Here is a 51,575-nt window from a genome sequence, read left to right as displayed (position 1 = left end):
TCAGCTTTTGGATGGATCTTTTCTTGAAAAGCACCGTCCTCCGCTTTTCGATCAGGTGAGACCCCACAGGCGAAGCCGAGGAGGCTCAGCGCCCGCCCCTAAGGTCCGCGAGCATCCTCACGTTCCAATCAACCCCCATGTTCAATAACAACAAAGTTTGCGAAAACAGCCATTAGAAAACTACCTTGATTAAAAGTAACTGAGGCTAATTACCTTATATGTAAACCAGATACCTCAGAGTTAGAATTATTCCGTATAAATGGGTAAAATACCAATATGTTTCTTAGAGAGGTGGATTGTGTTTTGATCATACAGAAAGAGAAGTCTGTGAAGGAAAAGAAATTCATTTTAGGAAATGAAATTTATTATGAATACTACCCGCATCCTCAATCAACAACCACCATTCTCCTGCTGCATGGTTTCCTGTCGTCAACTTTTAGTTTTAGAAAGTTAATTCCTATTGCAGCACGGGATTATAATATTCTTTCGGTGGACCTGCCTCCTTTTGGCAACAGCGGCAAAAGCAGCTCATACATTTATTCACATAAAAATCATTCTAAAATGATTATTGAATTACTAAAGTCACTTGAAATTAACCAAGTCATTTTAACAGGCCATTCTATGGGAGGACAAACCTGTTTAAATATCATGAAGGATGCCCCAGAATTAGCAGCTAAAGGAGTGCTGTTATGCAGTTCCGGTTATTTGAAGAGGTCGAAAGCATCCCTTATCTTCTCCAGCCGCCTGCCGTTTTTCCATGTATTCGTAAAAAGGCTGCTTGCAAAAACAGGGGTCGAAAGGAATCTGCAGAATGTTGTATTTAATCACGCTTTAATAGACCAGGAAATGGTTGACGGCTATATGCAGCCTTTCCTAAACAACGAAATTTTTAAAGGGCTGACTAAAATGATACGTGAATGGGAGGGAGATTTACTTTCAGAGGATTTAAAGCAAATTGAAACTCCTTGTCTGCTATTATGGGGCGAGCATGATAAAGTGGTACCGCCCGAAATCGGCCGAAGACTGCATGAGGATCTGCCAAACTCTACTCTCAGAATATTTGAAGGTATAGGCCACCTCTTGCCCGAAGAGGAGCCTGAAAAGGTATATACCTCCATGAAAGAGTTTATTGACGGCGCCTGATTGTATTAAATCGAACAAGAAGAATCATTTTTGAGTAATAGCATCGTATTAGCGGCAGCAAGACATTTCTCCATGCTAAGGGTTTCCTCAAACGAAAACTCAATGATTTCCTTTATTTTTGCCGCAACGGTGCGCGGGTTGTCTGTAATGTATAGAATCCCCATAATATCGGCTTTCTCGGTATCATAAGAAGATGGTCCTATATTTAGGGGATCCCATTCCTCCAGCCACTGGTTCAATGGGATGGATTTATCTTGTTTATTCAAAATATTCACTCCATTTTGTTGATTTTGTGATAATTCTCGTAACTTTTATAGTATCATAAAAAAATGATTAGAAAAACGGGATAGAATGGAGTCCTTTCCGGGATGCATTCTTTACTCAATAATACATAATGGGGTGAATCACATGTTAGACATCGCTTTTGATCAAGTGATCGTTAGAAAAAATACGTCCTGTTTAAAGTGGGATCTGGTCGGTGAGAGGTTCGGTGATAAGGAACTCCTGCCAATGTGGGTGGCTGACATGGATTTTCCCTCTCCGCCTGAGGTAACAGAAGCTTTGGAAGCAAGAATCAAGCACCCGGTATTTGGGTATACTTCGCCTTCAAAAGAATTATATAATTCCATCACCCTCTGGATGGAGAAACGGCACAATTGGAAGATCGATACGTCGTGGATCACTTTCAGCGCAGGAGTCGTTTCTGCGTTAGCGGCAAGCATCCAGGCGCTGACGGAGCCCGGAGACGGCGTTTTAGTCCAGTCTCCTGTATATGCCCCGTTTTATAACATGGTTATAAAAAATGACAGGACGCTTGTAAATAATGAATTAATTTTGGAAAACGGCCGCTATGTAATTGATTTTGAAGACTTTGAGGAAAAACTAAAGTCGGGCGTAAAGTTATTTCTATTCTGCAGCCCTCATAATCCAGGAGGCCGGGTATGGACGAAAGATGAACTTAAAACGATTGGAGAGCTGTGCAGACGCTATAACGTTGTGATCATTTCTGATGAAATTCACTCGGATCTGGCACTGTCGCCCAACCGCCATACCCCCCTTGCGTCTATCAGCCCAGAAATTGCTGATATCACGATAACAGCCATGGCTCCAAGTAAAACCTTTAATATTGCAGGTCTTCAAGCTTCTGTGGTTATATCTGAGAACAAAGAATTGCTGCAGAAATTCAACGATGTGCATGACCGCAGAGGCTTTGACGGACTCAATATATTCGCATTGACTGCGATGGAGGCTGCTTACACTAGCGGTTCCTATTGGCTTGATTCTATTCTGGCCTATATTAAGGACAACGCAGAATATGCGATGAGCTACATAAGCAGAGAGCTTCCAGGCCTTTCATGCATGATGCCCCAGGCTTCCTTTTTACTCTGGATCAACTGCAGCAGTCTAGGCATGACCGACAAAGAGTTAAATGAGAGACTCACAAAAAAAGGAAAGCTTGCGCTCGATCCTGGCACAAAGTTCGGTCCTGGAGGAGAAGGGTTTGTCCGGATGAATATCGGCTGCCCCCGCGAAATTCTGGAAGACGGACTGCACCGATTAAAAACTGCCCTTACATAAGCAAAAAAGAGCATCGTTCACATGTGTGAATCATGCTCTTTTTTTAAAGGTAAAAGCCATATTATTGTCAAAAATTCTACCTGCCTAACGCTCCTTTTATTGTAAAATAACCTTAATGGAGTGATGAAAACATGAAACTGGCTATTATTTTAGTGATTATTATTGGCATTTTTTCATTAATTGGGACAATTTTGTTAGGCGGCAAAAGCGATGAAGACTACAGCACCGCAACACGGGGCAATTTATCCCGGCTCACATGGATGTATGTTGTTTTAGCTTTTGTATTATTAGTTGGAATTGGTATATATGTAATTATATAAGAAGGAAAGACCGGTCCTCGTGATCGGTTTTTTTCTTGGCATTGGATATGTGGGTACGAGAGGTAAGGGAAATGTACAGGAGTCCCGGCTTAGAAAGACGGCCAATGTAAGAGGCCAGGATACATAAGGGCATATATCATAATGCCAAGGGATAATTAAAAACTCAATCATAGGAGGTATAAACTTTAGTATAAAATTTTATGATCAGCATACATGACAAAACCTAAGCAAGGTTTCATACATTGCCTAGGTCGTCAAAATCTTCTAAATGTGCCGGTTTTCCATCAGCAGCGGGTCATGCCCTTGGGCATAACGCCCTTTGAATTAAAGATGCCCCTAGTTTCCCACCAATACATCCCTAATCGCTAAGTACGCACGGGAAATAAGGACTGCCCCCGCCACAAAACTATCTATGGCGCCATTCTCACCCCCGGGAAATGGGGGACAGTCCCCACAATCAGATGATTTTTCTTCCGGCCTGGCCTAATGCGTAGTAAATCCCGTGCTGGAGTGTTTGGAAGCAGTCGTATTTGGCCAGCCCGATGTTTGAGTTAGCGATGATGATGGATAATTCAGGGGATATGCCCACCAGGATGGTTTTCATACCGATCAGGTTGGCAGCTGAACCAAGTTTCTGGATAAAGTGAGCCGTATAATCGCTAAGATCCTTATCAAGCCCTGTCAGATCGAGGATTAGATAATCAGCCTGATATTTGGGCAGATTGTTTAAGGTTCTTTCAATCAGGTCCGTAGAGCGTGCTTCGTCATATCTGCCCAGGAGCGGGACCACAACTACGCCTTCGAGAACGGGTATGATAGGGGAAGATAGTTCCTTAACCAAGCCCTGCAGCTCCCTCGTTTTGTCCTCTACTACCGCCTCAAGCATCTGAATCTGCTCTGTTTCCTTGCGTCTGGCAAGCTCGTGAATGTTAGTAGTAACGGAAATGTCTGAAGGGAAGTATTCCACTATATCCTCTGCATGACCTGAAATCTGGCTCTGCCGGATGGAATACCAGATATTCGTGCCAAAAAGCCCTGTGAATATTCCGGCATAGTGGGCAGGCATAAAACTTCCTGCCGAGGTCTTGCCCTGTGCCTTATTAATTTTATATTCCCAGCTGTTTTTCAGCTGTACGAGAAGAGACTTTTTACCTGCATCCAGTTCCTTAATGACAATTTCGCCCCAGCCGGCCGATCCATACGTATTCGGAAGGACTTTTGCCACTTCGTTGACATTTAAGTTCATCCTTTGGAAGTATTCACCTACTACAAGGCCCTGACGGAACCCAGTGGTCTCCAAAACAAGACTTGCTGATTCAGCCCCTGAGATTTCCTCAATGGAATCAAATAAGGTTTTCATGGCAGAACTAATCCAGAATAATATTGCGTCTTCCCCTTCATAGAGGAATTGACCTTTATCTAGGTTCCATTCAAAGGAAAGTCCTCCTATATTAATGCTTGATTCTTGGCTCATTTATTATACTCTCCCTTATTTAACAGAATCGGTAAGATGGTTTTCTAAATTAAGTGACGGAACCGCCCCTTGTTTAGGATTCCTTTTAAACATATAATTAATCACGTCATTGGCCTCTGTATATTAAACGACGGACAGCCCCTATTTTCCACGATACGTCAGTCGAGAGCAAGCCATACGTTTCCACTGCCATTAAATCGGGGAAGTTTCTCACCAGCTTTTTGGATATCTACCCTCAAGCATAAAAAAAGCAGACCCAAATGGGTCTGCTTTCGGACAATCAGTCCATTACGCTTTATTTACGTTAGAAGCTTGAGGTCCACGGTTACCTTGTTCTACGTCAAAAGTTACGCTTTGACCTTCTTCAAGTGTTTTGAAGCCTTCGCCTTGGATAGCTGAGAAATGTACGAATACGTCGTCTCCACCTTCACGCTCGATAAAACCAAAACCTTTTTCTGCATTAAACCATTTTACTTTACCTTGTTCCATTTTTGTTGCCTCCTAGTGTGAAAACACCATATTACTATCCTTGCTCTTAGTGATCCAAGACGAAAAGTTAACACTTGCTATCCTATACACCGAACAAAAATAATTTATTTTAGATTAACAGAATCTAAGGAATTTAGCAAGTAAGTATCCCTTCAATTTTCCATTTTTAAGGCTTTGTGCTTACAGCCTCTTTCTTCTAGAAGGCTCAAAAGGATCCCATCGAGGAGAATTTTTATATATTAACAGGAATTAAATATTCACATAGATCGATAATAGGCTATACTGAACATATTACGATGAGCAGGAGGGTATATAAAATGACTGAGTCCAAGCAAGATCAAACATCAGAAACTTCTAAAAAGAAAATCAGCCTTCAGGATGCTATAAAACAGCAGCTGGCAAACAAGAAGAATCAATCCACTGGCAATAAATCCATGTCCGGCAATACGCAGGAAGGGAAAAAGATGAAAAGCCAGCAAACAAAAAAAGTCAGCAATCAGCGCAGAAAAATGGGAACATGATGAGCGGACAGAATAGAAGTGATATCAAGCCGGGAATGTCTGTCGATATTGTTTTGAAGGCAGACCAAAGGACAGGTAAAACTACGAGCGGGATTGTTAAGGATATCTTAACAAATTCAAGTTTCCATCCTCATGGTATAAAAGTGAGGCTTACAGACGGACAAGTCGGCAGGGTCAAATCGATCCATGCCGGGACTAAATAAAGAAGCATTGCAGACCTGCAATGCTTCTTTTATTTGTGTTAAACAGCTATTGTATAATGATTTCCTGCAGCCGCTTTTGCAAAAATTCACTGATCAGATGCGCCGGTACGGGTCTGCTGAAATAATAGCCCTGCCCTATTTTACAGGCATTCTCCAAAAGAAATGCCACTTGTTCTTCTTTTTCTATTCCTTCTGCTATAACAGTAAAGTTCATATTTTGTCCCATGTCTATGATTGCTTTAGCAATTGAACCAGGACTGGATAAATCTAAGATATCATCGATAAAGGATTTATCAATTTTAATAATGTCGATCGGCAGATGCTTCAGATAGCTCAGCGATGAGTAGCCCTTACCAAAATCATCTAATGACAATATAACTCCAAGGTCTTTTAATTCGTCTAAAATGATGGTAGATCTCTCGATGTTCTGCATAATGCTTTCGGTAATTTCAAGCTCAAGATAACGAGGGGCCAAACCAGTCTCCTCTAAAATCTGTTTAACGTCCTCTACAAGTCCGTCGTCCTGTATCTGCCTGACTGAAACATTAACGGCAACCGGCACAGGCGGAAGCCCGGCATCCTGCCACCTTTTATTTTGTTCAGCGGCTGTCCTCAGCACCCATTTCCCCATTTGCACGATCAGCCCGGTCTCTTCTGCAAGAGGAATAAATTCTCCAGGCGATATGATGCCAAGTTTAGGATGCTCCCAACGTATCAAGGCTTCAATGCCTACTACATTCCCGGACTCAACCTGTACCTGCGGCTGATAGTGAAGTACAAATTGGTTATAAGCCAGGGCCTTTCTTAAGCCTTTTTCCAATTCCATTTTACGCAGAGACTGACTATCTAAATCAGGGGTATAAAACTGGTAATTATTCTTTCCTTTTTCCTTCGCGAGGTACATAGCAGTATCTGCATGCTTGATTAAGGTGTCCTGGTCAGCTCCGTCCTTGGGATAGACACTGATTCCAATACTCGGAGTCACAAAGAATTCATCACCATTCAAGGCAAAAGGCTTTGCGAATTTACTGAGGATCCTCTGTGCCACCTTCTCTACATAATCAAGGTCCATATCCTTTAATAAGATAATAAATTCGTCACCTCCCTGCCTGGAGACCAGCCCCTCTTTCCCTACGGCAGTTTCCAATCTCTGGGCCACTTGTTTAAGCAATGAATCACCTATCGTATGACCTTTGGTATCATTAATGATTTTGAACCGGTCTATATCTAAAAATAAAACGGCCAGACCTTCCACGGCGGAATCCTGCATCAAGCTATCCAATGTATTTCTGAACATATTCCGATTGGGCAGACCGGTCAGAGAATCATGATATGCCATATGCTCAATCGTTCTTTCAGCCTTCTTCCGTTCAGTAATGTCCCTGCCGACTACCTGCCTGGCCTGCCTTCCCTCATAAAGGATAGGCATGGCGGACATCTCCATCTCAATGGTTCCCCCGTCCAGACGTTTCACTTCCAATTCAAAGCGAGTCATTCCTGACACTGATTGCTCCGATGCATTCAATACATTCCTGATGTCTCTAATGGATTCCGGAGAGACAAAGGTAGAGATTGGCTTCCCGATAAGTTCACAGGGAACGGCTGCACCCACCAGCCTGCTTCCTGTTTCATTGACATAATCAATTTGTTTATTGCTGATGACAGTTATAATGTCTGGAGACATATCAATCAAACTCCGATATAAATCTTCACTTTCCCTTCGATCGGTTATATCGAATAAAACACTGGTGAAGTACACCATTTCCCCTTTACTGTCCAGTGTAGGAATTCCTCTGTCCTGGATCCACCTTACTTCACCATCCGGCCGCTTTATACGATAAACACTGGTCACGGGCAGCCCAGATTGAAGCCGTTCGGCTCTTTCATCCAATATATAGGAATCTTCAGGATCAATGACCTTATTCCATAAACTAAGATCCTGATAAAATTTCTCTTTAGAGTACCCATACATTTTTTCGATCTCTGGGGAAATAATCAGTGTATTAGCTTTCATATCATGAGACCAAATGGCCACATCCAGAGTATCCAAAATATTTCTTAGTTTTTGGTTGCTTTTATGTAATTCCGCTGATATTTTATCAGACCCTCCGAGTAGTCTAAGCAATAAAAACACCGTTAGAATACTAAAGCAAAAATGAACAAACCATAATACCAGCTTGCTTTCTGGTATAATGAATGACCCTGCATCAAAGAGAATCTCTGATACGATAATAAAGATACATATAATCGCAATCCGGTTCCGTTTTTGTTTTCTTAAAACCATTTTCATTTCCTTTTAGCTCCCATAAAAGATAACTAATGATCAACCGCTTATTGTTAATATCGGCAATAAATTGAAAAATGTAAGAAGCTTTAGCGGAAATAGAAAACTTAATCGTTGTTGGATTACTCCCGGAAACCAGGACCCGGGGCAGCAGTAAAAAAGCTTTGGGATTACTGGCGCGCCGGCAAAGCTCTGTTTTTGTTGAAAAAATTTGATGAATCGAAACCAAGCTTTAACTCCCTGAGACGGAACTATGAAGAAAAGCTCCCAGCCAAAATGACGGCTTTTCTTTACATCTTGTTTATTATTCTCCTGAATATCTGCAGATTACTTCTTTTAACTTCTCTCTAACTTCTACTGTATTAAAATTTGAATTATTGATTTTAACCTTAGCGATGTGAAGCTCATCGTATATGGAATTCTCTAATCTCCTTCTTTCCATCAGAACCTCTAATGCACCACCCAGCCCCTGCATTCCGTGTTTTTTACCATATCCCTGTTTTGTATAATATTCAGCAAAGCCTTTTGACCATTGAGGGGATCTTTCTTTTACCGCCTTTTCAAAGGCATATCCATAATGATCCTGTTCGATATATATCAATAACGGCCGCAGACTAGATACTTCGTTAGCCAGTCCTTCAATATAATTCAATACTTGTTTATCTGATACGCCGTACTTAACCATCCCTACTGTAACCGGGTTTTGTATAAAACAGCATTCAAATATATAATAATAATTCTCTGTATAAGCTTTTTGAGCAAACTGTTTCCACCTCTCTGAAATAAGCTGTTCATTTAATTCAAAGGGCAATTCATAGATATCATGTGGATACAGAGCTTGAAGCAGACCGCTTGGGAACTCCTCTCCGTACTCCTTTTTCAGTTTTCCATATGGTATCACAAGACCCTCACCGAACGGAAAAATATATTCACTTTTTAGAAATGGCTGATATTCCGGTTTTTCTTTAAGCCGGAGATATTCTTCTTCACTTACGTAAGCGGTACTTTCATAATCTGCAGGATGATTGACATCACCCTCCTGAAACAACACCGGATTCAAGCTCATGTCTCCAGCAATTTCATGAATAAGCTTTGCGATAGTGGACTTTCCGGACCCGGGAAGTCCTTCCACTAGAATTAATCGGCTCACCTATGATTCCCTCTTTCCTATATATGTAAATGATTTTCCATATAAAAAAGCCCCCCTAATACAACCTAGAGAGACTTGAACAGTCAGACATAATCAAACCAGCTGCCAATGATTCTCACATAAGGTGAGAATCATGCGTACATGATCACATACGGTATGCAGTGCAAGTTAAAACTAATCCTATTTCTCCAGGGAAGACTTTTATTAAAAAAGTGTTCTAGCATAATAAGATTAGAAATGCATGTGCTGATACCTGTACCTTTCACATTCTTTGTTATTTTCAAATAAATCTTACTATATTTAAACGAGATTTCCCACACATTTTTTCTATATTTCTAAGGGGAAATTACCTCTTCAAACAAAATGTCCATGATTTTCCTGTTAATTTTTCTATGCAGGCTGCTGTCTGTATTCATTAATACCACTATACCCAGCTTCCTTCGGGGAACCAGGGATATCAGGGCTCTTACAGCCATTTGACCACCTCCATGCTCGATGATCGTTTCATTCTTATATGTTCCTGTAAACCAGCCAAGTCCATACTTCCATCCTGCTGGATACCAATCTGAAGAAACCCTGCTTATGGGCATTTGCATTTCCTCAACGCTGGACATAGATAAAACAGAAGGCTTTCCTGATAAGTGGAACGCCAGATACTTTCCTAAATTATTTGCCGTTGAATAAAGAAAACCGATAGGTGCAGCTATAGGATTGATTGGAAAAGGAGTTTCCTTTCTTTGAGGTCCCATAAAATATCTGCTGCTATCAGCATCATTCTGGGTATAATCAGCATCAGCAGTTGTCCGGTCCATCCCTATTTCCGTCAGTATATGCTCTGTCAAATGCCTTTCCCAAGTCTGCCCTGTAATCTTTTCAAATACATCAGCAAGGAGTACGTAACCATCTGTGCAATATTCCCATTGTTTACCTGGTTCAGTCTCAAGTTCTACTTTTTTAAACCATTTGGTAACATCTTCACGTTTTTTGATATTCTTCAATTCATGTTCTGTTAGACCATAATGGTTTAAAGCTTCCTGAAATTCATCAGGAGTATCAGAAAATATTTCACGGACATTGGGGGCGATCATATTAGCAATACCTAAATCAGCAGGAAATCCAGCTGTGTGGCTTAAAATATGGCGAATGGTAATTTTATCACTTTGTTCTTTATCAGTCGTTCTAAAATACGGCAAATACGTTGAAAGCGGGGAATCTAATTGCAGCTGTCCTTTTTCTACCAGCTGCAATATGCTAACGGCCATAAAGTTCTTTGATACACTTTGAATGCTCATGATTGTGTCAGGTGTCATGGCCCTTGGAACCGGCCACAGCTGAGCCAGACCAAATCCCTGGGAATAAATAGTGGAACTGCCTTCTACTATACATACACTCACGCCTACTGTTTGATCTTCATCAAGAAGATCCTGGATATACTCTGAAATTCTCTCTGCCTTAACCATTAGATCTTTCATATGTATCACCTCTCTAAAGAGTGTTCGCATGCATTATTTTCTGGTCTGTCAGGCTGTTTTTTGCAGTCAAGGGGACCAGTTTTACGTATGGCGGCCCAGGAGTCTTTCGGCTTCTTCACCTGCGGGTTCTTCCTTAGGAAATGCTTTCCAAGCACTTCTTTTGGAACCAACTGCAGCATTCCGTAAACTTTTTGCTATATCTTTGCATAGCCTTATTGAAAAAACGATGCATTCAAAAAAAGATCGGGTTCAGTTTTAAGATGCAAAAAATCAATTAACAGCGCTTTTCGTATAGAGCAGGCAATTGGGTAAGTAAATTAGCAAATATAAATGCTTGTAGCATCGGGTCCAAACATTTTTTCTACCCGTTTATTCTTTACTATCAGCACTCATTAGCTTAATTTCATTGCCCCACAATTAATAAGTAATCGTTTTTATAATCTTTTGTGTAAATTTCTCCAACTCCTCATAGTTCGGAGAATGAGCAGATTGTTCAAACCACATCCATTCTTTACTAGGTGCCTGAAGATGTTCAAAGAATTCTTGTGTTGGTCGGTGAGGAACCGTTAAGTCATATCTGCCCATTATAATGGTAACTGGAACAAGGACGGTTTGTACTTCATTGTTTAAGTCAAATTTTCTTATTTCACTAATCATGTTACTCATACTGAACATTTGACCTTTCACTTGTCTTATCACATCGAAAAACGTGTATTCTTTACTTCTGATTAACTTTTTTGCCAACTCCTTGGTTTTCGCAAACTTTGTTGTTATTGAATAAGGGAGTTGATTTCCACTTCAGGATGCTCGCTTTCCGCGCGGGCGCTGAGCCTCCTCGGCTCCGCCTGCGGGGTCTCACCTGTCCCGCTGCTCCCGCAGGAGTCTCGCACCTTACGTTCCAATCAACCTCATTAACAATAGGTAGGTTCATAGAACTTATTAAAAAAACAATCTTTTAGAAAAGTGCCATAAGAATAATACTAAGTTTACCCCTAGGTAACCGCCCGATAGTTGAGTAAGCCCACCTTCACCTTCAACTTTAACATAAATAACCAATTAACCCATCTGTCATTTTCAGCACACAAATTCGCATAGCAATTAGCACACTTACAATAACTTCTGTTATCCTGTTGGAAGAGTTGCGAATTATGGTCCTAATTCACCACTAATATGATTAAAAAAACTGCTTTATTAACAAAAAGAAACAGTCCAATTCGGTTGCGAATTGGACTGTTAATTGGAGTGCTAACTAAGTTTTTGTACTCGGAAAACCGAACCCGTTATTCAAAAAATGCACCACTTTTTTATATTTTTCGTTCTTTAATAATCCGATCCTCTATCTCTTTGGCCTTTTGTGCTTCTCTCCGTGACACCTTAATGATAAGGCGCATTGTCAGAAAAGCCGCCGCCAGAAAGATGATACAGGTAATTGCCGCGGGAATATACTCTGATTTATCCTCAGGAAAGTAAAGAAATAGCCCTAACACCTGGCTGTAAATAGATAGCATGGCCGACATCCCTTTCTAATCAAACCGTTGTTATTGTAATATCCAGATGAGTACCAGGCTTTATGAAAACCGCTTACTGGATCACTTTGATCGTTTTAATGGTTACAGGTTCCGCAGGCACTCCTTGATCATCAGTCTTTACTTCCGCTATTTTATCAACGATTTCCATTCCCTCGATAACTTGTCCGAAAACAGTATGCTTCTGGTCAAGCCATGGTGTTCCGCCTTTATCTCCGTAAGCCTTAATAATTTCTTTTGGATAGCCCGCATCTTCCATTTGATCTTTCAGGCCCTGGTCAATGGCGCTGTTCTGCACGATGAAAAATTGACTTCCATTTGTGTCGGATCCGGAATTTGCCATAGATAACGCACCCCGAAAGTTGTAGAGCTTAGCAGAGAATTCATCCTCAAAGGGTTTGCCCCAGATGCTTTCTCCCCCCGTTCCATTTCCCTCGGGATCGCCTCCCTGGATCATGAAGTCCTTAATCACCCGATGAAAAGTCAGTCCATCATAGTATCCCTTTTCACTATGAGTCACAAAGTTTTCAACTGCCTTTGGAGCCAGTTTCGGAAATAATTTAATTTTTATACTACCCATATTAGTCTCCATCACTACCACTTTATCACTTTTTTGAACATCCATAAATTGTGGATATTCTTCAATGGATAAAGATTCTTGCGCACCCCCGGAAGAGTCAGCCTGCTTAGATTCCTTGTTATCCTTCGGCTTTGTTTCCCCGCTGCTCGTCCCGCATCCAGCTAGAAACGCAAAGCAGGATAAAATCAGCAGTATCGTTTTTAGTTTCATTACATCCACCTCTTGGTTCTAACTTTACAATATATCAAAAAAAAAATCACTACTTCATAGAGGTGCTGGAGCTTGTGAATGGAAACGCAATTTATGTATCATTAATATATTCGGGTAATTAGGGGGTGACGGCATTGGCAGAAAATTCATGTAAAACAGGTGACCTGGTAACGGCATTTTACAAAACAGGGAAGTATATCGGGGAAATCACGGATGATTCGAGGGCACAGAGTTATGTGGTAAGAGTCCTGGCAGTTGAAAAACATCCCATGCAGGGAGATCTGCATAATCCTAAGGAAGCAGATGTACTTATGTTCCATCAAAGAAGAGCACTTGCTTTCCGGGAGCAGACGAATGTGCCAAGAAACATGGTTAAGCCTTTCAGCGGTACAGTTCCTTCTTATGAGCAATCCCTGAAGGATTCCGTGGCACGTGCAATGGAGGAGTTAGAAGGCAAGGATGATGCCTGGAGCAAAAAAAGTCTAGAAAGTCTCAGAGAGCTTGAAAAAGAATATTCGTACTGAAAATGATAAAGCCAAATCAACTTAGAAAGATTTGGCTTTATAAGGCAAATTTATCAAATACTTTTGATAAATCAATTCTATCTCCAATTGTAGTCGGCTCCGGTTTTTTCAAATATCTCTTATCCTCTTCTACTAATTTAAAAATATTATAAGTGGTTAACGCATCATCGAGTGCCCTGTGGTGTTTACCTGTACCCTGTTTCCCATATTCCTGGACTGCTTTCCACAGTCCGGTCTGGTTTTGATCACCAAAGAACCGTTTATATTCCATGGACAAATCAAGCTGTTTTCCACTAAACGGAAACTTCACATCGGCTTTAAGACAAGTATTGCGCAGCACCTTCATATCCATGTTACCCCAGGTTACAATAGTGCTCCCAGGATGCTTCTGCTCAAATTCACTCAGTAAATGGATCAGGTCCCTGAATGTCATACCGCCATTCACTTGTTCCTGGGTGATGTTCAAGAAGGTTTTACAACGTTCTGTCAAGGCGGGAAAACGTTCTGGAGAAACAAAAGAGGAGAATCTTCTTGTAATTTTATCGTTTATAACAGAGACAATGCCAACCTCTACGATCTCAGGATAAAACCCTTCAGGCCTAGCTTTTCCTTCAGGCATCGTAAATTCAAAATCAATGAACAAATATTGATGATCAACTTCCATATACATACCTCCCTTACCTAAAATGATACATAAAAATCCGTTGGGATATAACACTTTTTTTCCCTTTATTATATCAAATATTTATTACGAAACTGATATTTTTATATTGTTCTCGTTCCTTTTTTTACTCCTTCAGCTAAATCCCCGTTCTTATATCGCAATTGCAATTTTTAAAAAATTCCACGATATGGATAACCAGGCATGGTAAGATAGTTTCCTAGATTATTTAGGGATGGGAAGATCAACATGCAGCGTACCTTTTTTGGATATATAACAATCGTTTTACTTATACCTATGCTGGCTGTACTTACGCAATTAACATACAAAGAGTGGCAGAGTGCAGAAACTGTACAGGATGCTATTCAAACAAAGATCAGGAGAGATAAGATAAGTCTGCCTTTAACCAGTACCATTACAGCGGGAGACGGGTCGGTCATTATGGAAGCAGCCGAACCCCAGAATCGTATTTACCTTCAGGATCAAGACATTCCTAAGCTGCTCAAACAAGTCTTTGTAGCCATCGAGGACCAGCACTTTTACGAACATAGCGGCATAGACATTTCTGGAATTTCAAGAGCGGTTCTCGCCAACGCACAGGCTGATTCCCCAAGTCAGGGGGGAAGCACGATTACTCAGCAGCTGGCACGCAATCTTTATTTGACTCAAGAGAAAACGTATAATCGCAAGCTTTCCGAGCTTCTTTATGCATACGAGCTAGAACGAAGATTCACTAAACAGCAGATTCTTGAAATGTACATTAACGCCATTTATTTTCAGAATGGGGCTTATGGAATAGAAGCTGCAGCTAAGCTGTATTTTAATAAGCCTGCCGCCAGGCTTTCGAAGGCAGAGCTCGTCTTTCTAGCAGGAATTCCAAATAACCCTTCCATGTATGACCCTTTTACTCATTATGAGGGTGTTAAGAAAAGACAGGAAAGAATTCTTCAGATCCTTACTGATAAAAAGATTTTATCCGCTGGAGAATCGAGAAACATTAAAGCTGCGAAAATCGTCCTCAACCCTCGGCACCGGGTGGATCTTTATCCAGATTATACGTCGTATGTTGAAGCGGAATTTAAGGAACTGATTGCCGTTTCTGAGGGCTATGCGGTTAATCTGGAAAAAGCCAAAGTGAGTGAAAGGGAAGCAATAAATCAACGATTGACGAATCGGGTGCAGGAACTTCTTGAATCCGGAATAGTGATTCAAACCGGGCTGGACAGGAACATCCAGGAGTCCGCCGTCAAATCTATCAGAATGCACCTTCGTAAAACAGATATTGAGAGTGCAGCTGTAGTTATAGAACATCATACGCATGAGCTTGTCTCTTTGATTGGGGGAAAATATTATAAAAAATATTCTTTTAACAGATCCTTTCAAAGCTATAGACAGCCTGGTTCGGCCATTAAGCCTCTGCTGGTTTACGGCCCTTATCTGGACACGGCCAAGCACTCTATTCTGGAGAAAGTCAGCGCAGGTCCGTTCTGTCAAAATGGATATTGCCCTAAAAATTATGGAGAAGCAGTGTATGGTCTAGTCACAATAGAAGAAGCTTTTGCCCATTCTTACAATACACCGGCTCTAAGGTTATTCAATCAAACAGGCATCAATAAATCATTCAGCTATTTACAAGCATTTGATTTTAAGAAGCTTCCCAAAGAGGATTACAGTCTGCCAGCAGCTATAGGAGGGTTTACTTATGGTATGAGCCCGCTTGAAATCACAAATGCATATACATCTTTTAATAACGGAAGTTACCAGCCTGCACGGGCCATCAGAAGCGTTAAAGATCGAAATGGTAAAGTGCTGTACAAGTGGAATGATTCATCGATTAAAGTTTGGAATGCTGAGACGGTTAAATCAATGCGCCTTCTTTTAAACAGGACCGTTACTGAAGGAACGGGGCGGAAAGCCTATTTCCCCTCTTCATATATCGGGGGGAAAACAGGAACAACGAATGATTATAAAGATCTCTGGTTTGCAGGGCTGACGGAAAAATATACCGCTGCTATCTGGGTGGGGAAAGATATTCCGGCAAGCATTGAGTCTCAAAAGGCAGGAGCTCCCCATCTGCTCATCTGGAAGGATATTATGAAGGAAAACAAAGAATAATGTTTGTAAAGAGCAGGTCAAGTTAACAACGGACTGCTCTTTTTGCTCGTTTCTAATAGAATGTTGCTTTTTAATAAGTTTTGTTACGTCACCCTATTGTTAAATCAGGTTGATGGGAGCTTAAGGTGGGAGACTCCTTGATCCAGCTGCAAGCGTAGACCCTCGAGTCATAAGCCAATCGCCATTAAAAAGCAAAATCAGCCTTTCACTGCCGCTCGTCTTATGCCGGGCTAACGCACGATGACAGGATGTGCAAGCCAGGCAGGCCCACAGGACGTGGCCGTTCGAGCGTGGTAAGGGCGACTAAGCTTCTGTCTTTGATATCGCTTACCAATCATCAAGTCTTCTTTATCAGGTGAGACCCCGCAGGCGAAGACGAGGAGCTCACCACCCGCCCCTAAGGTCCGCGAGCATCCTGGAGCGGGTCTTTTCTTTCCGTCCCCTTTTCTGTTTACCCCATGCTTTCTGCATTAAATTGAACAACTACTTTACAGGGGCAGGCTGGCCAATATACTGTTATATAACTTTAGTAATGAAAATCCGACGATTAACAGCAACGTGGACCAGACCAAAGTATGAAAGAAGATCATACCCGTAAGTCCTGCAGTAGTTAATACCGGACTAGTTTGATAGACCATATAGACAAATGCGGTTAGAGTTGATGCCAAAAAGATGAGGATAATACCAGGCAGCCAGCCTGAACTCCCTATTGATGCCAATCCCCCTATAAAAAAAATGATGGAACATTTTCGAATTCCTTTCAGCGACTTTCCTTCTGAGTCCTTTGAAAAGAACAGCAGCGATAATTCAAGAATGGTATCTGATATAAGCTTCAAAGCTGAAAACACCATAAAGAAGACGAGAAGGAAAACGATTAAAAGGGTAAGCTTCAGTCCTGCTTCGGAAAAGAACTCCCGCATGCCGCTGTATATGCCGATTTGTTTTAGAAGGGTGATCGATTTCATTTCCGTACATACTGCTAAAGATAAACTAAAAAGAATGATTGCCATTAAAGGAAAATAGCCCGTAAAATATGTATTTTTCATGATTGCCTCTTTTTGTAATGGAAATTGTGCGCCCGGCTCACTGTGCGTAAAGCAGCCGGCATACCGTGGTGTTTAAAAGGTATTAAACGTGATTTGCTTAGTTATGCGCAAGTTTGATGACAGCAAGCGTACACCTGGATACAGAAATTAGCCGATCCTGCTCATCCGTAATCTTAACTTCCCAAACCATGGTTGTCCTCCCTTGATGCAATACCTGGCCAGCCGCATAAACGATTCCATCTTTTTTTCCTCTTATATGGTTAGCGTTAATTTCCAGCCCCACTACTCCCTCATGTTCCTTATCAACTAATTCATAGCCGCCAATACTGGCTACTGTTTCGGCAAGGGCAACCGAGGCCCCGCCATGCAATAATCCAAAAGGCTGACGCGTTCTGTCATCTACAGGCATTGACGCCTTGACTGAACCGCGGGCAACCTCCAGTATTTCAATACCAAGTGCATGTAAAAGCGTTTTAGATGTATCCATTATTTCCTCCTCATTTATATTTTATTTTTAAAGGCTCTTTTCTAAAAGATTGTTGTTTTTTAATAGTTCGGTGAACCTACCCTATTGTTAAACAGGTTGATTGGAACGTAAGGTGCGAGACTCCTCGATCCGGCTCCAAGCTGAGACACTCGAGTCATAAGCCAATCCGTCTATGGGAAGAAAAGCACTCCCCACAGCCAGCTCGTCTTATGCTTGGCTAACGCACGATGCACAGGATGTGCGAGCCAGGCGGGGTCACAGGACGTGGCCGTTCAAGCGTGGTAAGTGCGACTAAGCTTCTGTCTTCACTGTCGTTCGCCAATCAGCAAGTCTTCTTTATCGTGTCTCTGCCTGCCAATTTTGTTAAGTATTTTATATTTATTAAATCAACATTGAGCTTTAAAATATCAAATGATTGGCAGGCACCGCTTTCCGCCTTTCTGCGCGGGAGCAGCGGGTATTGTCCAGCTCCGGACTGACACCGCGGGTCTAGCCAATCGCCATTAAAAGGCAAAATCGGCCTTTTACTGCCGCTAGTCTTATGCCCGGCTAACGCACGATGCACAAGGATGTGCGAGCCAGGCGGGGCCACAGGACGTGGCGTCACAAGCGTGGTAAGGGCGACTAAGCTTCTGTCTTCGCTGTCGCTTGCCAATCAGCAAGTCTTCTTTATCAGGTGTCTGCTTTTCTTTTAGCGTTTTGTCCTCTAGTAAAAAAGATTATCATTCAGCTTTTGGATGGATCTTTTCTTGAAAAGCACCGTCCTCCGCTTTTCGATCAGGTGAGACCCCACAGGCGAAGCCGAGGAGGCTCGGGCGCCCGCCCCTAAGGTCCGCGAGCATCCTCACGTTCCAATCAACCCCCTTGTTCAAAAACAACAAAGTTTTCTGCGAAAACAGCCTTTTTACAAGAGCTTTTAGCCTTCGATTGCGAAGCATCCGAAACGGGACTCCGGCTTTTTGCAAATAATTCGATGCGCACAGCTTTACATGCCATCCGTTCATCTTTAAAAATCCAAATAAAACTGCAGTCCGATAATCTCTGCCATTATATTTTCAGCATAATACAATTTCCAGTCGTTAGCATAGAGAAAAGGGTAAAAAACTGCTGTTTCCCCCTTATGTATATCAGAAAAACCTTTTTCTGCATCATTTGTGTTATAGCACTTAATTAACGAATTGCAGGCAGCTTCCTTTATACAGTTGTTGCTGTTACCTATTCGCTATCCACTGCGTTGTTCCTTCAATTTTGCAAAAAAAAGTTATGTGGCTTCCATTTGGCAATCTGGAGTACGAATGAGGTTTCAATCGAAGGGGCGCTCCGCTCAGAAGGCACCCCATTCAATAGGTAGTGGTTCCAACCCTCTTACAGCCTGAATGATTAATAATATCCGCCTGGTCCTACTCCATATCCTCCAAGTCCTGCTCCATAGCCTCCGTACGCTCCATATCCTGGATATGCTCCAAGTCCCGGGGCCGGAGGAATTGCGCCTCCATAGAATGGATAAGGCCGGGGCCTCAAGATTGCACTCCCGATCAAGCCGCCTACCAGGCCTCCAAGGAACGGTGCACCTATGCTCCAGCCGGATCCCCCATAATACGGCCGCCTGCCATAGCCGCCAAAACCGTAAACCGGTCTATAGCCCACAAGAATTACCTCCTCTTTGTCTGGCTTAGTATTCTATATTATGTATGCCTGATAAGTAGGAATTGAGTGGGCTTAAAGGACAAAAAACTACTGGACTGGGAGATGATATCTTGTGCCGGCACAATCTTTAAAGCATGCATTCTTTAGTATGTTATATATATAGCTTTATAGGTTAAAAAGTAATCAGCATTTTTGTGGAGGTAAAATATGAAAATCACTAAGGCAGTGGAGCAGGAAGATAGGAATTTCATTCGAAAAAAGGTGATCGAACATAATGCTTCTTACATACCTGATGAAGTAAAACATCCAATCCAACAGATAAATTTTATCCTAAGAGATGATAAAGAGAATATTTTAGGCGGCATAACGGGAACGATTTTTTGGTATCACTTACATATTGATTTTTTATGGGTCGATGCATCCATCAGGGGCAGAGGGTACGGGAATAAGTTATTAAATGATATTGAGGAGTTTGCAAGAGAAAATAGTTGCAACCTTATTCAACTGGATACATTTAGCTTCCAAGCTCCAGATTTCTATCAAAAAAACGGCTATGAAGTAGCTGGTGTAATAGAGGATCACCCTGTTAAGGAACTCAGGCAGTATTATCTTTTAAAAAGGTTGATTTAATAGGGTAAGACGCCGGGGCTTTAGGTTTGCTGCAAAACAGGATGGGCGGCATTGAATCCTATTTCTCCCCCAGCACATAACAAAACCTAAAGAAAAAGCCGAGGCTCTGGCACTCGGCTTAATCGGTTTTATTCAGCTGCAGATTCAAATCTTTCAACTAATAGGGCTAGAGTTCTGGTCATGACTCCAGTAGCGCCGGACGTTCCAAGCTCTGAGTCTCTCTTAGCTGTCGAAGTACCTGCGATGTCCAAGTGGACCCATGGTGTTTCTTCTGCAAATTCCCCTACAAAAGCACCTCCCATAATGGCATGGCCTTCTCGTCCGGGAGAATTATTTAAATCAGCTAATTTACTATTTCTTACACGTTTCTTATCTTTTTCTGTAATTGGAAGCCTCCACATAGGTTCTCCGGCTTCAGCGGAAGCTTCCAGCACCTGTTCAAATAAGGCTTCATTATTTGTCATCGCACCTGTCATTTCAGAGCCAAGAGCGATGATAACTCCGCCTGTCAAAGTTGCTACGTCTACAAGATAATTGGCTCCATGCTGCTTAGCGTACGTTACCGCATCTGCCAGCGCAAGACGGCCTTCAGCGTCTGTATTTGTCACTTCAATGGTTTTACCGCTCATAGACGTAATTACGTCATCAGGCTTGAATGCTTCAGCACTTACCATATTGTCTGTCGAGGCAATTACGGCTACTACATTCTGTTCCGGTCTCATTTCACCTATGATTTCCATTGCCCCAAGAACAGCCGCTGCACCGCCCATATCCGTTTTCATGCCTACCATGCTTTCACGCGGTTTTAGGGAATAGCCTCCTGTATCGTAAGTAACTCCTTTACCGATCAGGCCGATAACATCTGTCCAGTTCTCTTTGCCTTGATATTTTAAAACAATCATCTTAGGCGGCTCAACTGATCCCTGGTTTACAGCCAGAAGCGCACCCATCCCAAGCTTTTGCATCTCTTCTTTATCTAAAATTTCAGTTTCGAAACCATATTTTTCACCGAGGCTCCTGGCATATTCGGCAAGATCACTTGCTGTCAGCATATTTGGGGGCAGATTGACAAGATCTCTTGCAGAGTTTGTCGCCTTGCCGTAAACATAGCCTACTGTCAGGGCTGCTTTAATGTCAGCCTCATCAACAGCCGTGAACACATGTAATTCTTCAATCTTTTTTTCAGGTTCGTTTGGCTTTTGTTTATATCCTTCAAATTGATATGACGCAAGAGCAAACGCTTCACTTATGGCATTTGCGGCATCCGTCGCACTGATTGTTTCGATCGTGAAGGATTCAAGATCGATAGCCGCACCCGGTGCTTTTGTACCTTTTAGCTGTTTGAAAGCTTTACCGGCCGCCTCCTTTAAGGTCTCAAAGGATAATTCTTTTTCTTTTCCCAGACCTACAAACACTAATTGCTTAGCACCCAGCTTTCCTAATGTATGGATTTTGGAAACCTTCCTAGCTTTTGCAGAAATTTCCCCATCCTTTAACAGCTCGGTAAGCTGGCCGTCCAAGACTTCATCCGCACTTTTTGCATACTCAGAAAATTTAGCTGGTTTGTCATATATACCTACAATTACTAATTCAAGCTGCTGATCAACAGATAAATGGTTATGTATATGAAACATATAAAAGCACCTCCAAGTTTTAACCATTTTATTATAACTAATTTTTCAATTTATTTCGAATTAAAAACTTTATAGTTGCTAAATAAAACCTCCTTTTTCATGTGAACCGGGGGAGTAACGTTTTACCAGGGAGTCAGAAGTTTATCTTTCTATAGATTGGTTTAAAGGAATACATATATACAAAGGATAAAAACATGAAGAAGATGTTGTACGTTTGACATATGCTTCTACATGTATCACTTAGCTACCTTCCAATAAGAGTATGCTGCCATTATGGAAGCGGCTGAAACACTATAGAAATTACGATGTACAGGAGATTTTTGAGGGGTAGGTTGATTTTTAGGGGGTAAATGGATAGTACGATTACGACTCTTTTAAAGACTCAGCCTGCCCATAATATTAATAAATATGGAATTTAAAGGAGATTATGAATGGAGATACTGTTAAACTTTCCCTTGCTCTCGGCACTTCTCGCTATTTTCTTTGCACAGTTTATAAAAGTCCCCATCCATTATATTGCACTTCGAAAGCTGGATTGGTCTTTGTTAAACAGTACTGGAGGTATGCCAAGCTCTCACTCTGCAGCAGTCACCTCACTTGCTACAGGAGTTGCGATTGAGAGCGGCCTTCACTCAAACGTATTTGCTGTTGCTGCGTTATTTGCTATTATTACTATGTTCGATGCTACAGGTGTCCGAAGACAGGCTGGGGAACAGGCTGCTGTACTGAATAAACTGGTCATTGATTTCGGCAAATTTACAGCAGAAGCAAAAAATTGGCAGCAAAAAGGCCCAAAAGAGAAACAAAAGGAACTGAAAACACTTCTTGGCCACAAGCCAATCGAGGTATTTTTTGGCGGTTTGACAGGTATTTTTTTAACTTTACTTTTATACAAGTTTCTATTTTGAGGGTGAGAGCATGAGAATTATTTCGATATGTCCAAGTAACACGGAGCTTTGCGTTTTTCTTGGCGTACAGGAGCAGCTGATTGCTGTGGACGACTTTTCAGACTGGCCGGAATCAATTATCAGCCTTCCGAGGCTCGGGCCGGATTTGTCCATTGATATGGAACGTACGGAAAGCCTGAAGCCTGATTTGGTACTGGCTTCTTTAAGTGTTCCAGGCATGGAAAGGAATATTGAAGAATTACAGAAGAGGAATATTCCCCATGTAGTACTCAATCCACAATCTCTTGATGATATTGCAGAAGATCTCCACACTGTGGGGAAACTGCTGGGTATTGAAGAACTAGCAGCAGAAAGAATACGAGTTTACAAGTCTTTAATCAGTACGATCAAGGAGATCTCTGACACCATCACTGAGAGGCCTTCCCTCTATTGGGAATGGTGGCCAAAGCCTATTTTCACTCCCGGAAAGATAAACTGGCTGACTGAAATCAGCCGGCTTGCAGGAGCACAGAATCTCTTTCAAGATGTAGAATTGGCAAGCGTCCAGACAAGTGATGCAGATGTGGCGGAAAGGAACCCAGATGTCATTTGTCTGGCATGGGTTGGAGTGCCATTGAGGAAAGTACAGCCTGGCATTGTAAAAAAAAGGCCGGGATGGGACCGCCTGAATGCAATTAAAAATGACTCTATACTAGTTCTTGAAGAACCCCTATATTGCAGACCTTCCCCAAGGCTTCTTGACGGGCTGATCAAGCTGGCAAAGATTTTGCATCCGGAAAAATACAGGGATATAAACAGCGATGGGTTATGGAACACAGAAACAGCAAAAAGGAAGTCCTAAATCATTTTGGGACTCCCCTTTTTCTATTCATTATTCTTTTTCATGAGCTCCTGCTTAACCACCTGGAGTTCCTTACTCTCATTTAATGCTTTCAATGTTGTTTCCTTTAGTTCACCTTTGCCGCGCTTTATGATATATATGTCTAATGTTTTCTTTCCCCAATATGTATAAACGTCTTCAACTGTATCATAAAACAAGTCCAATTCGTTACCTCTTATGGCTCCGCCCTTATCGGCAACAACTCCATACCCATATCCTGGGATAAACAAAATTGTACCGAGCGGGAACACGTTTAAATCAGCAGCAATCGTTGAAAATAAATCCCGCTTCACTTTCACACCTGAATAGGTAATTCCAAAGCTTGGACTTGATGCCTGTTTGCCAGTCGATTCGTACCCTGCTGTATAGCCAGTTGCTGTTACGGTGGTTTTAGGGTAATTTTTATAATTTGCATACTTGCCTAAACCTTTAGCCCCGGCAGAAGAAGCTTTTACTGAACTTGACGATATTTTAAGAGCGGCGGGATATGCATGCTTTAAACTCTTAGTACTCAGACCGAGATAACGGAAAGTATGTGTGATTCCCTCCTGGATATTCCTTGAACCATCGGATATCCAAATGGTTTCTGCTTTTACTCCTGTTATACTAAAATAGGTCGAGTGCAGGGCTAACATGAATAAACATAAAAATAACACTCTCAAAGAAATGTTTTTTATTTTTATCAATATAATCATTCACTCCTCTCATCCACTATTTCTTCCCCATTCCAGAGAGAAATATTCCTTTAAGGAGTGACCTGTAAGCAGCCTGAGTTAAATAAACCCCATCATAGCTGCTTTTTTTATACTAAATAAAAAAAGCCTGAATCCAGGATTCCCCCTGAATTCAGACCCTCGTTCCTAAAAGCCGGCAATGTTTGCTCAACTATGCAAACAAGCTTCCTTTAAAACATTCTGTATCCTCTTTCACGCAGCATTCTAATGGTAATCCCTGCCCCTAATGCACCCAGCAATCCGAAACTTAAAATTAAAATATCAGCCAGATGCAGGGATAGGATTTTATCCCAGAGCTTAGGGAATGCAGCACCCGGTTCAGTAAAATAGACTGCTAATCTTTGATCATTGATAAAAAGTGCCGCAATGATTGGATAACAAATAGCAACCAGCCAGGTTTTTCTCAAAAGCATGTTCATAATGAAGCCAATACCAAATAACAAAACAAAAAACAATACCATCGATATAATTAGAATGGCTATATTCATGGAAAATTTGTCCTCCCTAGAAACATCACTTTCTAGTGTACTTAATGTACAAGGACTCGTCAATAATACATCTTAGCAGCCGTCTTTTTTGTTAACATAAGAAAAACTCCACAAGGATGGTGGAGTTTTATGCTTCATTTTCAACCGTGCCGCTTCCTTCACAGCATGAACAAGTTTCCGATCCTCCTAAAAGGAGCTGAAAGTAGCCTTTACCTGAACAATACGTACATTCATTTTGATTTCTCTTCATTTTTTATATCCCTCCGATATTTCCTTTGTTGTCAGATAATATATCAAGGATAAGAAAAAAAATAAATCTCATTAAGAGCCGATTTCACCCCATGTAAACGGATACATACGGCTTTTCCTTTTATTATCTAACTCAATGTCAAAAATACAGAAAATTTAAAAAACTTTTTCATTTTTAGTACAGGATTATTATGCGGTGAGAATGCGAAGAACATTCATCTTTCTGTACTCAAGCTTCTTACTTGATTGTACACAAAAAAGACTGCCTTTCCAGGCAGCCTCTGATGTACATTATTAAAAGAACTTAAATTTACCTTTTTTAAGTGTTAGACCAACGCCGCCTATCATGAATAAAGCGCGGTTATCAACCATTTTCTTCATGAAAGAAGCTTTGCTTCCCGTTACCTTTTTACCAAAGACAACACCGATCGCATCATCTTCCCCTAAAGAACATACCGTTCCTTTATTATCGAAATGGAACGTGTCTAAGTGTTCCTGCTGGCGGACTAGTGCTGTAATGTTTTTAGCGACCAGTTCACCTTGCTGCATAGCAATTTGGGCAGTTGGCGGATACGGGCGGTTAATTTCTTCGTTGATAACTAAAGAGCTGTCACCGATAACAAAGAGATCTTCATGTCCTGGTACTCTTAGGTTAGGGTCCACTTTAACACGTCCACGCATAGCTTCAATTCCGGATTTCTCAATAACGGAGTTTCCACGTACACCGGCAGCCCACACAACTGTACCAGCTTTGATTTCTTCTACTTCTTCTTCGCCTTTTCCAACAATGATACCTTCAGGAGTAGCTTCTTTGATGGCAGTTCCAATTCGGAATTCCACGCCTTTTTTCTCTAATTGAGAAGTGGCATAGGAAACCAGTTCAGGATCGAATCCAGGCAACACCATTGGAGCTGCTTCCACACAGATAATGCGTACTTTATGGAAATCTACATCAAACTCTTTGCAAAGCTCAGGGATACGGTTCGTAAGCTCCCCAAGGAATTCTATACCTGTGAAACCTGCTCCGCCGACAACAATAGTCAGGCGCTCATCCCGTTTTACTGTTTCGTTATGATAAGTTGCAAATTGTAATTCAATATGCTCTCTGATCTGGCGTGCACTGTTCACGTTTGAAATCGTGAATGCATGCTCTTTAAGGCCTTGAATACCAAATGTTTCAGATTCTCCGCCTAAAGCTACGACAAGATAGTCATAAGAGACTTCCCCGTTTTCAAGAATAACCATTTTTTCAGATGTCTTAATCTCTACAACTGAATCCTGGATGAAATCTACTTTATTTTTATCGATTACATCACGGATGTCATAACGTACACGATCAGGGCTGAGAGTCCCAGCTGATGCTTCATGCAGCCAAGTTGTTTCATAATGGTAATCATTTTTGTTTACTAGTACGAGATCTGCTTCATTTACTCCTAAGCTTTTCTGCAATCTGGTAGCAACCATCAAGCCGCCATAACCAGCGCCAAGAATAACAATTTTAGGCTTTCTCACGAGTATCAAATCCACCTTTTTTATATTGTAATGTTCTTATGTGTCAAATCACAACAATTCTTACCTTTATAATAATTGTATATGAAAGCATGAAGTTTGTGATATAATTCACGAATTAGTTCAAAAAAATGTTAGAGATTTGTCACAGAATGTTAACATGTTCTACACTACATATTATTCCTTTTTAAAAGACATTTCAAGTCAAGAAATCGGAAATTTTACGTTAACAGATTTTATCAGTCCTTCCATTTGAGTAATTCCCTTTTACAACGATTGTAAGCGTATACCAAGGTGAAAAGTTTTAATTTTCCGTTTTTTCTTCTTTTTCTAGTGATATCAAGGGCTTTCCGCAGGACTATCATTTTTAATTTGTGATAAAATAATAAAAGACTGAATTTACTTGGGAGGTACCAGAGTGAAAGAAAACCAAACTGTTTATGACATTACCATTATCGGAGGCGGGCCAACCGGGCTTTTCACGGCTTTCTACGGCGGCATGCGCCAGGCTTCCGTTAAGATTATAGAAAGTCTTCCTCAGCTGGGCGGACAGCTGTCTGCTTTGTATCCTGAAAAGTACATATACGATGTAGCAGGCTTTCCAAAAGTAAGGGCACAGGAACTTGTTGACAATCTTAAAGAACAAATGTCAAAGTTCGAACCGACTGTATGTCTGGAGCAAGCTGTTGAAAAGGTTGAGAAGCAGGCTGACGGCGTCTTCAAAATTACAACGAATGATGAAATTCATTATTCTAAAACCATTATCATCACTGCCGGGAACGGTGCATTCCAGCCCCGCAGGTTAGAGTTAGAAAATGCAAGACAATATGAAGGCAAGAACCTTCACTATTTCATCGATGACCTCAATAAGTTCGCCGGTCAAAAAGTAGTCGTATTCGGCGGCGGCGATTCCGCAGTCGACTGGGCTTTGATGCTTGAACCCATTGCAGAAAAAGTAAGCATCGTGCACAGACGAGACAAATTCCGCGCCCATGAGCACAGTGTGGAAAACCTTCAAAACTCTAAGGTAGAAATTAAAACTCCCTACATTCCTTCTGAAGTGATTGGGGACGAAAGCGGCATCAAGCAGGTTGTTCTAGAAAGTGCAAAAGGCGAAGAGAAAGAAATCCTGGATGTAGATGCAGTCATCATTAACTACGGCTTCGTATCATCTCTAGGGCCCATCAAAGAATGGGAACTTGAGATCGAGAAAAATTCCATTGTGGTTAATTCCAAAATGGAAACAAATATCCCTGGTATTTACGCAGCCGGCGACATTTGTACCTATGAAGGCAAAGCTAAACTGATTGCTACGGGCTTTGGAGAAGCACCAACTGCTGTAAACAACGCAAAAGCCTTTATCGATCCAAAGGCTCGAGTGCAGCCGCTGCATAGTACATCCATGTTTTCTTAAAACTATTGTAGACAGCCTTCCTGTTTCGTGCAGGGGCTGTTTTTTTGTACCTTCTTGGAAGGAAATATCTCTTCCCATGCAGTATAAGTATGAGGGAGTGAAAAACATGAAAACCTTTCTGATGAAAATTAACGATATATAGCCAAGCCAGATCTATTTGAACCAGGCCAAGTTAGACCATTTAACAAACAGCTTTACCTATAACAGCCCGCTGCCTATAAGAAATCTGGACGGAACCATTATATTTACTGACGGACATACAAGAGCATTCCTATATCACTCCAGAAATCACTCAGAAATTCCGGTATACTGGGATGAGGATGAACTGGATGAAGACTTATATAAAGCCTGTCTTCAGTTATGTGAGAGTGAAGGCATCAAAGTTATTGGAGACTTAAAGAATCGGCTCCTGCCGAATGATCAATATGAGGTAGAATGGATTCAAAAGTGTGTGGCGATTAGTTTAGAATTAAGCGAAAAAAAATAACCAGGCTTTTGCGGCCTGGTTGTTTTGCTGTATTGCAATACGGGAAATAATTTGGGAAATGGGGGACAGTCCTCCTTAAGCATATACTCGCCACAATAAGCATAATGGGACTTTTATAAGCATATCCCCTCTAAAATAAGCATAGAAAAGATGAAGATAAGCATAAAACCTAAAGAGATAAGCATAAACAGTTAAAACTTAAGCATAAAACCAAAAAGCCTAAGCATAAAAGGCAAAATCTTAAGCATAAAAACTCCAGGTCAGTACCTAAAGAGAACTTAATTCAGCTAAACTCAACGATATCTATCCTTTTATATGAGGTTGAAGGACCCACAGTAGACTTTTTCATGAAAAATCCAGCTTTATAACATAAGAACGGACCTCAAAAAGAATATTTTCGTACCCTGGTATCCAAACAGTCCTGTTCCCTTCATCCATCTTTTTACTCTTATTAGCTCATAATATATAAAAAGGATGCTCTCATCCAAAAAAGTCACTATCCCACGGAGGAGGATATAGGCTAATTTCCATTCCCAAACGAAAGGCACCGCTTAAGTATGTTACATAACTTAAGCGGTGCCTTTTTATTTATCCAAAGCAACACTTACCGCAATTTCACCTTAACACTCTTCCGGTTTTCCCGCATTTACAGCTGTACGGAAAGAGGATCCGCATCCGCAAGCAGCTATCGCGTTAGGATTGTCGATGGTAAATCCGCCCCCCATTAGGGATTCTTTGTAATCAATGACTGTTCCCTTCAAAATGGAAGAACTTTCATCATCTATTAGTAAAGTTAGTCCATGCTGTTCGAGCTTAGTATCGGATTCGCCTATTTCATGGGCAAATCCCATTCCATATGAAAGGCCGCTGCATCCGCCGCCGTTAACAGATACTCTTAAAAAAGCATCTTCTTCTTCATTTTGTTTCATCATATCTTTAATATGGAGCGCAGCAGCTTCTGTTAGAGTTATTAAATCACTCATCATTTTTGCCTCCTAATTATATTTCTTTATATTGTATAGTATATATCAGTTTATTTATTGTGCTCAACTTTGCAGTTTACTCCGACAAATAAGTACATATAGTATTTTTGTACCATTAGTCCTATAATGATACTTAACAGGGTAAAATTACCTATATTTTCTACTAAGGGGAGCTGCAGATGGAACAGATTACGCCTTTTTACGAAAAGAAAGCTGACTGCATTTTCTGCGGCAGAAATTTTAGTTCAACAAAGCTCCGTTCGAGATTTATAAAGATTGTGAGTTATGATACAGATTTTCGTCCAATTTATTCGCATCAAGAAGCGAATTCATTATTATATAAAATCCTGGTTTGTCCCCATTGCGGTTTCTCCTCTACGGATGAGTTTTCCGCCTCTTTTCCTCCATTCACAAAAGAATTAATCAGAGAAAAAGTCACAAGCGTGTGGGTACCGCAGGATTTTGGCGGTAAACGCACTCTCAAGGACGCCATCAATACGTACAAGCTTGCTTTATACTGCGGTCAGCTAAAAAAGGAGAAGCACGTCACTTCCGCAGGATTACTGCTAAGAATTGCCTGGCTGAACAGAGATACACAGCCTGAGAGCGAATTCCGATTCCTTTCTTTGGCCCTGAAGGAGTATGATGAATCCTTTTCTTCTATGGACTATAGAGGCACACAGATGTCAGAAATTAAACTGCTTTATTTAATAGGAGAAATTTCCCGCAGGGTGGGGGATATTTCAAAAGCAACCAGACATTTCTCAATGGTGATAGAGCGGCAGAGACAGACAACAGAAACAAAAATTGTAGAAATGGCGAAAGAACAATGGCATCAGATTAGGCAGCTGCAGTCTCATTAACTATACAGAAAAAGGAAATCCGCAGTCGGATTTCCTTTTTCTAGTGTAAACCAAGTATACAGTTTGAGTATATATAATGGTTGAGCTTCGGACTGCCTTCTCCCTTCATCTGCCAATTATAGGAGGAAGCACACTTCCTGTTGATTGCCCGACTTATGCTTGGCTTACTAAGGCGGTTATGCTTCTGTCTTCTTATCAGGAGTCTGCTTTTCTTGTAGTGGATGAAGAAATACAAAAAGCTAGCCATTATAAGGCCAGCTTTCTTAAAAATGAAGCAGAAAAGCACCGTTCTCCGCTTTTCTTTGTGTCCAGCTCCGAACTGCCATCCTCCCGTCATAAGCCAATCAGTCCATGAGAAGAAAGAGCGCTTCTCACGGCCAGCTCGTCTTATGCTACTCGGATGGCTGCCTTCAATTAAAGCTCATTTATAACTTAGATAGCTAAACATTCATATAAAAAGCAGTTTTTTTGAAGGCACCGTTCTCCGCTTTTCTATTAGAACATTGGATTTTCTTCCAAGTATGAATATATATTTTGAACAAGCTCATCTGGACTTTCTCCTGTTACGACATCGCCGTTCACCAGGGCGAAGAAGCTGGCTGCACATTTACCGCAATAACCAAGGCAGCCATATTCGACGATATCCAGATCAGGATCCCTCTCCAGTTTTTCTAGAGCTTCCTGAGATCCGCTCGCCAGATTACTTATGCAGAATTCTATGATCGGTTGCATACCTTCACCTCACTGTTAACGCCATAATCCTACCTTTTTTTTCAAATTTAGTCAATCTTTCGGCTCATGGTAAAACTTGTTTCCTTTGAAGAAATTGGGGTAGTCTACTTATGTATGAAATGATTCCCCTTTGTCTCTTCCTTAGTATTGCCAATAATTTAAAAATACGTAATTATATAATTCTATTGAGATTTACCATTAATTTCGCTATACTTTTAATGGTATTTAAATATAACATTATGAACCTTTTCATTTAAAAAATCTATTAAAATCGCTGCATCCGGTTTCAATATGACATATTGATTGCCTTATGCTGGTCTGTAACCTTTGTATACTTGTTAGAAGCTATTTTATACGCAAAAGGGGTTAACGAACATGAAGAATCTTGTACTACTTGGCGGGGGCTATGGCGGAATGAGAATCCTGCAGAGACTGCTTCCAAATCAGCTTCCAGAAGATACTGCCATCACCTTGATAGACCGCTCGCCTTATCATTGTTTAAAAACGGAATATTATGCACTTGCAGCCGGGACCGTTTCAGATCAGGATGTACGTGTTTCATTTCCAGAGCATGAGCGACTGAATATTTTATTCGGGGAAATTACTGAAATTAGTTTAGAGCAGAAAAAAGTATTCCTTAAAGACAGAGAGCCGGTAAGCTATGATGATCTTGTGATTGGCCTCGGCTGTGAGGATAAGTTCCATAACGTCCCTGGAGCAGATGTGTATACCTTAAGTATACAGACTATTGAAAAATCCCGTGCCACGTATCAGGTGCTGAATAATCTGGCACCAGGTTCGAAAGTGGGAATCGTAGGGGCTGGCCTGAGCGGAGTTGAACTTGCGAGTGAGCTCAATGAAAGCCGGCCGGATTTAAATGTGGTTCTTTTCGACCGCGGCGAACATATTCTATCCGCCTTCTCTGAGCGTTTAAGTAAATACGTACAAAAATGGTTTACTAAGCACAATGTAGAAATTGTTAATAAGGCAAACATTACAAAAGTAGAAGATAAATTGCTCTTTAATCATGATGAACCGCTTCCTTTTGATGCAATTGTATGGACGGCAGGAATACAGCCAAACAAGGTCGTTAGGGACCTTCCTGTAGAAAAGGACAAGCAAGGACGCGTCATCCTTACACCACAGCATTTTTTACCAGGCAATGAAGACGTTTTTGTGGTTGGGGACTGTGCCAGCCTTCCTCTTGCACCAAGTGCCCAGCTTGCTGAAGAACAGGCTGAACAGATTGTTGATATCCTAAAGAAGAAATGGGCCGGAAAGCCTCTGCCTGAAACTATGCCTTCCATTAAATTAAAAGGTACCATGGGATCGCTTGGCAGCAAGCATGGCTTCGGACTGGTCAACGATACGCCAATTACTGGTCGTGTTGCACGCTTAATCAAGTCAGGGATTCTATGGATGTATAAGTATCATAATGGATAATGAAAAACAGCAGTACGCACCAAAGCGTACTGCTGTTTCGTTTATACTGAACTTTCCCGCATCGTTACTCCTGAGCCTGCTTATACCCGTATTTCTCCATCTCAGCTACAATGGTCTTTAAGCGCGGGTTTCCCTCGCCGACAATTTCGGATTCTATCAGAACAACAGGATAAAACATATCTTCTTCAATCACTCTTCTGGCAAATTCCTTTTTAACGTGTTCTTCTGGAGGGTTTTCGATATCTATGTAACTAACCCGAAAGGACTGGTTCGGGAATTTTCTTGTTAATGCTGCTTCCAGCCATTCATAGGTTTCTTTTGAAGATGGAAGGTTTACACAGCTGGGACATAACACTTCAGCCCCGTACACTTGGATTTCTACTTCTTTGCTCATTTATAGCTTCCCCCTGCCTTTTTCCGGAATATAATGATTTAGGAACTGATAATCCCGACTGAAGAACTGTAAATTGGGATTACATATGATCTGCTATAACTTTATGAACCTGTATTTATTTTAACTGAAATTTCCTCTGATGATAAAGCAAAATCGTTCTATCCCACATATTTGATGTATTTTCGAATAGCTTTTTAGGTTCAATGTGATTATAATAAGTATAGGAAAGGAGTGGATAGGTATGTCTGAACAAGAAATGACTGAACAGGTTCAAGAGGTCCTTGATAAGCTTCGTCCGTTTCTTCTTCGTGACGGCGGAGATTGTGAGCTTGTAGATGTAGAGGATGGCATTGTAAAATTACGTTTACTTGGTGCATGCGGAAGCTGTCCAAGTTCGACCATTACTCTAAAAGCAGGTATAGAGCGCGCGCTGCTGGAAGAAGTTCCTGGAGTAGTGGAAGTTGAACAAGTATTCTAATTTGATTTAAATGTTTTCCATATAGTAAAGCGATTCCCGGCGGAATCGCTTTTTTTATCGTTCATGCAGGCTTAGGGGTGAATCGGTTCTTTCTACTATACTGCCCTTGTTGTCAATATCCAGCACAGTTACCGTGTATTCAGGAAAACGACGTGCAAGAAAAAGTGCGGCGCTTGATGCCTTATCACTCTCTGCTAAACAAATGATCGTTGGGCCGGCACCGCTTAATGCCGAGCCAAATGCTCCTGCTTCTCGGGCAGCATGTTCAATCCGTTCCATATGCGGCACCAGATTCCTTCTAAAAGGCTGGTGGAATAGGTCCTGCTTCATCATTCTTCCTGCTAAATCGTAGTTTTTGGAGAGAAAAGCAGCAAGGAATGTATTGGATACTGCGCTTGCTTTTACCGAATGCCTAAAAGACAGCTCCTCTGGCAGAACATTCCTCGACTCCTCCGTGGGCAGTTCATGTTCAGGTATCACAGCAATCACACGTATATCCTCAACAGGAAAGCTGACAAGCTCAGTATCCCCGTCCCCATGCACCCCCACAACCAAACCGCCGCATACAGAAGCGCCTGCATTGTCGGGGTGTCCTTCATATTTCGAGGAAATTCTGACTTTATCATCTCTGGTCAGGTTCAGCCCGCCAATTGCATCCGCCAGTTCTATCCCTGCAACAATGGCTGAAGCACTGCTTCCAAGCCCCCGTGTTAATGGAATTTCACTTGATATCACGAGCTTGCACGGCTCTAGCTTCTTCCCGAATTCAGCTGCAGTCTCCATCGCAATCCTGCAAATAAAATGGGACCCATCCTGCGGAAAAATCTCCAGCTCCTTAGACAAGTGGATGATTTCCCAAGATTCTGAGGGATACACATCAACCTGCAGATAGAGACCTAAAGCAAGGCCGATCGAATCAAACCCAGGTCCTAAATTCGCTGTACTTGCAGGAACTTTTATCTTGAACATCTTCCCTTTGCTCTTCACCTGACCACACCCATAATATGTTTTACAATCGCTTCCTCATTGCTTGGAAGAAGAACTGGTTTTATTTCACTGTAGTCAACTGCAGAAGAAGGATCTTTTAAGCCATTGCCTGTTAAAACAGCGACAATCCTTAAACCGCTCTCTATTTCTTTTGTTTTTAGCTGTTTAATGATACCCGCAATGGATGCACATGAAGCCGGCTCCGCAAAGATTCCCTCTTTTCTTGCAAGCAGCTTATAAGCAGCTAAGATTTCGTCATCAGATACTTCATCGATTTTACCGTCAGAAGAAGCAGCAGCGTCAACCGCCAGATTCCAGCTGGCCGGATTCCCAATACGGATAGCCGTCGCAATCGTCTCTGGATTTTCAAATACACGGTTATGGACAAGAGCAGCAGCCCCTTCTGCCTCAAATCCCCTCATCTGTGGGAGACCTGTTCCTCTTAATGTGTGATACTCCTTGAAGCCTTTCCAATAGGCGGAAATATTGCCGGCATTGCCAACCGGTATGGCTAAGATATCTGGGGCTGAACCAAGGACATCGCAAATTTCAAAGGCTGCCGTCTTCTGGCCTTCAAGACGGTAAGGATTTACAGAGTTCACCAGGGAAACGGGGTGAGTCTCACTGATATTGCGCACCAGCTTTAATGCCTGGTCAAAGTTCCCATCTATAGCTACGATTTCTGCTCCATACATAATGGCCTGCGCCAATTTACCAAGCGCAATCTTGCCATCCGGAATAACAACGATACATCTGATGCCAGCCCTCGCGGCATATGCTGCAGCAGCCGCCGATGTATTGCCTGTGGACGCACAGATAATGGCATCACTTCCCGATTCTATCGCTTTGGCAACAGCCATGACCATTCCCCGATCCTTAAAAGAACCTGTAGGATTTAAACCTTCATACTTTACATGCAATTCCACTCCGAGCTCTTGTGATAAGTTGGCACAATAAATGAGCGGCGTATTTCCTTCATGCAGTGAAAGCTTAGGCGTATTTTCTGTGACCGGTAAATAATCGCGGTATTCTGCTAATAATCCCTTCCAGCTCATATGATTCATTCTCCCTCTACCCGGTACGTACTTTTAACTTCACGAACCATTTCGTATTCTTTTAATTTATTTAGAATGTCCTCAAAACCTTTTAGAGTCGCATTATGAGTGATGACAACGATTTCGGCGAGTTCATGCTCCTTAATCGGCATCTGCAGGATTTTTTCAAAGCTCACCCCATGCTCTGAGAAAATGGAAGTGATATTTGCAAAAACGCCTACCTCATCCTTTACATGGAGCCGCACAAAATATTTGGCGTGTATTTCACTCGGGGTCTTCAGCGATTTCTTGTATTGTGGGGAAATGGCACTGTTTCCCGTTACACCGAGACGCATGTTCTTCATTACCCCTACCACGTCAGAAACAACCGCTGTGGCAGTAGGCAGGCTGCCGGCACCAGGTCCGTAAAACATGGTCTCTCCGACTGCCTCTCCATATACATAAACGGCATTATATTCATCATTTACCGAAGCAAGCGGATGGGTCTCCGTCAACAGGGCCGGCTGAACGCTTACTTCCACCTTTTCTCCATTCCTGGAGGCAATGCCAATCAGCTTCATCGTATACCCCAGCTTTTTGCTATAGCTGATATCTTCCTCGGTGATGCCTGTAATTCCTTCTACTTTTACATCAGAAAGATCAATGGGCATAGAGAATCCCAATGTTGAAAGAATAGCCATTTTGCGGGCTGCATCCAGTCCCTCAACATCAGCTGAAGGATCGGCCTCTGCAAATCCGAGCTGCTGGGCTTCTTTTAGAACCTCTTCATAAGGACTGCCGAATTTATTCATTTTGGTTAAGATGAAGTTGGTTGTTCCGTTTACGATCCCCATCATCTTGGTAATCCGATCTGAAGCAAGACCTTCAACCAGGCCTCTTAAAATAGGTATTCCTCCGGCTACACTTGCCTCATAAAATAAATCACAGCCGTTGGACGTCGCCTCTGTTAATAATTGATTCCCGTGGAGCGCCATTAAATCTTTATTGGCAGTCACGACATTCTTTTTATTTTTCAAAGCCTTCAAAAGGTAACCCTTCGTTTCGTCAATACCTCCCATTACCTCTATTACCACATCAATCTCTGAGTCTTCTAAGATATCATCAGGATTGACGGTCAACAATTCTTTATCAATTTGAACATTCCGTTCTTTATGAATATCTTTAACAAGGACTTTCTTTACTTTTACAGGGCAGCCAATCTGATGCATCAATTTATCCTGGTGATTTTCAATGATTTTAACCACACCTGACCCCACTGTTCCAAGCCCCAATAACCCGATTGAAATAACATCCATATCTGCTTCCCCCTCTTTGTTCTTTTGGAAATTACAATTGTTTATGTATAAAAGACATTATAGTAGTCTTTATTCAATATTACAATAGTAAGAATCTAACTATACAACTTGAAAACGCTTTCCTTCAAGAAGTAGTTAGAAAATTTAAATTTATCTTCATATAAATATCCGCAGCTAACACGTGTCTGAAAACATGAAGTAGTTGAGCGGAGTATACTATCTCCGCCTCCATTACACCAATTAAGGATTATATTAGGTCTCTTTGACTTGATTTTCTGAGGGAAAAATTTTTGCAAGCTGTATTATAAATTGCACGTTCATACCCGAGGGAATCTACACAAAAAAGGACATCCCTAAAAGGATATCCCTTCACTATAGACTGCCCAGCCTTCGCTGTTACAATCGGTTCTACAGTTCCACCGGGGTTTTTGGCTGTTTCCCAGTAAGAACTGCTTCAATATTATATGTACAAAGATCCATCATTTCCATCCTTGTTTCTGTAGAGGAACTCCCAATATGGGGCAGTGCGACTACGTTTTTCAGGGTTAACAAAGGATGATCTGCGTTTATTGGCTCTGTTTCAAATACATCAAGCCCAGCAGCACTAATTTCCCCGGATACCAGAGCTTCATATAAGGCTTGTTCATCCACAACCGGCCCTCTTGATGCGTTTACAAATATGGCCGAGTTCTTCATTTTTTTGAAGCTGCCGCCATTAAAGATGCCTTTTGTTTGGGCAGTAAGGGGTGTTAAGCAGACAATGTAGTCAGACCTCTGTATTAATTCATCAAAGCTTACATACTGAGCCCCAAGCTTCTCCTCTGCTTCTGGCTTTCTTGTGCGGTTATGATAAAGGATTTCCATTTCGAATCCAGTTGCACGCTTAGCAAGAGCCTCTCCTATTTTACCCATACCTACAATACCGATCGTTTTGTGATGAATATCATGGCCTGCAAGTAAAAGAGGGCTCCAGCTTTTCCATTCTCCCTCTTTTACATATTCCGCGGCCTCGACGATTCTCCGTGCCGCAGCCATCAAAAGTGCAAAGGCAAGGTCCGCAGTCGTATCTGTTAACACATCGGGAGTATTGCACACCACGATATCTCGTTCACTTGCAGTTTTCAAATCGATATTATCGTATCCTACTGCAAGATTTGCGACAACCTTCAGGCTTGCACCAGCCTCTAGTACTTCCCTATCTATTTTATCCGACAGCATGGTCAGCAGTGCATCCGCTTTTTGAGTCTCCTTTAGCAGCACATCTCTTGGAACAGATTCCGTTTCCGACTCCCACATAGAAACCTCGAAAGAATGATATAGTTGTTCAAGTGCACCAGCCGGCAGCTTTCTTGTTATAAAAATATAAGGCTTTCTTTTCATATCCTTAACACTCTCCCATGATGAATTCCTTTATATATTCATCATACCACAGGAAAAATCTGATTAGCCATTTGTATTATAGCCAGTCAAGCTGTGGAAGCCTGAGCTTCTTGGCCGGAATTTCAGCCGCTTCATAAAAGCTCTGGAGGAACCGTTCATATAAACGGGTATTGTTAATAATGGTTTCAAGAGATTCTTCCAATTCCTTCTGACGCGATTCAGGCTGGGCAATAAAATAGTTTTCAATCGTTTCGTAATAATGAATGGGAAGGAGGAGTCTGGAGTAAAGCAGTCTTGCAGAAAAACCAGTGAATGCCGATGTGTTTTGATAGTCGGAAATAAATTGCCTTAAAGCCGGCTGATAGGTGTGGGGATGTTCGAGATAATGATCTCTGACCCATTCTGCAACATCCCGGGTTCCATGGTCGAATACCCAGTCAAAGGGATTCCTGACCAGCACCCTGCCCCTCCAGCTGTTCTTTAGAAACCGCTCATGGCATACTGTACCATAATCCACGGCACCCGGCTGATCATCAATCTCTGTATCCACCAGATATTGTATGGCATTTTCGCCAAGTGCCATAAAGTAGGGGAATGATTCAACAAATAGCCTTTCAAACTCATTACCCGGATGAGATTGAAGTTTTTCTCTCCAGACCGTCTCTATCCCGTCTATCCGCTGCTCCCACATTTCCTTCCATTTACCGATTCTAGAACACGATTTAACCTGATGGGGATATAATCTGCCTCTGATATGAAATCTAGCAAGCTTTTTTCCCAGCTGGTAATCCCTCGGCTCCTCCAGAACTGGATTTGCCAATAATAAAAAGACCTTATCTCCCGCCTGGGAAAGATACGTTTCTTTCTTTGACATTACAAAAGTTGAGACATATTTGTCACCCTGCTCAGTAAGAAACTGGGACATTTGCTGCCTTTCTCTCAGCTCTTCCTCATTTATCTCTTGTAGAGGGATGATACTAAATAAGCAATTATTAAACATGAAAGCCGCAAATCCTCCGACTGATTCCTGCCGTTCCATTCTAAAGCCGTAATTTTCGTAAATAGCTTCTTCGAACATACATATCCTCCTCGTCGAAAAATTTAAATGGGTTTATTCGGACATCCTAACTCATATATATGAAACAGCAGAATGTTTTTTGTTATCTTTTATAAATTGCTTAAGCTTCCTTACGAAATCCCCAGGAAAAGGTGATAACATGGTCAAGAAAAAAGTGGATATGACAGAAAAAACGGCGAGGAAGTGGCTGGAGGATCGAGGAGTATCAATCAGGGATATTGCCGATTTAGTAATGTACCTGCAGAGTAAATATCATACTAACCTGCAGATTGAAGACTGTATCCATAATGTCGAGCGGGTACTCAGCAAGCGTGAAGTGCAAAACGCCATCTTGACCGGTATTCAGCTCGATCTCCTGGCAGAGAGAAAACTCCTGGATGAACCGCTGCAGTCTATTATTGAAGTTGATGAAGGATTATACGGCGTAGACGAAATCTTAGCCTTCTCCATTGTGAACGTGTACGGTTCTATCGGGTTTACAAATTACGGCTACATCGATAAACAAAAACCCCTTATATTAAAAGAGCTGAATGATAAAAGTTCGGGCAAATGCCATACTTTCTTGGATGACATTGTCGGAGCCATCGCTGCCGCAGCATCAAGCAGACTTGCCCACCGCTCGGCGAATGTAGAATAATGAAAGAAAGACCAATGCTTCAGAAAGTGCATTGGTCTCTGTTTTGCTAAAAAGGCGTCGGCACAGCCTTTTTTTATGTTATGGTCAATCAATCACACGTTTTGTTTACACTTGAAATGATTTCGCGCGAAAATCCCATTTTCTGGCCATATGGTTTATTTACTCAACTTCTTCCCTTACCAGCTTTTGTACCAACTCGGGCAGCCATTCATCCAGTTCATCAAATATAAATCCATGTTCCGCCGCTTTGGAATTGTCCATGTACCAGGATTCTGTGACTCTGAAGGGAGACATTTGTTCATCGTTCGTGATTTGCTGTATCAAGGCTTCTTTGCCTGTGTATGTTTCGATTAAAGAAAATAGCTGGTTTAGGGATATTTCACCATTAGAACTTGCATTGATCGGCCCGGCCAATTCATTTGTGCCAAGCCAGGCAAGAAAGCGGGCTGCTTCGTCAGAGTTAATAAAAGACAGCACCGCCTCCCTGTTAGGTACACCGATGGCCATTTCCTTCAGAACGTTCTTAACATGGAAATGGAGTCGTTTTGTATAGTCATCCTCCCCCAAAACAATGGGAAATCTTACAGTATTCACCAAAAAATCTGCTTTCTGAAAAAATACGGCCTCTGACAACCTCTTTCCTTCACCATAGGAAAGGCTCTCAACCTGGTCACTCGCTAGAGGGTAAGTATACGGATCAAAGTCCTCTTCCCTTTTCTTTTCAGGACCATATTCATAGACAGAAAGCGTGGAAGTCATTATGTATTTTTTAACCTTGCCTTTAAAAATTCTGCATGCTTCCATGGCCTCCATTGGAGTATAACAAATATTATCGTAAATCAGATCCCAGTTCTGCCCTCCCGCAGCATTTTCCAACGCTTGTGGATTGGTACGGTCCAAAAGCATTCTGTAGACATTGTCGCCGAAAGAGTCCTCTGCATGGCCTCTGGTTGCTATCGTAACCTCATGTCCGGCATCAATCAACAGAGAAACCAGTTTTTTTCCAAAGAACCGGGTCCCCCCTAATATCAATACTTTCTTCATGGTCATCCCCCATTCTTATATATTCATTCTTACTATGTCATCCTGCCAAAATATGTGTCAATTTTAAATGGCGAATCGTTCTGAAGCGGGATAAGGAGGCCCTGCTGGTCATAAATACCGTGCTGGGACAGGGTGGTTTCGTGCAGAAAATAGAATTCCCGAGCAGTACTTGTTTTGCGCTGAAAGATCGTATCTCGCGCCCGGAACTGCAGATAGGCCGCACCGATCCATTTAATCATAGAATTTAATACCCAAGCGCGGATCATACCAGAAACTAGCATTCCTCACTCCTTATTGGAGGACAGTCAGAATTCCAGCCGATAGCCCCGCTTGAGGAGTGTCACATGAACAAAATTCCTAGATACCCCCTCAACATACAGCACTCTGAAAAAAGCACCCTGTTATTCAGGATGCTTTTCCGCCGCTGTTATTTTCAGTCTGCAAATTTCCATAAGTCTAATGTATTTACGGTATAAGTAGGCTGTCTGTCATAGTTTTTCAAGAGTTCAGGGGTGGTGACGCCGGTATGGACAAGCAGAGTGTCAATGCCGGAATTCAGGCCTGCCAAGATATCAGTGTCATAGTAGTCGCCGACCATAATGGTTTCTTCTTTTTGTGTACCAAGCACTTTTAGTGCCTGTTCCACGATGATGGATTCTGGTTTTCCTATAAAGATTGGCTTAACCTGAGTCGAAACCGCAACAACTGATGTAATTGAACCATTTCCTGGAAGGAAACCCCTTTCCGTGGGCAATGCTATATCCGCATTCGTTGAGATAAAGGTTGCACCATTGCGGACGGCTAAGCAGGCGATCGCAAGCTTTTCATAGGTAATGCTGCGATCTATTCCCATTACGACGAAATCAGGATTTTCTTCTTTAAAGGTAAACCCTTTTTCCTGGAGAGCGTTGCGGATTCCTTCTTCCCCAATAACATAGACAGAAGCACCTGGCTGTTTGTCGTGAATGTAATTAGCCGTCGCCATGCTCGTCGTGAATACTTGATGGTCTTTGGCCGGAATATCAAAATCACGCAGTTTCTGTGCTACCTGTCCTGGTGTTCTTGAGGAGTTATTGGTGACAAATAGATAAGGAATCCCTCTTTCGCGGAGCGCTGCGACAAAAGCGCCGGCCTCTTCGATAACTTCTGTGCCTCTGTAAATGGTTCCATCGAGATCGATTAAATATCCTTTATATTGTTTCAAAGACTGAGTCCTCCTATTAATTCATCTGTATGTAAAGCTGCTTACTAAAATTATCATACTCGGAGTATGAAGTTCTAATTTCCTGCCCGGGTTCTGTAAATCACAAAGGCTGTTTTTGCAAATTTTGTTGTTATTGAAAGGGAAGGCAGAGACCTGAAAAGCATAAGACGAGCTGGCCGTGAGAAGTGGTTCTCTTCTCATGGACTGATTGGCTTATGACTCGAGGGTCTCAAGCCTTGGAGCTGGACAATACCCGCTGCCCCCGCAGGAGTCTCGGACCTTTCGTTCCAATCAACCTGTTTAATAATAGTTCGCAGTACTTATTGTAAAACAACAATCATTTTGAAAAGAGCCATAACAAAAAACCCGCTGACCATAGTCTGCAGGCTGGAAATGGTTTTTATTCGCTTTTAAAGGCAGAAACCGGACCTAATTCATTTCGGATATAGCTCCTGATGCTGGCAGGGTATTCTTTAAAGGCAGGCAGCGCCTTGTTCATCCCTGTCAGCAGCACCTCTAGAGATAACTCGGTGTAGTCCTGAATGAGCATTTTTCTAAGGGGGATCATTTGCTTAAAGGATAACGCCATTTTATCGGTCACTACCTTCTCATCTTCGAGAATGTCGATGATATCTTCGAAGCTTCCTGGATCTCTCATGATGAATCCGTCAATCATGGCATTTCCTGTATCAAGTACAGAATCTATCATGGTTTGAGAAATTCTCTCTGCAGCAAGTGCCTGGAGTGATTCAGGGTCTATACTCCCGCCTGCTGTAAGTTCTTCAAATAAACGGCTCTGAGTTTCAAGAAAACGAAGTGTATGCTCAATCTTTTCACGGTCAACAAAGTACATAAGAATTATCCTTTCTGAGTCGATGTCGTAAGATGCCTGAAGTTCGCGTGTCTATCCGGTTGACTATTACAAGGCTTCTTAAGCATGTTCAAGCCGGGCTGGCCTTGCATAGAAATAGCCCTGCGCCATGTCTACTTTGTTTCTAGATAGGACGATGGCTTCTTCCTCAGTTTCTATTCCTTCTGCAACAACCACTGAACCTGCTTCTTTAGCAATTAACAGCAGTCCTTTGAGCATAGACTCTTTGACGGTGCTGTGATGAATGTTCTGGATAACCGTACGGTCAATTTTAATAATATGAGGCATGATTTCACTTATGGTGTGGAGGCTGGCATAGCCGGCTCCTGTATCATCTACTGCAATCCTGAATCCCATAAACTTTAAAGCCCTGATATTCTGGATCAGGCCTTCCACCTCATCGATATCGTCTCTTTCCGTAATTTCAATAACGATCTGTCCTGCCTTTACATTCTTATATTTATCCAAAATCCTCTCCATATCCTTTATAAAGCGGATATTTCCCAGAGTGACCGGAGTAAAGTTAATAAAAATATCATGACTGGATCCGTTTTTAGATACCTGCTCAAACGATTTTTCCAATACGATCATCTCTAAGTCATACAGCATGCTCGTCTGCTTTGCCACAGAAAACAATGTAAGAGGATTTTCAAGCATCGATCCTCGGGGCCCTCTCGTCAGGATTTCATAAGCCCTTATTTGTTTGGATGCCACATCGATAATGGGCTGTGCTAGGAGATGGATCTGTTTCCACTCAATAATTTTTGTCATTTGAAACAGCATCTCATTGAATTCTGAGTGGATTTTTCGTTCAGCCATGGCCGCTGCCTGCTTATGTGCCTTGTCTATGGCTTTTTTTAAAGAAGCAGCATGCTTTTCTACAAACATATATCCTGTTTCAAAATCTGCTTTAATCTGAGGAAATTCATCCTGGAGCCGATCCTTTACCTTCTGTAAAATCAAGGAAGTGGTACCATCTATATCGAGAAGGCTATGCATCTCTGAATCCATCCGGAGTATGAGAGTAATCCCGTCACTATTATAATCGTGCAGCGCTAAAATGTCTTCCAAGGAGACATTCTCCTTTATGACATCAGCATACATTCGTTTTAAGCTGTACATAAAACGGTCGAACTGCTTTACCCCAATCTGCTCGGATATCTGCCGTAAATTTTTAATATTGAACACGATTACCGCTGCTTCGTTCCCCTGCTTGATCGTTCGTTTTGTACTCGATACCAGCGCGTCACGCAAAATAAACTGTGGCGGATAAAAACGAATGCTGGAATGGGGGAGTAATATCTTCAGCCATTTCAATAATTTATGTTTTTTTCCGGAATGCTTATAAGTCAATGTACCCATTCCTTTCGGACACCCATGAAGTTATATAGTAATTTTATCATAAATTGGAGTTATTTGTAATTTACTTATTTTAGTTAAGAAAATTCAAACATCCTTATACAGGAAACATGCACCTTTGGTAGAATGAAGAAAGAAAAGAGTTCTGAATATTTGAGGAGGAAAACTATGGACAACCGCATATTCTTATATGATGACGTGATAAACGCCAAAACGAGGTTCGTCAGCTTTGCGGGTGAAAATATCCGTTTTGACCTAGGAATTATCACCACAGACCGTTTTTATGGAAAGCAAATGGTTCTCGATCTCCAGAGTAACCGTTTCGCCATTATCGGGGAAGATGACTTAGCAGAGGAAGGATATTTGGAATATGCCTTTCAATTATCCCCTGAAGATGCTGCCGACCTTCGTTCCTTTTTAGAGCAAATCGTCTAATCTTACGGAACTGTTTAGGAAAAGCTAATGACTGCAGCCTAAACAGGAGGTCTATTAGATGGATAATGAGTACCATGATTTTGCCAATGTTGAAAAAAGCAGAACTTACCTAACCGCGGAAGAGTTTCCGGAAGGTGCTTACGGCTCACCCATAAAGGAAAATAGCCCAGTGGAAAACAAAAGTACCCCCTGGCGTCCTGGCCAGCAGTTCTATACGTCTTCCAGCTATGAGAATAAAACCCTTCACGAAGGAATGCAGAGACAGATCGAGCCGTCTCATCCCACAAATGATGATCCGAAACAGCATGAAGAGCCGCCTTATACGAATACAGGAAATAGTTGATACGCAGTAATGAAAAGGCTTTGTTTACACCAATTGCTGGCGGGCGGGCGAAATCGAAGATAAAAGCTTAGCCGCACTTACCACCTCGTATATGCTGCATCCCGGCACTCCCTTTAGCTTTCACAAGCTTTGTCATGGGGTGCAAGCACTTCAACTGAACATACTATGAAAAACCTTGTCCTCCCGCAGACAAGGTTTTTTACGTTATTTCTTTATTTTTTTCACCACAAAATAAGGGCATCCAAAGTTGCAGTATTCATACAAATATTCAGAGATCGTGCTTATTTTTGTGTCAAAAGCCGCTTTCTGGTTTTGGTCATCAAAGAAACCTTTGAGCCTGAGCTGCCCATAACCCCAATCCCCCAGGATGTAATCATATTTATTTAATATCTCGCTATAGCGGGCACGGAATGCTTCTTCATTAAAACCGCTGCTTCTTTCATCGATCAACTCATACGTTATATTATTTATTTCGATCATTTCACTCACCTCTAATACTAGCTGATATCAAAATTATAACTTATCCGCCACCAATTACTAAATGAAATTTATTAAAAAGTGGTAACCCTAAGGAATATAGGAGGTGTCAGGGATGTACAAACCTGTACTTGCACTTAGTTTAGGGATAATTCTAACCCTATCCGGCTGTGCTTCTAGAGGGAACCTGAACAATGATAACAATGACAATATTTTCAAAAATACATCTGATCCTGTACGTACGAAAAATATAAACCAGAATTATAATGTTGATAATCATAATAATGATCTTACGGCCAGAGACTTTGGTTTTGTCCGATTGAACAGAACCGTTATAAACGGTGAAACCGTGGAAAAAAACGACAGAATCAGTATAGACCGCGAGCAGATGGCAGATATTATTACCCGTTTATCCGTTCAAATACCTGGAATTGATGAGGCAGCGACTCTTGTCACCGATGAAGAGGCATTGATTGCCTATAGGACAAGCAGCGAAGACCGCAATCAAGCAGCGGATCAAGTAAAGCGGACCGCCCTATCCGTCCTGCCTAGGTACTATCATGTGTATGTTACCGACAATCGCGGACTTATGCAAAATGTGGAAAACTACGCCAGTTTAGATACACATACAGAAAATGTGAATGAAATGCTCCAGAATACCATCAATCAAATGAAGAAATCTCCCCAAGGAAAAAGTGTAACCAAGAACGAAAATGCCAATGGTGAACAGCCAGGTGAATAATGAGGTTTAAAAAGAAGGCTGTTTTCGCAAACTTTGTTGCTATTGTACAAGAGGTTGATTTCCGCTCCAGGATGCTCGCTTTCCGCGGGGCGGGCGGTGAGCCTCCTCGTCTTCGCCTGCGGGGTCTCACCTGTCCCGCTGCTCCCGCAGGAGTCTCGCACCTTACGCTCCAATCAACCTGATTTAACAATAGGTGATGCAACAAAACTTATTAAAAAACAACATTCTTTTAGAAAAGAGCCAAAAAGAAAAGTGCCGAATGCGGCACTTTTTCTAAATTATTGCGATTTCCATTTTTTGAATAACATGAAAGCTAAAAATAAAAGCAAAATAATTTTATGTTTCTAGTAAAGGAGTATGGACCTGTGCGTTATAGTCATTTTCTGATAACATTCATTCTTTGTTTCAGTGTAGTCTTCAGCAGTTCAACATGGGTCGAGGCTTCAGCCATGACTCCTGAGGAATATAAAGTAAAGCTTAGAATGAGCCTTTATGAATATGTGGAGACAGTTACCACGATCCCCTGGTATTTTATAGCAGCAATCGACCAGTATGAACATAGTGTCAGGAATGCCAGAAGAGATCTGCCGGATTCGGATGGCCCAGTAGGAGTGCATATAGATCCAAAGATCTGGTCAGGTATGTTGAATCCTAATTTAAATGATGAAAACCCTGCCTCCATTCAATTTTGGGGCGGTCTCGGAACAGACGGCAACTCAGACGGAAAAGCAAGCATTAAGTCAAATGAAGATCTACTGATCACACTATCAAATTATCTGCTGAGGTATGGAAATGATGAATCCAATTTCAGGATTGGCTTATGGAACTATTATAAGCGGGACAAGGCTGTGGGTATAATCATGGGCAACGCCCGGCTCTTTAAACAGTTCGGCACTGTAGACCTAAGCAAGAAGGTGTTTCCGGTTCCGGTCCGTACCCATTATACCTATAGAGGAACGTGGGGTGTAGCCCGTGGCTGGGGTGGCAGGAGAACCCATGAAGGGACGGATATTTTCGCAGACTACGGTCTTCCTGTTCGTTCTACATGCTATGGAATAATCGAGATGAAAGGTTGGAATAAATACGGAGGCTGGAGAGTAGGCATCCGTGATATCAACAATACGTACCATTACTTTGCTCATCTAAGCGGATTTGCTAAAGGACTCCAGACCGGGCAGACCGTCGAACCCGGGACACTTATCGGTGGTGTGGGCAGTACAGGGTATGGTCCTCCCGGCACTTCCGGAAAATTCCCTCCCCATCTGCATTATGGCTTATATAAGGATAACGGATTGACTGAATGGTCATTTGATCCGTATCCACTTCTGAGAGTTTGGGAACGAAATGATTTGCGGGCTAGAAAAACAAGATAGGAGACTCCTGTTAAGGAGTCTCCTCAGCTCGTGGAAAAAGAGTTTTATCGTTTCTAAGTGTTAAATGGAAACTTTTCAATTTAAGTAATTATGATTCGGTTTAATTGTCTGCCCACTCCCGTGTGTACTTTGGCTGTTGCACGACGGCCGCCGGAGAAAGTGGTCCACTTTTTACTGAAAAACAAGTATTTTTTGTGGATGTAACCCTTATCTCGGTAACCTTTTTGCAACTAAACTCCCCAGCTCTGAGAATACAGGCTTTTCGGGAGAAGTTTTTATTAAATGTGAAAGATTTAGAATCACGCAATAGGGTTTATGCTTACTTCCCATAAAGATATGCTTAAATGTTAAAGGTTTATGCTTACGTTTCTTGGTTTTATGCTTCTGTTTTTCATGTTTATGATTATCTCTCTTCTTCCTATGATTATGGGTGGTGCTTTATGCTTATCCAGCAGCCATTATGCTTATCTTTTACAGAATATGCTGATCACCGAGCCGGAATCCTCTGTTGAGTATCACCGCTCCCAACTATTTCAAGCGGAAGACCATATAAGGATCCCCTAACCGTGCAGGAAACCAGATGATGGCTCCAGGCTGGACCAATCTGCGTATATCAGGACAGTAAAAAGGGCCGTCGAGACTTTCTCGACAGCCTAAGGAGAGCCTTGTTAAAAAGGTTCCGTTTTTTGTTTTGGCGCTGTAAAAAAGGTCGTATCACAGCCCGTAATAAGAATATCCAGATTGCGGCTTAAATCAAGCTCATGGGTATGTTCAAGAACCCTGCCACCTTGTTCAATGACCTCAACCACGGGACGATCGCTTAATCCGTAATTCTGCCGGCTGACAATCCCTCTGCTGCCATCGCTGAGATCGACCGTTAAACTATTGGGGTATATAGCGACTGAGCCTCTAAATGCTTCAACAATCGTTTTATCAAATTGCGTACCCGCCCCTGCATACAGAACTTCCAGGCCCTCATGCGGCAGCATAGCTCCCCTGTAAATTCTATTTGAAGTGACAGCATCAAAAACATCTGCGACAGCTAAAATTTTTCCAAAATAGTGGATTTCATTTCCTAAGAGACCTCGGGGATAACCGGACCCATCGAGCCGCTCATGGTGCTGATAGGCGCAGTGAGCCACTACAAGCGGCACCGTGTGGATACCTTTTAATAGATGAAAACCGTTTTCTGAATGCTTCTTAATTTCTACAAACTCTTCCTCGGTAAGTCTGCCAGGTTTTAATAAGATTTGCTTTGGCACCGCCACTTTTCCTACATCATGGAGCATTGCCCCCAGCGCTAGGACTTCCAGCTGATTGGGAGCAAGCTTAAGCCTAATCCCGACAGCAATGCTATATAAAGTCACATTCAATGAGTGAGTAAAAATGTAATGATCATAGGTATACACATCCGATAGCAAATGCAGCAGCTTCTTATTTCCCATTAACTCTGAAATAAGTTGTTTAATCAGCTCTTTGAAATCCCAGGAAGCTTTTTCTAAAATGAGCGAGGAATCATTTGCTTCTTCTTTCTGAATTTCAGAAAAAGCACTCCTAATCTCTGTAATTGCTTTCCGTCTTAATGTATTTGGAATAGATTCTTGAGGTTTTATGTGTGCTGTCTTCTGATCAAAAATGTAGACAAATGGAATATTCAGCTGCTTAAGACGTGCGATATGCCTGTCGGTGATTTCTACACCTTCACACAGCAGGATTTTATCTCTGTCATTGTATATAGTTTGTCCTACCTTAAGTCCTGGCCTCAATGCTTCAGTGGACAATAATCTCATATAGAACTCCCGTACTTTTCGACATATTCTAGTACAATTTCCCATAATTTGTTCTTCTATTTTATTATCGTATTTATTTCGAAATTATCAAGTGTGATTTCCTTAATCTAATTACTTCTCCTAACTTATGTAAGGTTTTATTACATGGTTAGAAAATATTCCGAATTTTTCAGAATATTTAGCTTGAAATAATTCCTTTTACTCACTATGATAATAAATATAACTTAATTATGTTATAAAACATAACATAACTTATAATCCAATAAAAAAAGGGGTAATGTTAATGTTGAATGATTCTGTATTTATGTTCTTCTGTACTCTCCTAGTATGGCTGATGACTCCAGGGATTGCTTTATTTTACGGCGGAATGGTCCGAAGCAAAAACGTCTTAAGTACTGCTATGCACAGCTATATCCCCATGGCCATCGTATCCATACTTTGGGTAATGATCGGTTATTCTTTATCCTTCTCTACGGGAGGGAATGCATGGATTGGGAATCTGGACTGGGTTGGTTTAAAAGGAGTTACTTTCGAGGCAAACCCTGATTACAGTGAAACCATTCCCCATAATCTTTTCATGATGTTTCAATTAACTTTCGCTGTATTAACTACAGCTTTGATTTCAGGAGCAGTCGCTGAAAGAATGAAATTCTCCGCTTTTGTTGTATTTACGATTCTTTGGTCGCTGCTTGCTTACGCACCTGTCGCCCACTGGGTTTGGGGTGTCGGCGGCTGGCTTCGTGAACTAGGCGCCCTCGATTTCGCAGGCGGTAACGTAGTTCATATTTCTTCAGGTGTCACAGGTCTTGTTCTTGCGATTTATCTCGGCAAAAGAAAAGAGTCAGAAACCAGCACTCCGCACAATCTTCCTTTGACCGTTCTCGGAGGATCATTAATCTGGTTCGGCTGGTACGGGTTTAATGTAGGAAGTGCATTAACATTAAATGAGGTAGCTATGACTGTATTCATTAATACAGCTATTGCGGCAGCTGCCGGAATCATAGGATGGGTCTTAATTGAATGGAAAATTAATAAAAAGCCAACTATGCTCGGCTCCATTTCCGGTGCCATCGCAGGACTTGTTGCCATCACTCCAGCCTGTGGTTTTGTAACACCTGCTTCTTCCATCATCATTGGCTTTATCGGCGGAGCTGTTTGTTTCTGGGGAGTTTTCTCTCTTAAGAAAAAGCTTGGCTATGATGATGCCCTCGATGCTTTCGGTCTTCACGGAATTGGCGGTACATGGGGCGGAATTGCAACAGGCTTGTTTGCAACCACCTCCGTAAACGAAGCAGGAGCTGACGGACTTTTCTACGGAAACATATCACTTTTATTCAAACAGCTGGCCGGGATTGGCGCCACATATGTATTTATTGCCATCGTTACTTTTATCATCATTAAAGTGATTCATGCGGTAATGCCAGTCCGGGTGAACGAAGAAGAAGAGTATATCGGCCTTGACTTGACTCTTCACGGTGAAAAAGCTTATCACGAATCCAACTTATGAAAGGAGCTGGTCCATCCATGGCGGAAAAATTAACGAAGATCGAAATTATTACGCGCCCTTCAAAATTCGAAGCGTTAAAACAAGAACTCGCAAAAATTGAAGTGAGCGGCATCACAGTAACAAACGCACTTGGCTGCGGACTGCAAAAAGGGTTTACAGAGAACTACCGCGGTGTTAAAAGAGAAATTAACATGATTGAACGCATTAAAGTCGAGATTGTCGTATGCAAGGTGCCGGTCCAGTCGGTGGTTGATGCAGCTCGGAAAGTGTGCAATACAGGACAGACGGGTGACGGCAAGATCTTCGTCTATGAGATTGCCAATGCCATTAAAATAAGAACAGGCGATGAAGGATGTGCAGCCTTACAAAATGACTAGAAAAGCAGAGAACGGTGCTTTTTAAAAAAATCTTAATTAATCGCACTATGAATTTCCATCTAATTAAAACGCAAATCATTAAATAAAAAGCAAACATCCGACCAGCATAAGACGAGCAGGCCGTGGAAAGAACTTTTCCTTTCCATGGACTGCTTGGCTTATGTCTCGAGGATTTCAGTTCGCAGCTGGACAACTAGAAAAGCGGGGAACGGTGCTTTTTAAAAGACTCTTTTCTAAAAGATTGTTGTTTTTTAATATATTTTGTTACGTCACCCTATTGTTCAGTCAGGTCGATTGGAACGTAAGGTGCGAGACTCCTGCGGGAGCAGCGGGACAGGTGAGACCCCACAGGCGAAGCCGAGGAG

Annotated in this window: 57 protein-coding genes; 23 read left to right on the top strand and 34 right to left on the bottom strand. The window is 41.8% G+C overall.

The genetic code is table 11. From position 1 onward, the window contains the following. Positions 1-303 precede the first annotated feature (303 nt). On the top strand, positions 304-1,143 hold the full coding sequence (locus CUU66_RS08415; RefSeq protein WP_308302474.1) for an alpha/beta fold hydrolase: 840 nt from the start codon (positions 304-306) through the stop codon (positions 1,141-1,143). Positions 1,144-1,148: 5 nt separating this feature from the next. On the opposite strand, the gene CUU66_RS08410 is transcribed toward CUU66_RS08415, so the two are convergent. Continuing rightward, positions 1,149-1,409, bottom strand: a complete 261-nt coding sequence (locus tag CUU66_RS08410; protein ID WP_180955214.1) for a DUF1871 family protein — start codon at positions 1,407-1,409, stop codon at positions 1,149-1,151. A 142-nt stretch (positions 1,410-1,551) separates the two neighbouring features. Between CUU66_RS08410 and CUU66_RS08405 the strand changes: the two genes are divergently transcribed. Then, a complete protein-coding gene (locus CUU66_RS08405; protein WP_101641236.1) occupies positions 1,552-2,721 on the top strand; it encodes a MalY/PatB family protein in 1,170 nt (389 codons plus the stop codon). Positions 2,722-2,852: 131 nt separating this feature from the next. Beyond that, complete coding sequence (locus tag CUU66_RS08400; protein ID WP_101641235.1) at positions 2,853-3,041, top strand: hypothetical protein; 189 nt, start codon at positions 2,853-2,855, stop codon at positions 3,039-3,041. Between the two features lie 457 nt (positions 3,042-3,498). On the opposite strand, the gene CUU66_RS08395 is transcribed toward CUU66_RS08400, so the two are convergent. Both CUU66_RS08395 and CUU66_RS08390 read right to left on the bottom strand, forming a co-directional pair. Beyond that, a complete protein-coding gene (locus CUU66_RS08395) occupies positions 3,499-4,515 on the bottom strand; it encodes an STAS domain-containing protein (protein ID WP_101641234.1) in 1,017 nt (338 codons plus the stop codon). A 288-nt stretch (positions 4,516-4,803) separates the two neighbouring features. After that, entirely contained in the window at positions 4,804-5,004 is a 201-nt protein-coding gene (locus CUU66_RS08390) for a cold-shock protein (RefSeq protein ID WP_101641233.1), read from the bottom strand. A 317-nt stretch (positions 5,005-5,321) separates the two neighbouring features. Here CUU66_RS08390 and CUU66_RS08385 point away from each other — a divergent pair, with 317 nt between their 5' ends. Beyond that, positions 5,322-5,525: a hypothetical protein gene (locus CUU66_RS08385; protein WP_101641232.1), complete on the top strand. Its 204-nt coding sequence runs from the start codon at positions 5,322-5,324 to the stop codon at positions 5,523-5,525. After that, positions 5,525-5,728 carry a YwbE family protein gene (locus CUU66_RS08380; protein WP_101641231.1) on the top strand — a complete coding sequence of 68 codons (204 nt, stop codon included), beginning with the start codon at positions 5,525-5,527 and terminating at the stop codon, positions 5,726-5,728. The genes CUU66_RS08385 and CUU66_RS08380 overlap by 1 nt, the downstream gene beginning before the upstream one ends. 46 nt (positions 5,729-5,774) lie before the next feature. On the opposite strand, the gene CUU66_RS08375 is transcribed toward CUU66_RS08380, so the two are convergent. From CUU66_RS08375 to CUU66_RS08345, 6 genes are all read right to left on the bottom strand, one after another. After that, positions 5,775-8,018 (bottom strand): EAL domain-containing protein, encoded by a 2,244-nt coding sequence (locus tag CUU66_RS08375; protein ID WP_257967932.1) that lies wholly within the window; start codon positions 8,016-8,018, stop codon positions 5,775-5,777. 298 nt (positions 8,019-8,316) lie between these two features. Next, positions 8,317-9,162, bottom strand: coding sequence for a hypothetical protein (locus CUU66_RS08370; RefSeq protein WP_101641230.1), 846 nt, complete (start codon positions 9,160-9,162; stop codon positions 8,317-8,319). A 335-nt stretch (positions 9,163-9,497) separates the two neighbouring features. Next, positions 9,498-10,634, bottom strand: a complete 1,137-nt coding sequence (locus CUU66_RS08365; RefSeq protein WP_180955213.1) for a serine hydrolase domain-containing protein — start codon at positions 10,632-10,634, stop codon at positions 9,498-9,500. 417 nt (positions 10,635-11,051) lie between these two features. Further along, a complete protein-coding gene (locus CUU66_RS08355; RefSeq protein ID WP_142383710.1) occupies positions 11,052-11,300 on the bottom strand; it encodes a hypothetical protein in 249 nt (82 codons plus the stop codon). A 638-nt stretch (positions 11,301-11,938) separates the two neighbouring features. Then, on the bottom strand, positions 11,939-12,142 hold the full coding sequence (locus tag CUU66_RS08350; RefSeq protein WP_101641226.1) for a hypothetical protein: 204 nt from the start codon (positions 12,140-12,142) through the stop codon (positions 11,939-11,941). A 73-nt stretch (positions 12,143-12,215) separates the two neighbouring features. After that, complete coding sequence (locus CUU66_RS08345) at positions 12,216-12,950, bottom strand: peptidylprolyl isomerase (protein WP_101641225.1); 735 nt, start codon at positions 12,948-12,950, stop codon at positions 12,216-12,218. Between the two features lie 134 nt (positions 12,951-13,084). Between CUU66_RS08345 and CUU66_RS08340 the strand changes: the two genes are divergently transcribed. Then, entirely contained in the window at positions 13,085-13,474 is a 390-nt protein-coding gene (locus tag CUU66_RS08340) for a kinase-associated lipoprotein B (protein WP_101641224.1), read from the top strand. A gap of 37 nt (positions 13,475-13,511) precedes the next feature. On the opposite strand, the gene kapD is transcribed toward CUU66_RS08340, so the two are convergent. After that, the gene (kapD, locus tag CUU66_RS08335) at positions 13,512-14,138 is read right to left on the bottom strand and encodes a 3'-5' exonuclease KapD (protein ID WP_101641223.1); all 627 of its coding nucleotides are present in this window, start codon (positions 14,136-14,138) and stop codon (positions 13,512-13,514) included. Between the two features lie 246 nt (positions 14,139-14,384). Between kapD and CUU66_RS08330 the strand changes: the two genes are divergently transcribed. Beyond that, complete coding sequence (locus CUU66_RS08330; RefSeq protein ID WP_101641222.1) at positions 14,385-16,250, top strand: transglycosylase domain-containing protein; 1,866 nt, start codon at positions 14,385-14,387, stop codon at positions 16,248-16,250. Positions 16,251-16,738: 488 nt separating this feature from the next. On the opposite strand, the gene CUU66_RS08325 is transcribed toward CUU66_RS08330, so the two are convergent. The 4 genes from CUU66_RS08325 to CUU66_RS08305 all read right to left on the bottom strand — a co-directional run bounded on the left by CUU66_RS08325 (position 16,739) and on the right by CUU66_RS08305 (position 19,430). Continuing rightward, positions 16,739-17,296, bottom strand: coding sequence for a DUF5366 family protein (locus CUU66_RS08325; protein ID WP_101641221.1), 558 nt, complete (start codon positions 17,294-17,296; stop codon positions 16,739-16,741). A gap of 97 nt (positions 17,297-17,393) precedes the next feature. Continuing rightward, positions 17,394-17,783 carry a hotdog fold thioesterase gene (locus tag CUU66_RS08320; RefSeq protein ID WP_101641220.1) on the bottom strand — a complete coding sequence of 130 codons (390 nt, stop codon included), beginning with the start codon at positions 17,781-17,783 and terminating at the stop codon, positions 17,394-17,396. Between the two features lie 322 nt (positions 17,784-18,105). After that, on the bottom strand, positions 18,106-18,438 hold the full coding sequence (locus CUU66_RS24545; protein ID WP_101641219.1) for a hypothetical protein: 333 nt from the start codon (positions 18,436-18,438) through the stop codon (positions 18,106-18,108). Between the two features lie 725 nt (positions 18,439-19,163). Continuing rightward, entirely contained in the window at positions 19,164-19,430 is a 267-nt protein-coding gene (locus tag CUU66_RS08305; protein ID WP_257967931.1) for a hypothetical protein, read from the bottom strand. 207 nt (positions 19,431-19,637) lie between these two features. Here CUU66_RS08305 and CUU66_RS08300 point away from each other — a divergent pair, with 207 nt between their 5' ends. Continuing rightward, positions 19,638-20,060 carry a GNAT family N-acetyltransferase gene (locus CUU66_RS08300; protein ID WP_101641216.1) on the top strand — a complete coding sequence of 141 codons (423 nt, stop codon included), beginning with the start codon at positions 19,638-19,640 and terminating at the stop codon, positions 20,058-20,060. 128 nt (positions 20,061-20,188) lie between these two features. Here CUU66_RS08300 and CUU66_RS08295 read toward each other — a convergent pair whose 3' ends face one another. Then, complete coding sequence (locus CUU66_RS08295; protein ID WP_101641215.1) at positions 20,189-21,694, bottom strand: leucyl aminopeptidase; 1,506 nt, start codon at positions 21,692-21,694, stop codon at positions 20,189-20,191. A gap of 431 nt (positions 21,695-22,125) precedes the next feature. Between CUU66_RS08295 and CUU66_RS08290 the strand changes: the two genes are divergently transcribed. Together CUU66_RS08290 and CUU66_RS08285 are read left to right on the top strand one after the other, a co-directional pair. After that, positions 22,126-22,602, top strand: a complete 477-nt coding sequence (locus CUU66_RS08290; protein ID WP_101641214.1) for a divergent PAP2 family protein — start codon at positions 22,126-22,128, stop codon at positions 22,600-22,602. Between the two features lie 10 nt (positions 22,603-22,612). Next, the gene (locus tag CUU66_RS08285) at positions 22,613-23,443 is read left to right on the top strand and encodes a cobalamin-binding protein (RefSeq protein ID WP_101641213.1); all 831 of its coding nucleotides are present in this window, start codon (positions 22,613-22,615) and stop codon (positions 23,441-23,443) included. Positions 23,444-23,466: 23 nt separating this feature from the next. On the opposite strand, the gene CUU66_RS08280 is transcribed toward CUU66_RS08285, so the two are convergent. The 4 genes from CUU66_RS08280 to CUU66_RS08270 form a co-directional block, all read right to left on the bottom strand. Beyond that, positions 23,467-24,177 (bottom strand): 3D domain-containing protein, encoded by a 711-nt coding sequence (locus CUU66_RS08280; protein WP_101641212.1) that lies wholly within the window; start codon positions 24,175-24,177, stop codon positions 23,467-23,469. A 209-nt stretch (positions 24,178-24,386) separates the two neighbouring features. Further along, positions 24,387-24,704: a YuiB family protein gene (locus tag CUU66_RS08275; RefSeq protein WP_101641211.1), complete on the bottom strand. Its 318-nt coding sequence runs from the start codon at positions 24,702-24,704 to the stop codon at positions 24,387-24,389. Positions 24,705-24,831: 127 nt separating this feature from the next. Beyond that, on the bottom strand, positions 24,832-24,954 hold the full coding sequence (locus CUU66_RS24095) for a YuiA family protein (protein ID WP_180955212.1): 123 nt from the start codon (positions 24,952-24,954) through the stop codon (positions 24,832-24,834). A 293-nt stretch (positions 24,955-25,247) separates the two neighbouring features. Further along, the gene (locus CUU66_RS08270; protein WP_101641210.1) at positions 25,248-26,465 is read right to left on the bottom strand and encodes an NAD(P)/FAD-dependent oxidoreductase; all 1,218 of its coding nucleotides are present in this window, start codon (positions 26,463-26,465) and stop codon (positions 25,248-25,250) included. 415 nt (positions 26,466-26,880) lie between these two features. Between CUU66_RS08270 and CUU66_RS08265 the strand changes: the two genes are divergently transcribed. Together CUU66_RS08265 and CUU66_RS08260 are read left to right on the top strand one after the other, a co-directional pair. Then, positions 26,881-27,876, top strand: a complete 996-nt coding sequence (locus CUU66_RS08265; RefSeq protein ID WP_101641209.1) for an NAD(P)/FAD-dependent oxidoreductase — start codon at positions 26,881-26,883, stop codon at positions 27,874-27,876. Positions 27,877-28,033: 157 nt separating this feature from the next. Then, entirely contained in the window at positions 28,034-28,363 is a 330-nt protein-coding gene (locus tag CUU66_RS08260) for a hypothetical protein (protein WP_101641208.1), read from the top strand. Positions 28,364-28,983: 620 nt separating this feature from the next. Here CUU66_RS08260 and CUU66_RS08255 read toward each other — a convergent pair. Then, on the bottom strand, positions 28,984-29,346 hold the full coding sequence (locus CUU66_RS08255) for a HesB/IscA family protein (protein WP_101641207.1): 363 nt from the start codon (positions 29,344-29,346) through the stop codon (positions 28,984-28,986). Between the two features lie 179 nt (positions 29,347-29,525). On the opposite strand from CUU66_RS08255, the gene CUU66_RS08250 reads away from it, so the two are divergent. Together CUU66_RS08250 and CUU66_RS08245 are read left to right on the top strand one after the other, a co-directional pair. After that, positions 29,526-30,209 (top strand): DUF2225 domain-containing protein, encoded by a 684-nt coding sequence (locus CUU66_RS08250; RefSeq protein ID WP_101641206.1) that lies wholly within the window; start codon positions 29,526-29,528, stop codon positions 30,207-30,209. Between the two features lie 76 nt (positions 30,210-30,285). Next, positions 30,286-30,564 carry a hypothetical protein gene (locus CUU66_RS08245; RefSeq protein WP_101641205.1) on the top strand — a complete coding sequence of 93 codons (279 nt, stop codon included), beginning with the start codon at positions 30,286-30,288 and terminating at the stop codon, positions 30,562-30,564. 140 nt (positions 30,565-30,704) lie between these two features. Here CUU66_RS08245 and CUU66_RS08240 read toward each other — a convergent pair whose 3' ends face one another. Beyond that, on the bottom strand, positions 30,705-30,941 hold the full coding sequence (locus CUU66_RS08240) for a YuzB family protein (protein ID WP_101641204.1): 237 nt from the start codon (positions 30,939-30,941) through the stop codon (positions 30,705-30,707). A gap of 375 nt (positions 30,942-31,316) precedes the next feature. Here CUU66_RS08240 and CUU66_RS08235 point away from each other — a divergent pair, with 375 nt between their 5' ends. After that, positions 31,317-32,384 (top strand): NAD(P)/FAD-dependent oxidoreductase, encoded by a 1,068-nt coding sequence (locus tag CUU66_RS08235; RefSeq protein WP_101641203.1) that lies wholly within the window; start codon positions 31,317-31,319, stop codon positions 32,382-32,384. Positions 32,385-32,448: 64 nt separating this feature from the next. Here the strand turns inward: CUU66_RS08235 and CUU66_RS08230 are convergent, their stop codons facing one another. Then, complete coding sequence (locus tag CUU66_RS08230) at positions 32,449-32,778, bottom strand: YuzD family protein (RefSeq protein WP_101641202.1); 330 nt, start codon at positions 32,776-32,778, stop codon at positions 32,449-32,451. A gap of 241 nt (positions 32,779-33,019) precedes the next feature. On the opposite strand from CUU66_RS08230, the gene CUU66_RS08225 reads away from it, so the two are divergent. Beyond that, a complete protein-coding gene (locus CUU66_RS08225; protein ID WP_101641201.1) occupies positions 33,020-33,256 on the top strand; it encodes a NifU family protein in 237 nt (78 codons plus the stop codon). Between the two features lie 54 nt (positions 33,257-33,310). Here the strand turns inward: CUU66_RS08225 and thrB are convergent, their stop codons facing one another. From thrB to yutH, 5 genes are all read right to left on the bottom strand, one after another. After that, positions 33,311-34,225, bottom strand: coding sequence for a homoserine kinase (gene thrB, locus CUU66_RS08220; RefSeq protein ID WP_101641241.1), 915 nt, complete (start codon positions 34,223-34,225; stop codon positions 33,311-33,313). A gap of 14 nt (positions 34,226-34,239) precedes the next feature. Next, positions 34,240-35,298 carry a threonine synthase gene (gene thrC, locus CUU66_RS08215; RefSeq protein WP_101641200.1) on the bottom strand — a complete coding sequence of 353 codons (1,059 nt, stop codon included), beginning with the start codon at positions 35,296-35,298 and terminating at the stop codon, positions 34,240-34,242. 5 nt (positions 35,299-35,303) lie between these two features. Further along, positions 35,304-36,593 (bottom strand): homoserine dehydrogenase, encoded by a 1,290-nt coding sequence (locus tag CUU66_RS08210; protein ID WP_101641199.1) that lies wholly within the window; start codon positions 36,591-36,593, stop codon positions 35,304-35,306. A 408-nt stretch (positions 36,594-37,001) separates the two neighbouring features. Continuing rightward, positions 37,002-37,973, bottom strand: coding sequence for a 2-hydroxyacid dehydrogenase (locus CUU66_RS08205; RefSeq protein ID WP_101641198.1), 972 nt, complete (start codon positions 37,971-37,973; stop codon positions 37,002-37,004). Positions 37,974-38,049: 76 nt separating this feature from the next. Beyond that, a complete protein-coding gene (yutH, locus tag CUU66_RS08200) occupies positions 38,050-39,051 on the bottom strand; it encodes a spore coat putative kinase YutH (protein WP_101641197.1) in 1,002 nt (333 codons plus the stop codon). 139 nt (positions 39,052-39,190) lie between these two features. Between yutH and CUU66_RS08195 the strand changes: the two genes are divergently transcribed. Then, entirely contained in the window at positions 39,191-39,688 is a 498-nt protein-coding gene (locus CUU66_RS08195; protein ID WP_101641240.1) for a phosphatidylglycerophosphatase A family protein, read from the top strand. Positions 39,689-39,847: 159 nt separating this feature from the next. Here the strand turns inward: CUU66_RS08195 and CUU66_RS08190 are convergent, their stop codons facing one another. The 5 genes from CUU66_RS08190 to CUU66_RS08170 all read right to left on the bottom strand — a co-directional run bounded on the left by CUU66_RS08190 (position 39,848) and on the right by CUU66_RS08170 (position 44,169). Then, positions 39,848-40,732, bottom strand: a complete 885-nt coding sequence (locus CUU66_RS08190) for an NAD-dependent epimerase/dehydratase family protein (protein ID WP_101641196.1) — start codon at positions 40,730-40,732, stop codon at positions 39,848-39,850. Positions 40,733-40,764: 32 nt separating this feature from the next. Further along, on the bottom strand, positions 40,765-41,013 hold the full coding sequence (locus tag CUU66_RS08185; RefSeq protein WP_101641195.1) for a hypothetical protein: 249 nt from the start codon (positions 41,011-41,013) through the stop codon (positions 40,765-40,767). A 152-nt stretch (positions 41,014-41,165) separates the two neighbouring features. After that, positions 41,166-41,936 (bottom strand): TIGR01457 family HAD-type hydrolase, encoded by a 771-nt coding sequence (locus CUU66_RS08180; RefSeq protein ID WP_101641194.1) that lies wholly within the window; start codon positions 41,934-41,936, stop codon positions 41,166-41,168. Positions 41,937-42,336: 400 nt separating this feature from the next. Next, a complete protein-coding gene (locus tag CUU66_RS08175; protein WP_101641193.1) occupies positions 42,337-42,789 on the bottom strand; it encodes a DUF86 domain-containing protein in 453 nt (150 codons plus the stop codon). 78 nt (positions 42,790-42,867) lie between these two features. Further along, positions 42,868-44,169 carry an EAL domain-containing protein gene (locus CUU66_RS08170; protein ID WP_101641192.1) on the bottom strand — a complete coding sequence of 434 codons (1,302 nt, stop codon included), beginning with the start codon at positions 44,167-44,169 and terminating at the stop codon, positions 42,868-42,870. A gap of 165 nt (positions 44,170-44,334) precedes the next feature. On the opposite strand from CUU66_RS08170, the gene CUU66_RS08165 reads away from it, so the two are divergent. Both CUU66_RS08165 and CUU66_RS08160 read left to right on the top strand, forming a co-directional pair. Next, complete coding sequence (locus tag CUU66_RS08165) at positions 44,335-44,601, top strand: DUF3055 domain-containing protein (RefSeq protein WP_101641191.1); 267 nt, start codon at positions 44,335-44,337, stop codon at positions 44,599-44,601. 58 nt (positions 44,602-44,659) lie between these two features. Further along, positions 44,660-44,944, top strand: a complete 285-nt coding sequence (locus CUU66_RS08160) for a cytosolic protein (RefSeq protein WP_101641190.1) — start codon at positions 44,660-44,662, stop codon at positions 44,942-44,944. A 204-nt stretch (positions 44,945-45,148) separates the two neighbouring features. On the opposite strand, the gene CUU66_RS08155 is transcribed toward CUU66_RS08160, so the two are convergent. Next, a complete protein-coding gene (locus CUU66_RS08155; protein WP_101641189.1) occupies positions 45,149-45,424 on the bottom strand; it encodes a YutD family protein in 276 nt (91 codons plus the stop codon). A gap of 112 nt (positions 45,425-45,536) precedes the next feature. Here CUU66_RS08155 and CUU66_RS08150 point away from each other — a divergent pair, with 112 nt between their 5' ends. Both CUU66_RS08150 and CUU66_RS08145 read left to right on the top strand, forming a co-directional pair. Beyond that, on the top strand, positions 45,537-46,163 hold the full coding sequence (locus tag CUU66_RS08150; protein WP_101641188.1) for a YhcN/YlaJ family sporulation lipoprotein: 627 nt from the start codon (positions 45,537-45,539) through the stop codon (positions 46,161-46,163). A 449-nt stretch (positions 46,164-46,612) separates the two neighbouring features. Further along, positions 46,613-47,536, top strand: a complete 924-nt coding sequence (locus CUU66_RS08145) for a M23 family metallopeptidase (RefSeq protein ID WP_101641239.1) — start codon at positions 46,613-46,615, stop codon at positions 47,534-47,536. Positions 47,537-48,204: 668 nt separating this feature from the next. Here CUU66_RS08145 and CUU66_RS08135 read toward each other — a convergent pair. Next, positions 48,205-49,326: an HD-GYP domain-containing protein gene (locus tag CUU66_RS08135; protein ID WP_101641186.1), complete on the bottom strand. Its 1,122-nt coding sequence runs from the start codon at positions 49,324-49,326 to the stop codon at positions 48,205-48,207. Between the two features lie 283 nt (positions 49,327-49,609). On the opposite strand from CUU66_RS08135, the gene CUU66_RS08130 reads away from it, so the two are divergent. After that, complete coding sequence (locus CUU66_RS08130; protein ID WP_374702982.1) at positions 49,610-50,833, top strand: ammonium transporter; 1,224 nt, start codon at positions 49,610-49,612, stop codon at positions 50,831-50,833. A gap of 17 nt (positions 50,834-50,850) precedes the next feature. Continuing rightward, the gene (locus CUU66_RS08125) at positions 50,851-51,210 is read left to right on the top strand and encodes a P-II family nitrogen regulator (RefSeq protein WP_101641184.1); all 360 of its coding nucleotides are present in this window, start codon (positions 50,851-50,853) and stop codon (positions 51,208-51,210) included. Positions 51,211-51,575 lie beyond the last annotated feature (365 nt).

The organism is Peribacillus deserti, assembly GCF_002863585.1.
In the GTDB taxonomy this organism is placed as follows: domain Bacteria; phylum Bacillota; class Bacilli; order Bacillales; family DSM-1321; genus Paraperibacillus; species Paraperibacillus deserti_A.
Note: the sequence above shows the minus strand (reverse complement) of the source record. Positions and strands in the feature narration are given on the sequence as shown.

Bases quoted from the DNA above. Each gene is read 5' to 3' on its own strand.
- CUU66_RS08405 (WP_101641236.1), top strand. From the start codon at position 1,552: ATGTTAGACATCGCTTTTGATCAAGTGATCGTTAGAAAAAATACGTCC.
- CUU66_RS08400 (WP_101641235.1), top strand. From the start codon at position 2,853: ATGAAACTGGCTATTATTTTAGTGATTATTATTGGCATTTTTTCATTA.
- CUU66_RS08395 (WP_101641234.1), bottom strand. From the start codon at position 4,515: ATGAGCCAAGAATCAAGCATTAATATAGGAGGACTTTCCTTTGAATGG.
- CUU66_RS08390 (WP_101641233.1), bottom strand. From the start codon at position 5,004: ATGGAACAAGGTAAAGTAAAATGGTTTAATGCAGAAAAAGGTTTTGGT.
- CUU66_RS08385 (WP_101641232.1), top strand. From the start codon at position 5,322: ATGACTGAGTCCAAGCAAGATCAAACATCAGAAACTTCTAAAAAGAAA.
- CUU66_RS08380 (WP_101641231.1), top strand. From the start codon at position 5,525: ATGAGCGGACAGAATAGAAGTGATATCAAGCCGGGAATGTCTGTCGAT.
- CUU66_RS08375 (WP_257967932.1), bottom strand. From the start codon at position 8,018: ATGAAAATGGTTTTAAGAAAACAAAAACGGAACCGGATTGCGATTATA.
- CUU66_RS08365 (WP_180955213.1), bottom strand. From the start codon at position 10,634: ATGAAAGATCTAATGGTTAAGGCAGAGAGAATTTCAGAGTATATCCAG.
- CUU66_RS08355 (WP_142383710.1), bottom strand. From the start codon at position 11,300: ATGAGTAACATGATTAGTGAAATAAGAAAATTTGACTTAAACAATGAA.
- CUU66_RS08350 (WP_101641226.1), bottom strand. From the start codon at position 12,142: ATGCTATCTATTTACAGCCAGGTGTTAGGGCTATTTCTTTACTTTCCT.
- CUU66_RS08345 (WP_101641225.1), bottom strand. From the start codon at position 12,950: ATGAAACTAAAAACGATACTGCTGATTTTATCCTGCTTTGCGTTTCTA.
- kapD (WP_101641223.1), bottom strand. From the start codon at position 14,138: ATGGAAGTTGATCATCAATATTTGTTCATTGATTTTGAATTTACGATG.
- CUU66_RS08330 (WP_101641222.1), top strand. From the start codon at position 14,385: ATGCAGCGTACCTTTTTTGGATATATAACAATCGTTTTACTTATACCT.
- CUU66_RS08325 (WP_101641221.1), bottom strand. From the start codon at position 17,296: ATGAAAAATACATATTTTACGGGCTATTTTCCTTTAATGGCAATCATT.
- CUU66_RS08320 (WP_101641220.1), bottom strand. From the start codon at position 17,783: ATGGATACATCTAAAACGCTTTTACATGCACTTGGTATTGAAATACTG.
- CUU66_RS08300 (WP_101641216.1), top strand. From the start codon at position 19,638: ATGAAAATCACTAAGGCAGTGGAGCAGGAAGATAGGAATTTCATTCGA.
- CUU66_RS08295 (WP_101641215.1), bottom strand. From the start codon at position 21,694: ATGTTTCATATACATAACCATTTATCTGTTGATCAGCAGCTTGAATTA.
- CUU66_RS08290 (WP_101641214.1), top strand. From the start codon at position 22,126: ATGGAGATACTGTTAAACTTTCCCTTGCTCTCGGCACTTCTCGCTATT.
- CUU66_RS08285 (WP_101641213.1), top strand. From the start codon at position 22,613: ATGAGAATTATTTCGATATGTCCAAGTAACACGGAGCTTTGCGTTTTT.
- CUU66_RS08280 (WP_101641212.1), bottom strand. From the start codon at position 24,177: ATGATTATATTGATAAAAATAAAAAACATTTCTTTGAGAGTGTTATTT.
- CUU66_RS08275 (WP_101641211.1), bottom strand. From the start codon at position 24,704: ATGAATATAGCCATTCTAATTATATCGATGGTATTGTTTTTTGTTTTG.
- CUU66_RS24095 (WP_180955212.1), bottom strand. From the start codon at position 24,954: ATGAAGAGAAATCAAAATGAATGTACGTATTGTTCAGGTAAAGGCTAC.
- CUU66_RS08255 (WP_101641207.1), bottom strand. From the start codon at position 29,346: ATGAGTGATTTAATAACTCTAACAGAAGCTGCTGCGCTCCATATTAAA.
- CUU66_RS08250 (WP_101641206.1), top strand. From the start codon at position 29,526: ATGGAACAGATTACGCCTTTTTACGAAAAGAAAGCTGACTGCATTTTC.
- CUU66_RS08245 (WP_101641205.1), top strand. From the start codon at position 30,286: ATGGTTGAGCTTCGGACTGCCTTCTCCCTTCATCTGCCAATTATAGGA.
- CUU66_RS08240 (WP_101641204.1), bottom strand. From the start codon at position 30,941: ATGCAACCGATCATAGAATTCTGCATAAGTAATCTGGCGAGCGGATCT.
- CUU66_RS08235 (WP_101641203.1), top strand. From the start codon at position 31,317: ATGAAGAATCTTGTACTACTTGGCGGGGGCTATGGCGGAATGAGAATC.
- CUU66_RS08230 (WP_101641202.1), bottom strand. From the start codon at position 32,778: ATGAGCAAAGAAGTAGAAATCCAAGTGTACGGGGCTGAAGTGTTATGT.
- CUU66_RS08225 (WP_101641201.1), top strand. From the start codon at position 33,020: ATGTCTGAACAAGAAATGACTGAACAGGTTCAAGAGGTCCTTGATAAG.
- thrB (WP_101641241.1), bottom strand. From the start codon at position 34,225: ATGTTCAAGATAAAAGTTCCTGCAAGTACAGCGAATTTAGGACCTGGG.
- thrC (WP_101641200.1), bottom strand. From the start codon at position 35,298: ATGAGCTGGAAGGGATTATTAGCAGAATACCGCGATTATTTACCGGTC.
- CUU66_RS08210 (WP_101641199.1), bottom strand. From the start codon at position 36,593: ATGGATGTTATTTCAATCGGGTTATTGGGGCTTGGAACAGTGGGGTCA.
- CUU66_RS08205 (WP_101641198.1), bottom strand. From the start codon at position 37,973: ATGAAAAGAAAGCCTTATATTTTTATAACAAGAAAGCTGCCGGCTGGT.
- yutH (WP_101641197.1), bottom strand. From the start codon at position 39,051: ATGTTCGAAGAAGCTATTTACGAAAATTACGGCTTTAGAATGGAACGG.
- CUU66_RS08195 (WP_101641240.1), top strand. From the start codon at position 39,191: ATGGTCAAGAAAAAAGTGGATATGACAGAAAAAACGGCGAGGAAGTGG.
- CUU66_RS08190 (WP_101641196.1), bottom strand. From the start codon at position 40,732: ATGAAGAAAGTATTGATATTAGGGGGGACCCGGTTCTTTGGAAAAAAA.
- CUU66_RS08185 (WP_101641195.1), bottom strand. From the start codon at position 41,013: ATGCTAGTTTCTGGTATGATCCGCGCTTGGGTATTAAATTCTATGATT.
- CUU66_RS08175 (WP_101641193.1), bottom strand. From the start codon at position 42,789: ATGTACTTTGTTGACCGTGAAAAGATTGAGCATACACTTCGTTTTCTT.
- CUU66_RS08170 (WP_101641192.1), bottom strand. From the start codon at position 44,169: ATGGGTACATTGACTTATAAGCATTCCGGAAAAAAACATAAATTATTG.
- CUU66_RS08165 (WP_101641191.1), top strand. From the start codon at position 44,335: ATGGACAACCGCATATTCTTATATGATGACGTGATAAACGCCAAAACG.
- CUU66_RS08160 (WP_101641190.1), top strand. From the start codon at position 44,660: ATGGATAATGAGTACCATGATTTTGCCAATGTTGAAAAAAGCAGAACT.
- CUU66_RS08155 (WP_101641189.1), bottom strand. From the start codon at position 45,424: ATGATCGAAATAAATAATATAACGTATGAGTTGATCGATGAAAGAAGC.
- CUU66_RS08150 (WP_101641188.1), top strand. From the start codon at position 45,537: ATGTACAAACCTGTACTTGCACTTAGTTTAGGGATAATTCTAACCCTA.
- CUU66_RS08145 (WP_101641239.1), top strand. From the start codon at position 46,613: ATGACTCCTGAGGAATATAAAGTAAAGCTTAGAATGAGCCTTTATGAA.
- CUU66_RS08135 (WP_101641186.1), bottom strand. From the start codon at position 49,326: ATGAGATTATTGTCCACTGAAGCATTGAGGCCAGGACTTAAGGTAGGA.
- CUU66_RS08130 (WP_374702982.1), top strand. From the start codon at position 49,610: ATGTTGAATGATTCTGTATTTATGTTCTTCTGTACTCTCCTAGTATGG.
- CUU66_RS08125 (WP_101641184.1), top strand. From the start codon at position 50,851: ATGGCGGAAAAATTAACGAAGATCGAAATTATTACGCGCCCTTCAAAA.